The following is a 56,583-nucleotide window of genomic DNA, read 5'->3' as shown; positions in this document are numbered from 1 at the left end:
TCGATCGCCAGGTAGCCCAGCATGGTCGCCATGTTCGGCTTGATCATGCCGGCGCCCTTGCTGATGCCCGTCATGGTCACGCTATGGCCGCCGATGGTGACCGTGGTCGATGCGGCCTTGGGCTGGGTGTCGGTGGTCATGATCGCCTCGGCGGCGTTGAACCAGTTGTCCGCCTTCAGGCTGGCCACGGCGGCCGGCAGGCCGGCGACGATCTTCGGCAGCGGCAGCGGCTCGAGGATCACGCCGGTGGAAAACGGCAGCACCTGCTGCGCGTCCAGGCCGAGCAGCCTGGCGACCTCAAGGCAGGTGGCCTGCGCATTGGCCAGGCCCGGCTCGCCCGTGCCGGCATTGGCGTTGCCGGTGTTGACCACCAGCGCGCGGATCGGCTTGCCGCCGGCCTTGACGGCGGCGAGGTTGGCCTTGCTCACCTGGACCGGTGCGGCGCAGAAGCGGTTCAGCGTGAAGACGCCGGCGACGGTTGCGCCTTCGGCCAGCTTCATCACCAACAGGTCCTTGCGGTTGGGCTTCTTGATACCGGCTTCGGCAAAGCCGATCTCGATACCGTTGACGGGTTTCAGGTCAGCTGCGACTGGCAGGGGGGAATTGACGGCCATGGCGATCTCGTGTTCGAAGAATGGTGAATTCGATATTGTACCGCCAGCAGCGCCGTGAAAGGGTTAGCCAGCCGGCGGCGGGAGGAACAGCATTTTCCTGCGGCTTTTCATGCACTCCGCATGAGGCGATAACCGCCATTCAAGGGCCCTTAATTCCTGCTTATGTACCGACTTTCGGTGGGGCCTTGTGCACGATTAATTTCTTCAAAAATATTGCTCTGAATCAAAATCTTAGCGTTTCTTATTGCTGAGTGTGCATATACTCTTCAGGCACGGAAACGGCATGCGATTGTGCCGCACCGGAGCACCCTCCCCGGCCGTTCGCCGGGGGTATATCAAATAAGACTGGAGACAAGAAATGAACTACCAATTCAAGGCGCGGCTGCTGGTCGCGCTATGTGCCTCGCTCGCCGGCGCGCCACAGGCCTTCGCCGACGGCAAACCGGCCGAGCTGACCGTATCGGCCAAGCAGTACAAGCAGTATTTCAGGGACGCTTCGAACGAATTCAACGTGCCGGTCGAACTGCTGCAATCGATCGCGTACGCGGAGACGCGCTGGCACCCGCACGTCCCCAAGGGCAAGCTCAAGAAGAACGGCGAACCCGAGGTCGAGGTCGAGTCGCACCACGGCATGCCGATCAGCTACGGCATCATGGGCCTGCGCAACGACACCCATTTCGGCCAGTCCCTTACCCAAGGGGCGGCGCTGATCCGCGTGTCGCCGGAACAGGCGGCCTCGGACACCCGCACCAACATCCGCGCCGCCGCCGCCCTGCTGGCCCAGCACGGCGCGCGCAAGAACAAGGCCTTCCCGATCGAGGACTGGGAAGGCGCCGTGGCGCGCTACAGCGGCATCCCGCAGCCCGAGATCGCGCAAATCTACAGCTACGAAGTGCTCACCGCCATCCGCCAGGGCCGCAGGAGCGACAAGTTCGAGATCGACCAGCGCCACGTCGAGATGGAAAAGGCCTACGGCCGCGACAAGCTGAAAAAACTGTCGGCGCGCCGCATCACGGTCGAAACCGGCACGCTAGACCCGAAGATTTCGGCGCCGGATTTCAATGACACCCCGAATAAAAAATAAAGCAGCATACGGAGACCAAATCCATGAAGACCTTCTTGAAAGGCTTGCTCGCAAGCTTGTCCCTCCTCGCCTCGGTGCAGCCGGCACTCGCCTCCACCGACTATCCGCCCGCCATCTGGAACGCGGCGGCCAGCTGTAATTACTCGGCCCGCACCGCCGCCATCAGCCACGTCACCGTGCACACCACCCAGGGTTCGTATGCGGGCTCGATCTCGTGGTTCCAGAACTGCGCCGCCGGCGTCAGCGCCCACTACGTGATCCGCTCCTCGGACGGCCAGGTGACCCAGATGGTGAACGAGTCGGCCAAGGCCTGGCACGTCGGGAACTCGAACGGCTACACCGTCGGCATCGAGCACGAAGGCTATGTCGAGAACCCGTCGGCCTGGTACACCACCTCGCTGTACACCGCCTCGGCCGCGCTCACGCGCGACATCCTGACCTCGGGCGCCCTGGCGCAGAAGGTCTATGACGGCGCCAGCGGCTGGAATGCGGTGCCCTCGGACACGCTGTACAACGTCAAGGGCCACGTCAACTTCGCCAGCCAGAGCCATACCGACCCGGGTGCGGGTTGGGACTGGCCGCGCTATAAATCGCTGGTGGCCGGCAGCACCGGCGGCGGCACCAATGCCACCTGGCCGCTGGTCCAGTACGGGAACACGGGCGAGCGCGTGCGCACCATCCAGTACCTGCTGCAGCAATGGGGCTATTCCTTGACCGTGAACGCCAGCTTCGACACCGCCACCCAGACCGCGGTGAAGAACTTCCAGTCCTCGCATGGCCTGGGTTCGGACGGCATCGTCGGCAATGCCACCTGGCCGGCGCTGGTCATCCTCACCCAGCAGGGCGACTCCGGCGCCAAGGTGCGCGCGGTGCAAAGCCAGCTCAATGAGAGCGGCGCGGGCATCACGGTGGACGGCGCCTTCGGCCCGGCCACGGCCACCGCGGTGCGCAACTTCCAGACCTCGAAGGGGCTGAGCGCCGACGGCATCGTCGGCGACGATACCTGGAACAAGATGGCCTGGTAAGCCCGTCTTCACGGCATGCGCGCCGCCGGCCGGCGCGCATGCCGCTTCCCTTCAGCGCGGGATCGACAGCGCCAGCGTTTCCTTCAGCTCTTCCATCACCACATAGCTCTTCGACTGGCCGGCATCGGCCACGTGCAGGATCTCGCCCAGCAGCCGGCGGTATTCCGACATCTCGGGGATGCGCGCCTTGATCAGGTAATCGAAGTCGCCCGACACCAGGTGGCATTCCATCACTTCGGGAATGCCCAGCATCGCGCGGCGGAAGCGATCGAAGGCCTTTTCGGATTTCTGGTGCAGCGTGATCTCCACGAATACCAGGATCTGCAGCCCCATTGCCTGCGGGTTGACACGCGCGTGGTAGCCGGCGATCACGCCGTCGCGCTCCATGCGCTTGACCCGCTCGATGCAGGGCGTGAGCGACAGCCCCACCTGCTCGGCCAGGTCCTTCATGACGATCCGTGCATCGTCCTGCAGGATGGACAGGATGTGCAGGTCGATCTTGTCGAGGACGCGGCTGGAATTCTTTTGAACGCGCATGATTTTTCACTGAAAACCGGTGGAATAACAGGATCAATTATTCCACTACCCGCGGTAGGATGGCAATCTTTTCTAAATCCGGCTTTTTTACTTATCCTCTTCAGGAATCCAGGACAACATGCGCGTTCTCGTACTCGGCAGCGGCGTGGTGGGCGTGACCACCGCATATTATCTGGCCAAGGCCGGCCACGACGTCACCGTCATCGACCGTCAACCCGGCCCTGCCATGGAGACGAGCTTCGCCAACGCCGGCCAGATCTCGCCCGGCTACGCCTCGCCATGGGCGGCGCCCGGCATTCCGCTGAAAGCCGCGAAATGGCTGTTCCAGCGCCATGCGCCGCTTGCGATCCGTCCGGACGGGACCTTGTTCCAGCTGCAGTGGATGCTCGAGATGGTGCGCAACTGCACGGCCGACCGCTATGCGGTCAACAAGGAGCGCATGGTGCGCCTGGCCGAATTCAGCCGCGACTGCATCCGCGAGCTGCGCGCCGAGACGGGGATCGAATACGAAGGCCGCAGCCTCGGCACCGTGCAGCTGTTCCGCACCCAGAAGCAGTTAGAGAGCGCCGCCAAGGACATCGAGATCCTGAAGCAGGCCGGCGTCGAATACGAGCTGCTGGCCGGCCGCGCGCTGGGCCAGGCCGAGCCGGCGCTGGGCGAGCACGCCAGCCTGGTCGGCGGCCTGCGCCTGCCGAACGACGAGACCGGCGACTGCCAGCTGTTCACCACCCGCCTCACCGCGATGGCGCGCGACCTCGGCGTGCGTTTCGAATTCGACACCGCGATCAAGGAGCTGTTCACCAGCGGCGGCCAGGTTACCGGCGTGCGCACCGACAAGGGCGTGATGACGGCCGACCGCTACGTGCTGGCGCTGGGCAGCTATTCGCGCCTGCTGCTGAAAAACCACTTCAAGCTGCCGGTCTACCCACTCAAGGGCTATTCGATCACGGTGCCGATCACGGACGCCAGCCGCGCGCCGGTGTCGACCATCCTGGATGAGACCTACAAGATCGCGGTCACCCGTTTCGAAGACCGCATCCGCGTGGGCGGCATGGCCGAAATCGCCGGCTACAGCAACTACCTGAACCCGGCGCGCCGCGAAACGCTCGAGATGGTCGTCAACGACCTGTTCCCGGGCGCCGGCGACACCAGCCAGGCCGCCTTCTGGACCGGCCTGCGCCCGATGACCCCGGACAGCACCCCGGTAGTCGGCGCCACGCCGCTGCGCAACCTGTTCCTGAACACCGGCCACGGCACCCTCGGCTGGACCATGGCCTGCGGCTCGGCCAGCGTGATCGCCGATCTGGTCAGCGGCAAGAAGCCGGCGATCCGGGCGGACGACCTGGCGGTATTCCGTTATGCGGGGGCGGAGCAGCGAGGGATGCAGCCGGAGCTGGTGAAGGCGTAAGGTGGTTCAATCAGCGCTAACTACCTGCACGCAAACTTGGGTACCGGCCTTCGCCGGTACGACGGTTTTGACTGCAGTGGCAGAATTTGGCACTATCGTCGTTCACGCGCACTAAATCAACGTCGTCCCGACGCAGGTCGGGACCCAAGTTCGCAGCAATCACGCATACATAAAAAAACGGCCGGGGTTCACACCCCGGCCGTTTTCCGTTAACACTCGCTAAGCAGTGATTACGCCAGCTTCCCGTGGCACTGCTTGAACTTCTTGCCGCTGCCGCAAGGGCAAGGATCGTTGCGGCCGACCTTCACGCCCATGTAGGTGCTGTGGTCTTCCGCCGACACTGGTTCGCCGCCGCTGCTGCCCATCGGGTTCGGGTTGAGCAGCTCTTCCGGCGCTGCCGACGGATTGAAGTCGGCGTGCTGGTAGTTGATGTTTTCCAGGTGGGCCGCCTGCGCCGCCATCGCCGCTTCGGCGGCATCGACTTCTTCGCGGCTCTGGATGCGGACCGTCATCACGGTGCGGATCACTTCGTTCTTGATCATGTCCAGCATGCTGGAGAACAGCTCGAAGGCTTCGCGCTTGTATTCCTGCTTCGGATTCTTCTGGGCGTAGCCGCGCAGGTGGATACCCTGGCGCAGGTGGTCCAGCGCCGCCAGGTGCTCGCGCCAGTGGGTGTCGACGCTCTGCAGCATGACGTTGCGCTCGAAGCCGCCGAAGGATTCCTTGCCGACCACGCCGACCTTGGCGTCGTACGATTGCTCGGCCGCCTTGAGCACGCGCTCGAGGACGTCGTCGTCGTTCAGGTTCGGGTCGTCCTTGAGCATCTGCTCCAGCGGCACTTGCAGGTTCCACTCGGCAGCCAGGGTCGATTCGAGCGACTTGATGTCCCACTGCTCTTCCACCGACTCGGCCGGCACGAAGCCGCGCACCACGTCGGTGAAGACGCCGTTGCGCAGCGAGACGATCAGATCGGTCATCTCGGTCGATTCGAGCAGCTCGTTACGCTGGGTGTAGATCACCTTGCGCTGATCGTTGGCGACGTCGTCGTACTCGAGCAGCTGCTTGCGGATGTCGAAGTTGCGTGCCTCGACCTTGCGCTGCGCGGTTTCGATCGAACGGGTCACGATGCCCGCCTCGATCGGCTCGCCTTCCGGCATCTTCAGGCGTTCCATGATGGAGCGCACGCGGTCGCCCGCGAAGATGCGCAGCAGCGGATCGTCCAGGCACAGGTAGAAGCGCGAGGAACCCGGGTCGCCCTGGCGTCCCGAACGGCCGCGCAGCTGGTTGTCGACGCGGCGCGATTCGTGGCGCTCGGTGCCGATGATGTGCAGGCCGCCGGCGCTCACCACGTGGTCGTGCAGCGACTGCCATTCGTCGCGCAGGGTCTGCGACTGCGACGCCTTGTCGGCGTCCGCCAGCGCGTCATTGGCTTCGATCAGCTGGATCTGCTTCTCGACATTGCCACCCAGGACGATGTCGGTACCGCGGCCGGCCATGTTGGTGGCGATGGTAATCATCTTCGGGCGGCCCGCCTGCGCGATGATTTCCGCTTCACGGGCGTGCTGCTTCGCGTTCAGGACGTTGTGCGGCAGGCTGGCATTGGTCAAGATGCCCGACAGCAGTTCCGAATTCTCGATCGAGGTCGTACCCACCAGCACCGGCTGGCCGCGCTCGTAGCAGTCGCGGATGTCGATCAGCATCGCGTTGTATTTTTCCTCGGCCGACTTGTAGACCTGGTCCTGGCGGTCCTTGCGCTGCGACGGCTTGTTCGGCGGGACCACCACGGTCTCGAGGCCGTAGATTTCCTGGAATTCGTAGGCTTCGGTGTCGGCCGTGCCGGTCATGCCGGACAGCTTGTCGTACATGCGGAAGTAGTTCTGGAAGGTGATCGAGGCCAGGGTCTGGTTTTCGTTCTGGATGCGTACGCCTTCCTTGGCTTCCACGGCCTGGTGCAGGCCGTCCGACCAGCGGCGGCCGGTCATGAGGCGGCCGGTGAATTCGTCGACGATCACCACTTCGTTGTTCTGCACCACGTAGTGCTGGTCCTTGTGGTACAGGACGTGGGCGCGCAGCGCCGCGTACAGGTGGTGTACCAGCGTGATGTTGGCGGCGTCGTAGAGCGAGGCGCCTTCGGGCAGCAGGCCCCACTGGGTCAGGATGCCCTCGGCCTTTTCGTGGCCGGCTTCCGTCATCAGCACGGTGTGCGCTTTTTCGTCCTTGACGTAGTCGCCCGGGACTTCGACCTGGCCCTTGCCGTCCGGCGTTTCTTCGCCGACCTGCAGGGTCAGCAGCGGCGGCAGCTCGTTCAGGCGCTGGTACAGCTCGGTGTGGCTCTCGGCCTGGCCGGAGATGATCAGCGGGGTGCGCGCCTCATCGATCAGGATCGAGTCGACTTCGTCGACCACGGCGAAGTTCAGGCTGCGCTGCACGCGTTCGCGCGCCTCGAAGACCATGTTGTCGCGCAGGTAGTCGAAACCGAATTCGTTGTTGGTGCCGTAGGTGATGTCGGAGGCGTAGGCGGCCTGCTTGCTGTCGTGGTCGAGCTGCGACAGGTTCACGCCGGTCGTCAGGCCGAGCCAGCCGTACAGGCGGCCCATCGACTCGGCATCGCGCTGCGCCAGGTAGTCGTTGACGGTAATGACGTGCACGCCCTTGCCGGCCAGGCCGTTCAGGTAGACCGGCAGGGTCGCCATCAGGGTCTTGCCCTCGCCGGTGCCCATTTCGGCAATCTTGCCTTGGTGCAGGACCATGCCGCCGATCAGCTGGACGTCGAAGTGGCGCATCTTCATGACGCGCTTGGCCGCCTCGCGGCAGACCGCGAAGGCTTCCGGCAGGATGTCGTCGAGCGACTCGCCCTTGCCGAGCCGGTCCTTGAATTCGGGAGTCTTCGCCTGGAGTTCGGCGTCGGACAACTTTTCCATCTGCGGCTCGAGCGCGTTGATCTGACGCACGGTCTTTTGGTATTGCTTGAGCAGACGCTGATTACGGCTGCCGAAAATCTGGGTCAGGAATGACATGCTAACTCTACAAAAAATACGCCGCGAAAAGAGCCCGGGAGGACGGTTGAACACATCCGCCGAAGACCGCCTATGGCAAAAAGCTACTGATTTTATCATGCGATCCGGCCACACTTGGGGACAATGGGCAGGATAACAAGACTGCTGAGCAGCAGAATGTTATCAAATTGCACTGAATGCGACAGTGGCAGGGCCTGCCGTGCGGAAAACCGTGCCGGGCTTGCGCCGGATCGGGGCAAGCCCGTGCAGGGTTTGTGCGAAGTCAGGGCGGGGTTTATGCTATCGTGCGCGTAATCGATTCCCCCTTCCCTATCCTCCCAGTGCACATCTACGGTACCAAAAATCGGCAGACGTCGATTGTCGCGACGGATTTCCTTCGCGGCAATGAACGCATGGCCAGCCTCCTGCCGGCAGCGATGCGCATGGCGCGCCTGCAGTCGGACTGCGCGGCCATCCTGCCTGCGCTGGCCGGCAATACCGACGTGATTTCCTTCCAGGATGGCGCGCTGGTGCTGGCTGTGCCGAGTTCGGCGGTGGCGGCGCGTGTGAAGCAGATGGCGCCCAAGCTGCAGGCCGCCCTGCTCGGGCGCGGCTGGCAGGTGGAATCGGTGAAGCTGAAGGTGCAGGTGGCGCGCGCCATGCCGCAAAAACCGGAAATGCGCAGCCTGGAGCTGCCGCCGACGGCGGTGCAGGCTTTCGAGGAGTTGGCCGAGTCGCTCGAAGATACTACCCAGAACAAGGACCTGGTGGCGGCGCTGCGCCGCCTGGCCGAAAAACGGAAGTAAAACGCGGCGCAGCCGTTCAGGTCTGCGCCCACTCCCTTGTCATCTGCCTGACATACGACGGCGGCGCATCGACCAGCGCATCGAATTCCACCAGCTCGTAGGCATCCGGCTGCGCCAGCAGTTTGCGCAGCAGCTCGTTGTTGAGCGCGTGGCCCGATTTATGGGCCGTGTAGCTGGCCAGCAGCGGGTGGCCGACGATGTACAGATCGCCGATCGCATCGAGGATCTTGTGGCGCACGAATTCGTCCTCGTAGCGCAGGCCGTCCGCATTCAGGATGCGGTATTCGTCCATCACGATCGCGTTTTCCAGCGAGCCGCCGCGCGCCAGCCCCAGGCCGCGCAGGGTTTCGACGTCCTGCATGAAGCCGAAGGTGCGCGCGCGCGCCACGTCGTGCACGTACGAGACGTCGCCGAAATCGACCGAGGCGCGCTGCATGGTGCCGTCCACGGCCGGGTGGTTGAATTCGATGAAGAAGTCGAGCTTGAAGCCTTCGTAGGGCGACAGGCGCGCCCATTTTTCGCCGCTGCCCTCGCCCTGGCGGATCTCGACGTCCTTGAGCACGCGGATGAATTTCTTCGGGGCGTTCTGCTCTTCCACGCCGGCCTGCTGCAGCAGGTAGACGAAGGAGGCGGCCGAGCCGTCCATGATCGGGATTTCTTCGGCGGTGACGTCCACGACCAGGTTGTCGATCCCCAGGCCGGCGCAGGCCGACATCAGGTGCTCGACGGTGGAGACGCGCGCGCCGTCCTTGATCAGGACCGTGGCCATGCGGGTCTCGCCGACCACGTCGGCGGCGCTCGGGATGGAGACGATCGGGTCGTAGTCGACGCGGCGGAAGGTGATGCCGGCGCCAGGGGCGGCCGGACGCAGGGTCAGCTCGACCTTGGTGCCCGAGTGCACGCCCACACCGGTGGTGCGGACAACCTGCTTGATGGTTCGTTGTTTCAGCATCCGGCGATTATAGCCCAGCGCTTTCGGCGGCGCAGGCAGCCCCCGCGCCAGTTATGGGTGCTCGGCTTCGACGTGTTCTTTTTCGTGGCGCAGCAGATACAGGCCGCTGCCGATGATGATGGCCGCGCCCAGCATGGTGTAGCTGTCGGGCAGGGTTTGCCACAATAGCCAGTCCAGGCAGACCGCCCAGGCCAGCGCCGAATACTCGAAAGGCGCGACGCTCGAGGCCTCGCCACGCGCAAAGGCTTCGGTGACGGCGAGCTGGCCGACGAAGCCGGTCAGCGCCAGGCCGCACAGCAGCGGCGCGTCCGACATGCGCATCGCCACCCAGCCCGGCGCCGCCAGCGCGGTCGCGCCAACGGCCACCATCAGCATCAGCCAGAACACCATGTGCTCGTTGCGGTCGGTGCGCGCCAGGATGCGCACCGTGATCGCCGAGACCGCGTACATCGCGGCCGCGCCCAGCACCGCCAGCCCGCCGATGGTCAGGAAGCCGGCGCCGGTCGGGCGCAGCACCACCAGCACGCCGCACAGGCCGACCGCGATCGCGATCCAGCGCGCCAGCCCGACCCGCTCCTTCAGGAACCAGACCGACAGCGCCGTGATCAGCGCCGGCGCGATGAAGAAGATCGAATAGGCCTCGGCCAGCGACAGCTTGCGGATGCCGAAGGCGAAGAAGGTCAGCATCATGATGCCCAGCACCGCGCGCAGCAGGTGCAGCGGCCAGCGGATGCGGAAGATGTCGCCATAGCCCACCCGCAGCCCGACATAGATCGCCACCAGCGGCAGCGAGGTGAGCGAACGCAGCGCCGCCACCTGGATCGCCGGGTAGCGCGCGGACAGCAGCTTCATGTCCGTGTCCATCAGCGCGAACATGAATACGGCGACCAGCATCGCATAGATGCTGTACAGGTTACCTGGAGGTCGCTTCACAGGCGTTTTTCCATGAAGAGGCTCAGCGGATCCGGCCCGTAGTCGCCGAAAGGCGCGCAGCGGGTGAAGCCGAAGCGCTCGTACAGGCCGATGGCCTCAGGCTGGTGGATGCCGGTTTCGAGCGTGAGCACGCCGACGCCCGACATACGGGCAAACATCGCCAACTGTTCCAGGAGCTTGCGGCCGATGCCGCGGCCGCGCCGCTCACCGTTCACCACCATGCGCTTGATCTCGCCGTAGCCCTCGCGCCGGACCAGCGCCGCGCAGCCGCAGGCCGCGCCATCGACGTCGCGCGCGACCAGGAACAGCACGCCGTCGGCGAGCAGCGAGGCGATGTCCATCAGGTGGTTCGATTCAGCCGGATACAGCGACGCGCAATAGGCATCAAGCTGGTCCAGCATGGCCTTGACTTCGGGCTGGTCGGGGGTTTCGGCGTTGATGATCATGGGGATGAAAAACGGCGCCGCGGCGCCGTTGGGAGTAGCAAGGGCGATCAGCCCAGTTGTTCCAGCATCTTCTCCGCGCCCGAGACTTCGAAGCCGGCGGTTTCGACGTTCAGTGCCTTGACCACGCCGTCGTCGACCAGCATCGAGTAGCGCTGCGAGCGGGTACCCATGCCATGCTTGGAGAAGTCGGCGTCCAGGCCCAGCGCCTTCGAGAAGGCGGCGTTACCGTCGGCCATCATGCGCACGGTGCCGGTGGCCTTCTGGTCGCGGCCCCAGGCGCCCATCACGAAGGCGTCGTTGACCGAGATGCACCAGATTTCATCGACGCCCTTGGCCTTGAGCGCTTCCGCGTGCTGGACGTAACCCGGCACGTGCTGGGCCGAGCAGGTCGGGGTGTAGGCGCCCGGCAGGCCGAAGATGACGATCTTCTTGCCCTTGGCCAGTTCGCTGACCTGGAAGCTGTTCGGGCCCAGCGAGCAGCCTGCGGTCTCAAGCTCGATGAATTCCGCGAGGGTGCCTTCCGGCAGGCGATCGCCGATCTGGATGGTCATGGGGTGTGCTCCTTTGTTTTTTGAGAATCCGGCAATTATCGCCGATGTGGGGAAGGCTTGCAGGCAGGCTGTAAAAATGGACTGGCCGCCTGCGCCTCCTTACGCCGCCAGCAGCGCCCGGCGTCCCTGCCCGAGCGCGCGCCCGCCCTGCGGCGCTTCCTGCCCGGCCAGCCGGAGCGCGCCGACTGCCTGGGTCAGGCCCTCGGCCTGTGATGAATAATACCGAACAACTCGTGCTGCCTTTCCATTCGGCAATGAAAAATCTGCGATCGGTCGTAAAGGTGTGTTATTTGACGGACAAGAACTTACACGGAAGGTAACAGTCACTCGGGCGAGCTTATTGTCCAGATAACGCAGGGCTGGATTTGCCGGGGCAGCAGAAATCAGGGCCAGCAAAGCAAAAGGGCCAGCTTGCGCTGTAATGCTGTTCAGTTAAACGTAGGGTGGCCGGGGTCGTTCAGGCCAGTGGCCTGAACGACGAACGGCCGCGCGTCCAGCTCCGATGTGATCTGCCACAGCGCATCGGTGATGTGAACGCGCGGCCGGCGAAGCCGGCCACCCTACATTTTTATGCTAACTGAACGGCATTACAGCTTGCGCTGGCCCTTTTCACCGTTCGCCGACCTGGATCAGTCGGCTTGCTTGCGCAGGAAAGCCGGAATGTCGTAGGTCTCGACACCGTTGCGCTGCATGGCCTGCACCTGCTCGGATGCCTGCTCGCGGCGCCACACGGCCGGCTGCTTCATGCCGCCCATCGCGTCGCCACCGGTCTGGCCCATGGTCAGGCCGCCGGTCACGGTCGCGGCGCCGGCCATCACCGGTGCGTTGTAGCCGTGGGTACCGGTGCGCAGCACCTGTTGCGGCTGGACCAGCTGCATCTTCTTGGCCTTGCCCAGGCCCGTCGCGACCACGGTCACGCGGATCTCGTCGCCCATCGAATCGTCGTAGGCGATGCCCTGGGCGATCGACGCGTCCGGCGCGGCGAAGGCGCGCACGGCGGCCATGACTTCCTTGATTTCCTTACCCTTCAGGCCACGGCTTGCGGTCACGTTGACCAGCACGCCCTTGGCGCCCGACAGGTCGATACCGTCGAGCAGCGGCGAGGCCACTGCCTGTTCGGCGGCGATGCGCGCGCGGTCGACGCCGGCCGCGGTCGCGGTGCCCATCATGGCCTTGCCCTGCTCGCTCATGATGGTCTTGACGTCGTTGAAGTCGACGTTGATGTGGCCCGGGACGTTGATGATCTCGGCGATACCGGCAACGGCGTTGTTCAGGACGTCGTCGGCGTGCTTCATCCACTCCAGCATGCTTTCGTCTTCGTAGATGTCTTCGAGTTTTTCGTTCAGGATGACGATCAGGGAGTCGACGTGCTTGGACAGTTCTTCCAGGCCGGCTTCCGCCACCTGCATGCACTTGTCGCCTTCGTAGGAGAACGGCTTGGAGACCACGGCAACAGTCAAGGCACCCATGCTCTTGGCGACTTCGGCGACGATGGGCGCTGCGCCCGTGCCGGTGCCGCCGCCCATGCCGGCCGCGATGAAGACCATGTGCGCGCCGCGCAGTGCGTCTTCGATGCGCGAGCGGGTCTGCTCGGCGAGCTGGCGGCCCACTTCCGGACGCATGCCGGCGCCCAGGCCCGAGTCGCCGATCTGGATGATGTTGTTCGCGCCGGACACTGCAAGTGCCTGCGCATCCGTGTTTGCGGCGATGAACTCGACACCGGACACACCCTTGTTGATCATGTGCTGAACCGCGTTGCCGCCGGCGCCGCCGACGCCGACCACTTTGATGACGGTTCCCAGTGCTGCGTTATCGACCATATCGAACTCCATGATGTCACTCCCAATATTCAGTGCCGCTTACCAGTTGCAGGGATTTGCCAGGCCCCTGACGTGACCCGCAACCGGAAACAGCGATTGTATTTAAAAAATCTATGCCCGTGAACGCTTTGTTGCTGACGTACTGAAAATTTAATGCTGTATTTCGTAACTCAACTCGTAATTTAGAAATTCCCTGCGATCCATTCCTTCATGCGCTGCCAGACTGCCTTCACCGAACCATCCTGACGCGTGACGATATGACCGCGCAGGTATTGCTTCTTCGCTTCCAGCAGCAGGCCGAGCACCGTGGCGTAGCGGGGGCTGCGCACGACGTCGGCCAGCTGGCCGCGGTAGTCCGGCGTGCCGAGGCGCGCCGGTTTGAGGAAGATGTCTTCGGCCATTTCGATCATGCCGGGCATGATGGAGCTGCCGCCGGTGAGCACGATGCCCGACGAGAGCACGCCCTCGTAGCCGGACTCGCGCACCACCGTGTGCACCATCGCAAACAGTTCTTCGACGCGCGGCTCGATCACGGCCGCCAGGGCCTGGCGCGACAGCGCGCGCGGGCCGCGGTCGCCGAGACCCGGCACTTCGAGCGTCTCGCCCGGATCGGCCAGCACCTGCTTGGCCACGCCGTAGCGGATCTTGATGTCTTCCGCCTCGCCGGTCGGCGTGCGCAGGGCCATCGCGATGTCGCTGGTGATCTGGTCGCCGGCGATCGGCAGCACCGCGGTGTGGCGGATCGCGCCGTCCGAGAACACGGCGATGTCGGTGGTGCCGCCGCCGATGTCGATCAGGACCACGCCCAGTTCCTTTTCGTCGACCGTCAGCACCGAATCGGCCGAGGCCATCGGCTGCAGGATCAGGTCGGACACCTCGAGCCCGCAACGGCGGACGCACTTTACTATGTTCTGCACTGCCGACACAGCACCGGTGACGATGTGTACGCGCACTTCCAGGCGGATGCCGCTCATGCCGATCGGCTCGCGCACGTCTTCCTGGTTATCGACGATGAATTCCTGCGGCACCGTGTGCAGCAATTGCTGGTCGGTCGGGATGTTCACCGCCTTGGCGGTCTCGATCACGCGCGCCACGTCGGTGGCGGTGACTTCCTTGTCCTTGATCGCAACCATGCCGCTCGAATTGAACGAACGGATATGGCTGCCGGCGATGCCAGCATAGACATTGCGGATCTTGCAGTCGGCCATCAGCTCCGCTTCTTCGAGCGCGCGCTGGATCGACTCGACGGTGGCCTCGATGTTGACGACCACGCCTTTCTTCAACCCTTTCGACTCGTGCTGACCGAGGCCGATCACCTCGTGGCGTCCGTCGGACATCACTTCGGCCACGACCGCCACCACCTTCGAGGTGCCGATGTCGAGGCCGACGATCAGGTTCTTCGCGTCTTTTGTCATTGCTGTTGCCTGCTTATGTTTGCGTGGTTGTCTTGTTGATCGGAGTTTTTGGTTTTTTTGCCGGCTTGACCGGCTTGCTGGCATCGAGCGGCACACTCAGGGCCGCAGACGACAGCGCCAGCCCGTTCTGGTAGCGCATGTCGATGGTGTCGATGCGCCCTTCCTGCAGCCGCGCGACCAGCTGCGGGTAGACGCCGACCAGGCGCTGCACGCGTTTCTTCAGCGTGTCGCGGTCCTGCTCGCGCCCCAGGGCCACGCTCATGCCGTTATCGAGCTTCACGGTCCAGGCATAGCGGCTCGAGAGCGACAGCTGCAGCGGCGCCAGCTGCACCGGCGAAAACAGCGAACGCAGCTCGGTAAAGCGGGCCAGCACTTCCTTTTCGGTGCCGAGCGGGCCATCGAAGGCCGGCAGCGGATGGTCGTCGTCGGCTTCGGCCAGGTTGGCGGTAAACACGTCGCCCTTGACCGACAGCAGGCGGCCATCCTCGCCCCAGGTGCCGAGCGCTTCGTGCTCTTCGACCTCGACGATCAGCTGGTTCGGCCACTCGCGGCGCACCGTTGCGCGCCGCACCCATGGCACGGTCTCGAAGGTGCCGCGCACCTGTTCCAGGTCGGTGGTGAAGAAATTGCCGCGAATTTTGCCGATGACGCCATTGCGCACCGTGAGTTCGTTTACGTGGCGCAGGTCGATCCCGTACATGCTTTCCACCGTCACCGCGCGCAGCGAGAACATGGGGCGCTGCGACAGCCACCATACGCCGGACGCGAGACCGGCGAGCACCGTCAGCGCCACCAGGGAGCTGGCGGTTGCGTTGAGGGCGCGGACGTCATGCCACATGCGCGATTAACCCTTCGCCTTCGGCATCGGCATCTTCAGGCGGCTCGAGGCCAGGATCTCGATGCACAGGTCTTCGTAGCTGATGCCCACGGCACGCGCGGCCATCGGCACCAGCGAATGCGAGGTCATGCCCGGCGAGGTGTTCACTTCCAGCAGGAAGGGACGCATGTCGGATTCGCGCACCAGGACGTCGACGCGGCCCCAGCCTTCGCAGCCGAGCGCGCGGTAGGCGTTCACTGCATGGCGCTGGATTTCCTCGGTCAGGGCTGCGTCCAGGTCGGCCGGGCAGTGGTACTGGGTGGTGTCGGTGAAATACTTGTTCTGGTAGTCGTAATTGCCTTCCGGCGCCACGATCTCGACGATCGGCAGCGCGCGGGCGGTAGCGCCCTGCCCCAGCACGGCGACGGTGAACTCGCGGCCGGTGACGAATTCCTCGGCCAGCACGACTTCGTCGAAGCCGGCGGCCAGTTCCACCGCGGTGCGCAGGCCGGCAGCCTCGGTCACCTTGGTGATGCCGATGGTCGAGCCCTCGAGCGGCGGCTTGACGATCAGCGGCAGGCCCAGTGCAACCAGCACTTCATCGAGGTCGGTGTTCTTGTCGATCGAGACGTAGTCCGGGGTCGGGATCTCGTCGATCTTCCAGATTTTTTTGGTGGTGATCTTGTCCATGCCCACGGCGGACGCCATCACGCCGCTGCCGGTGTAGGGGATGCCGAGCTGCTCGAGGGCGCCCTGCAGGCTGCCGTCTTCGCCGTAGCGGCCGTGCAGCGCGATGAAGACGCGGTCAAATTTCTGTTCGGCCAGCTCGGCCAGGCTCTGGGTGCCCGGATCGAAAGCGTGGGCATCGATGCCGCGGCTTTGCAGCGCGGCCAGCACGCCGGTGCCGGACATGATCGACACGTCGCGCTCGGCGGAGCGGCCGCCGAACAGCACGCCAACCTTGCCGAAGGATGCCGGGTCGAAGGTCGCATTTTCATTTACCTTGGAAGCGTTCACGGTATTAAGCCCTTGCATTGGTCAGTTGGTGGGGAATGCCGCTGATCGAGCCGGCGCCCATCGTGAGGACGACGTCGCCGTCGCGGGCCGCGTTCAGGATCGCGGCCGGCATCTCGGCGATCGTCTCCACGAAAATAGGTTCAGTCTTGCCGCCGGTGCGCAGCGCGCGCGCCAGGGCGCGGCCGTCGGCCGCCACGATCGGCGCTTCGCCGGCCGGATAGACGTCGGCCAGCAGCAGCACGTCCGGGGTGGCCAGCACTTTCACGAAGTCTTCGAACAGGTCGCGCGTGCGGCTGTAGCGGTGCGGCTGGAAGGCCAGCACCAGGCGCCGGCCCGGGTAGGCGGCGCGCGCGGCGGCCAGGGTCACTTCGGTTTCGACCGGGTGGTGGCCGAAATCGTCGACCAGGGTGAAGCTGCCGCCGCCCGGGATGGCGACTTCACCGTAGCGGGTGAAGCGGCGGCCGACGCCGCGGAATTCGAGCAGGCCGCGGGCGGTGGCGTCGTCGCTGATGCCGATCTCGCGCGCGATGGCGATCGCCGAGCAGGCGTTGAGCACGTTATGCATGCCCGGCTGGTTCAGCACGAATTTCGTGTCCGGGTAGCCGCGCTGGCGCACCGTGAAGTGCATGTGCACACCGTCGGCATAGGCGTCCAGGGCGCGCACTTCGGCGTCCTCCGAGAAGCCATAAGTGGTGACCGGCTTGGTCACCTGCGGCAGGATCGAGCGCACGTGCTGGTCGTCGATGCACAGCATCACGCGGCCATAGAACGGCAGGCGGTGGGTGAAGTGCACGAAGGCGGCCTTGAGCTTCTCGAAATCGTGCTCGTAGGTCTCCATGTGGTCGGCGTCGATGTTGGTGATCACTTCGATCATCGGCGTCAGGTTCAGGAAGGAGGCATCCGACTCGTCGGCCTCGGCCACGATGTAGTCGCCCTGCCCCAGCTTGGCGTTGGCGCCGGCGGCGGTCAGCTTGCCGCCGATGACAAAGGTCGGGTCCATGCCGCCTTCGGCCAGCACCGAAGCCACCAGGCTGGTGGTGGTGGTCTTGCCGTGGGTGCCGGCAATGGCGATGCCGCGCTTGAGGCGCATCAGTTCACCGAGCATGATCGCGCGCGGCACCAGCGGAATCTTGGCGGCGCGGGCCGCGACGACCTCCGGGTTGCTCTCGTTGACGGCGGTCGAGGTCACCACCACGTCGGCGCCGATCACGTGTTCGCTTGAATGTCCCGTGTAGACGCGCGCGCCGAGGTCAGCCAGGCGCTCGCTCGCCGCATTGCTCGACAGGTCCGAGCCCGACACGTTGTAGCCGAGGTTGAGCAGCACTTCGGCGATGCCGCTCATGCCGCTGCCGCCGATACCGACGAAATGGATATTCTTGATCTTGTGCTTCATGTTCCGTTCAGTTCCCCGGTCCGGCCAGTTGTTCGAGTTCGCGTGCGATCGCTTCGTTGGCGTCGCGCTTGCCCACCTTCGCCGCTGCCTGCGCCATCGCCAGGCAAGCTTCGCGGGTGGTCTTTTGCAGCAGGCTTGCCAGCCCCTGCGGATTGAGTTCGCCCTGCGGCAGGTAGACGGCCGCTTTTTGCCCCGCCATCCAGACCGCGTTGTCGCGCTGGTGGCTGGTGGTGCTGGCCACGAACGGCACCAGCACGCTGGCCACGCCGGCGGCGGTCAGTTCCGACACGGTGATCGCGCCGGCGCGGCAGATCACGAGATCCGCCTCGCCATAGGCCGCCGCCATGTCGTCGATGAAGTCGACCACCTGCGCCTGCACGCCCGCCTGCGCATACGCGGCGCGCAGCGCGTCGATGTTCTTCTTGCCCGACTGGTGGGTCACGACCGGGCGCAGGGCCGGGTCGATCAGTGCGAGCGCCGCCGGCACGCTGTCGTTCAGCACTTTCGCGCCCAGGCTGCCGCCGACGACCAGGAGGCGCAGCGGACCGCTACGGCCTGCGAAGCGCGCGGCCGGCTCGGGAAGGTCCAGGATCTGCCGGCGCACCGGATTGCCGGTGACGACCGCCTTGCCTGCGGCCTTGCCGAAATCGGCCGGGAAGCCGAACAGCAGGCGCTGGGCGATCGGGGCCAGGGTCTTGTTCGACAACAGCAGCGCGGCGTCGGCGTTGACAAGGGCCAGCGGCACGCCACGGGCGCGCGCCATCATCCCGCCCGGCACAGTCACATAGCCGCCCATGCCCAGCACCACGTCGGGCTTGCGCCGGGCGAGGTAGCGGCGGCAGGTCAGGAAAGCGGCTGCCATCTTGAAGGCGCCGGTGATCGTGTGGCCCAATCCCTTGCCGCGCAGGCCGGCGAAATCGATGGTATCCATCGGGATGCCGGCCTTCGGCACCAGGTCGGTTTCCATGCCGTGCGCGGTGCCCAGCCACGACACTTCCCAGCCGCGCGCGCGCATGGTCTGCGCGATCGCGATGCCGGGGAAGATGTGGCCGCCGGTGCCGGCCGCCATGATCATCAGGCGCCTGGTCATGAACGGCCCCCGCGCATGCGCACCCGGTTCTCGTAATCGATGCGCAGCAAAATCGCCAGGCCGACGCAGTTGAACAGCACGCCCGAACCGCCAAAGCTCATCAGGGGCAGGGTCAGGCCCTTGGTCGGCAGCAGGCCCAGGTTCACGCCCATGTTGATGAAGGTCTGCACGCCGATCCAGATGCCGATGCCCTTCGCGGCCAGGCCGGCAAAGGTCTGGTCCAGGGCGATCGCCTGGCGGCCGATGTCGAAGGCGCGCTTGACCAGCCAGTAGAACATCGCGATCACGACCAGCACGCCGGCCAGGCCCAGTTCTTCGCCGATCACGGCCATGATGAAGTCGGTGTGCGCTTCCGGCAGGTAGAACAGCTTCTCGACGCTGCCGCCCAGGCCCACGCCGAAGAACTCGCCGCGGCCGAAAGCGATCAGGGAGTGGGTCAGCTGGTAGGCCTTGTCCAGCGCATTGCCCTCTTCCCATGGGTTGAGGTAGGCGAACATGCGCGCGCGGCGGAAAGGCGACAGCGCGATGATCGCGGTGAAGATCACCACCAGCAGCGCGCCGATGCCGCCGAACCAGACGATGTTGATCCCGCCCAGGAACAGGATGCCCATGGCGATGCAGACGATCACACCAAAAGCGCCCAGGTCCGGCTCCATCAGCAGCAAACCGCCGACCAGGCCGATCGCCACCATCATCGGCAGGAAGCCCTTGGTCAGTTTGTGCATGTACTCCTGCTTCCTCACCGTGAAGTCGGCCGCGTACAGCACGGCGGCGATCTTCATGATCTCGGACGGTTGCAGATTCATGATCTTCAGCGGCAGCCAGCGGCGCGCGCCGTTGACCGTCACCCCGATGCCCGGGATCAGGACAATCGCCAGCAGGAACAGGGTCGCGATGAACATCATCGGCGCGTAGCGCTGCCAGATGGCGATCGGCACCTGGAAGGCCACCGCGGCCGCGATCATCGAGACGACGATGTACATCGACTGGCGGTACAGGAAGTATTCGTTCTTGTCGCCCAGGTAGGCGAATTTCGGCGAGTCCGGCAGCGCGATCGAAGCCGAGTACACCATCACCAGCCCGAACAGCATCAGGAGCACGGTGACCCAGACCAGCGGCTGGTCGTAGTCCATCATCTTCGACGGACGGCTGCGCGGCGAGCTCAATGCGTCGCTGCTTGATCCGGAAAACTTGAATGGAAGCTGGAAGGCCATCAGATCTCCTGGCCTTTCTCGAGCGCGATGTCGCGCACGGCATCCACGAACACCTGGGCGCGGTGCGCGTAATTGGTGAACATGTCCAGGCTGGCGCAAGCGGGCGAGAGCAGCACGCAGTCGCCCGGACGCGCCAGGCCGGCAGCGCGATGCACCGCTTCCGGCAAGCCGGGCAAGTCGAAGACCGGCACGCCGGTCGGCTCGATGGCGGCGCGCACGCTCGGTGCGTCGCGGCCGATCAGCAGCACGGCGCGCACGTAGCGCGAGGCCGGCAAAGCCAGGGGTGCGAAGTCCTGCCCCTTGCCGTCACCGCCGGCGATCAGGAGGATCTGCTGGTCTTCGCCCGCGAAGGCCTTGCCCAGGCCTTCCAGGGCCGCGACGGTGGCGCCGACATTGGTGCCCTTGCTGTCGTCGTAGTAATCCACGCCCTCGATGCTGGCGACCAGCTCGACGCGGTGCGGCTCGCCCGCGTATTCGCGCAGGCCGTGCAGCAGTGGCGCCAGCGGCAGACCGCAGGCGCGGCACAGGGCCAGCGCGGCCAGGGCGTTCGAGGCATTGTGCAAGCCGCGGATTTTCAGCGCATCGGCCGGCATCAGGCGGTTGACCATGACTTCCACGGCCGCCGGCGCCTCGCCTTTTTTCAGTTTCTTGACAGGTTCGTCGTCGTTGGCGACGGCATTGGCCAGCCACAGCACGCCGCGTTCATTGATCAGGCCGAAGCTGTTCGGCTCCATCGGCTCGCCCGTGCCGAAGGTGAAGGCCGGCGCACCCGGGTCGGCCATGCGCATGACGAGCGCATCGTCGCGGTTCAGGACGCGCACGGTCTCGTTACCGAAGATGCGCGCCTTGTCCGCCGCATAGGCATCCATGCTGCCATGCCAGTCGAGGTGGTCCTGGGTCAGGTTCAGCACCGTGGCGGCATCGGCCTGCAGGCTGGAGGTGGTGTGCAGCTGGAAGCTGGACAGCTCGAGCACCCAGGCCTGTGGCAGCTCGCCGCTATCGAGGGTTTCGCGCAGCACGTCCAGCGCGGCCGGGCTGATGTTGCCGGCCACGCGCGTGGAGAGGCCCGCGCGGCGGCACAGCAGGCCGGTCAGGCTGGTGACGGTGGTCTTGCCATTGGTGCCGGTAATCGCGATGACTTTCGGCGCGTAGCCGCGCTCGGTCTTCAGGTGCGCCAGTGCCTGCGCGAACAGTTCGATCTCGCCCCACACCGGGATGTTGCGTTCGCGCGCCGCCGGGGTAATGTCCGCCAGCTCGCGGTTCGGGGCCAGGCCGGGGCTGACGGCGACGAAATCCACACCCTCGAGCAGGGCCGCGGCAAAGTCGCCGCCGACGAATTCCGCATGCGGCACTGCCTGGCGCAGGGCGAACAGGCGCTGCGGCTCGGTGCGCGTGTCGGCCACGCGCACGCGCGCGCCGCAGCGCGCCAGCCACTGCGCCATCGCCAGCCCGGATTCGCCCAGGCCGAGTACCAATGCGGATTTGCCGTCGTAGATCATGCTTAGCGCAGCTTCAAGGTGGACAGGCCGACCAGCACCAGCATCATGGTCACGATCCAGAAGCGGACCACGACCTTGGTCTCTTTCCAGCCCTTTTGTTCGAAATGGTGGTGCAGCGGCGCCATCAGGAACACGCGGCGCCCGGCGCCGTAGCGCTGCTTGGTGTACTTGAACCAGGTGACCTGGATGATCACCGACAGGGTTTCGGCCACGAACACGCCGCCCATGATGAACAGGACGATTTCCTGGCGTACGATCACCGCGATGGTGCCGAGCGCGCCGCCCAGCGCCAGCGCGCCGACGTCGCCCATGAACATCTGGGCCGGGTGCGCGTTATACCAGAGGAAGGCCAGGCCCGCGCCGGCCATCGCGCCGCAGAAAATCAAGAGTTCGCCGGCGCCCGGGATATACGGGATGAGCAGGTATTTCGAGAAGGTCGCGCTGCCGGTGAGGTAGGCGAACAGGCCCAGGGCGCCGCCGACCATCACGGTCGGCATGATCGCCAGGCCATCCAGGCCGTCGGTAAAGTTCACCGCATTGCTGGAGCCGACGATCACGCAATAGGTCAGCGCGATGAAGCCCCACACGCCCAGCGGATAGCTGATCGACTTGAAGAAGGGGACGATCAGGTCGGCTTTAGGGGGCAGGGTCATCGAGAAGCCCGACTGCACCCAGGCGTAGAACAGCTGCAGCACTTCCCATGGGTTCGCGGCCGAGACCGAGAAAGCCAGGTAGAGCGCCGAGGCGATGCCGACCAGCGACATCCAGAAGTATTTTTCGCGCGAGCGCATGCCTTCCGGGTCTTTGTAGACCACCTTGCGGTAGTCGTCGACCCAGCCGACGGCGCCGAAGCCCATGGTCACGACCAGCACCGGCCAGATCAGGCGGTTCGACAAATCGCACCACAGCAGGGTCGAGATGCCGATCGCGATCAGGACCAGCACGCCGCCCATGGTCGGGGTGCCGTGCTTGGCCAGGTGGGTCTGCGGACCATAGGTGCGCACCGACTGGCCGACCTTGAGTGCGGTCAGCTTGCGGATCACGGCCGGGCCGCAGATCAAGCCGATGGCAATGGCGGTGATGGTGGCGAACACCGCACGGAAGGTGATGTAATTGAAAACACGCAGTGGACCGATGTAGTCCTGGAAGTATTGGGCGAGCCAGAGAAGCATTTAGTGGGCGTCCTTGCTAGGTGTTGATCCGGTCAGGTGCTGGACCACGCGTTCCATCTTCATGAAACGCGAGCCCTTCACCAGCACAGTCGTCTTGCTATTGCCGCCCAGTGTTGAATCCAGTGCTGCCAATAAGTCGTCGAACTGCTCGTAATGCCGTGCCCCGGACGCCACCATGTGGCATGCCAGTTCGCCAGTGGCGAGCACGTGTTCGATGCCCTGCTGCTGGGCATAGGCACCGACTTCTTCGTGAAACTCTTTTCCCTGCGTGCCGACTTCGCCCATGTCGCCCACCACCAGGATGCGCGGGGCCGGATAAGCGGCCAGCACGTCGATCGCCGCGCGCATCGAATCCGGGTTGGCGTTGTAGGTGTCGTCGATCACGGTGGCGCCGTTCGCGGCCTGCTTCTTCTGCAGGCGTCCGCCCACCGGCGCGAAGGCTTCCAGGCCGCGCACGATGGCGTCCACCGGAATGCCGGCGGCCAGGGTCGAGGCGAATGCGGCCAGCGCGTTGCGCACATTGTGTTCGCCCGCGGCGGCCAGCTTGAGCGTGTACTGCGCGCCGCGCGCCGTCACCTGCAGTTCGTTGCCGAAACCAGTGGATGCGTAGGTCGCGCTGACGTCGCAATCGGTGGTGAGCCCAAAGGTCAGCACCGCGCACTTCGCCAGCCCGCGCCACAAGTCGGTATAAATATCGTCGCCCGGGAACACGGCCACGCCATCCTGCGGCAGGGCCTGCAGCACGGTACCGTTCTCGCGCGCCACCGCTTCCACGGTGTGCATGAATTCCTGGTGCTCGCGCTGGGCGTTGTTGACCATGGCGACGGTGGACGCGGCGATGGCTGCCAGGCGGCCGATCTCGCCAGGATGGTTCATGCCCATCTCAATCACGGCCGCGCGGTGCCGGGCGCCCAGGCGGAACAGGGTCAAGGGCACGCCGATCTCGTTGTTCAAATTGCCCTGGGTGGCCAGGCGCGCTTCCTCGCCGAAGGCCGCCGCCAGGATAGCGGCGATCATTTCCTTGACCGTGGTCTTGCCGTTCGAGCCGGTCACGCCGATCACGGGAATCGCGTGCCGGCCGCGCCAGAAGTTGGCGATGCGGCCCAGCGCCACCAGGGTGTCCGGCACCACGATGGCCGGCAGGGTCCAGCCTTCGGGCAAGGCGTGCACCACGACGGCGGCCACACCACGCCCGGCGACCTGGCCGAGGAAGCTGTGGGCGTCGAAACTCTCCCCCTTGAGCGCGACGAACAGCGCGCCCGCGGGAGCCGTGCGGCTGTCGGTCGAGACGCCTTCGAAGACGACGTCCGGGCCGACGAGCTGCGCGCCCGGAATGGCGGCGACGAGTTGTGCGAGGGTGGCCCGCATTTGCGTACCCATCAGTGAGTCCTCATCATGGTAAGCCGCGCGCTCAATGCGAGCGTGGCATGGTCGGCATCGGAGAACGGCATCTTCTTGCCCTTGATTTCCTGGTAGGGCTCATGGCCCTTCCCTGCCAGCAGGATGACGTCCTGCTTGCCGGCGTTTTTCACGGCCGACAGGATGGCGGTGGCGCGGTCTTCGATGGCCTGCACGTCCTTGTCCATGCCGGCGACGATCTGGGCAATGATGCTGGCCGGCTCTTCACTGCGCGGGTTGTCGCTGGTGACGATGACCTGGTCGGCCGCTTGCGCGATGGCGCCCATCTGCGGGCGCTTGCCCGGATCGCGGTCGCCGCCGCAGCCGAACACGCACCACAGCTGGCCGCCGCGCTCCAGCGCGACCTGGCGCAGCGCTTCCAGCGTCTTTTCCAGCGCATCGGGCGTGTGCGCGTAGTCGATCACGACCATCGGTGCATCCTGGCCGCCGATCTGCTGCATGCGGCCCGGCGCGGGCGCCAGCGCTTCGATGGCCTCGACGGCGTGCTTGAGCGTCGCGCCCTTGGCCAGCAGCGCGCCCAGCACCGCCAGCGCATTGCTGACGTTGAAATGGCCCACCAGCGCGGTCTTGACGCTGGAGCAGCCTGCCGGCGTATCGACGGTGAATTCGGTGCCCGCATGGCGGCTGCGCAGGTTCGCGGCGCGCAGGATGTCCACGCCATCGATCGCCGGCTGCTCCGCTTCATTCTTCAAGGTGTAGCCGGTGACCGGCAGCGCGCCGACATTGGCGCGCAGGTGCGCGACCAGGCGCTGCCCTGCCGGGTCGTCCAGGTTGACGATGGCCGTCTTCAAGCCGTCCCATTCGAACAGCGTGAACTTGGCTGCCTCGTACTCCTCCATGTCGCCATGGAAGTCGAGGTGATCGCGGGTCAGGTTGGTGAAGATGGCGGCGTCGACATGCATGCCGGCCATCCGGTCCTGGACCAGGCCGATGGACGAGGCTTCGATCGCCAGCGCGGTGGCGCCCTGCGCGCGCAGCTCGCCAAGCGTCTGGGCCAGCAGCACCGCGTCCGGCGTGGTGTAGCCGGTGGCATCAAAACCAGGCTCGGCACGGCCCTTGGCGATGCCCACGCCCAGCGTGCCGATCACGGCCGCGGTCTCGCCCAGGCGGGCCAGGGCCTGCCCCAGCCACACCGCGCAGGAGGTCTTGCCGTTGGTGCCGGTGACTGCCACGGTGAACATGCCGGCATCCGGACGCTCCAGCACGGCGTGGGCGATCGGCCCGGCGTTCTTTTTCAGGTTGGCGACGGCGAGATTGGCCACCGCGTGCGCGGCATCCCAGGCGTACCCATTTTCTTCGTACACCACGGCAGCGGCGCCAAGGGCAATCGCGGCCCCGATATAGGCGCGGCCGTCCGCACCCTCGCCCGGATAGGCGAAGAACACGTCGCCCGGTGTCACGCGGCGCGAATCGGAAACGAGGCGGCCGCCTGGTGCGGCGGCGCGGATCCAATGGGAGATGTCGTTCAGGCTCATTGCCATCACATGCTCTCCTCGAGGGGATTTTCCGGAATGATGATGTCGGTCACCGAGGAGTCGGGCGGCACGTTCGCGGCCCGCAGCGCATTCGATGCCAGGTCCGCCGCGGTCGGGGCGGCGACGCTGCCGCCGGTGCGCAAGGCGCCGCGCGGGTTGTCGATCATGACGGCGATGATGAAGCGCGGCTTGGACATCGGCGCGATGCCGACGAAATAGCCGATGTTGTCGGTCTTCGAATAGCGGCCGTTGACGATCTTCTCGGCGGTGCCGGTCTTGCCGCCCACGCGATAGCCGGCCACCTGGGCCTTCGAGGCGGTGCCGTCCGGGCCGACCACGGATTCGAGCATGGTGCGCACCTGGGCCGCGGTCTTCGGGGAGATCACCTGCTGGCCGACCGGCTCTTCGTCCACTTTCAGGAAGGACAGCGGGATGATGTCGCCGTCGCGTGCAAAGACCATGTAGGAACGCGCCAGCTGCAGCAGCGACACCGACAGGCCGTGGCCGAAGGACATGTTGGCGTATTCGATCGGCTTCCAGGATTTCCATGGGCGCACGCGGCCGGCGACGGCGCCCGGGAAGCCGTAGCGCGGCGCCTGGCCGAAACCGAGCTTGGTGTACAGCTCCCACATGTCCTGCGGCTGGAGCAGCTGGGCGATCTTGACGGTGCCGACGTTCGAGGATTTCTGGATGATGCCGCCGACCGTCAGCGCGTCCTTCGGGTGCATGTCGCGGATGGTGCGCCCGCCGACGACGATGCGCCCGCCCGAGACATCGAACACCGTGTCGGGGGTGATGCGTTTTTTCTCCAGGCCCAGCGCCACGGTGACCGGCTTGAGCGTGGAACCCGGCTCGAAGGTATCGGTGATGACGCGGTTGCGCAGCTGCGCGCCGGTCAGCTTGGAGCGGTCGTTCGGGTTGTAGGTCGGGTAGTTGGCCATGGCCAGCACTTCGCCCGTGTGCACGTCCAGCACCACGGCGCCGCCGGCCTGGGCGTTGAATTTCTCGACCGCGTTCTTGACGCTGGTGAAGGCGATGTATTGCAGCTTGCTGTCCACCGACAGGGTCAGGTCCTTGCCCTGGTGCGGTTCGCGGAACATGCCCAGGTCTTCGGCGATATGCCCCAGGCGGTCCTTGATCACGCGGCGGCTGCCCGGCACGCCGACCAGCGCCTTCTGGTGGAACAGCTCCATGCCTTCCTGGCCGATGTCCTCGACATTGGTGAAGCCGACCATGTGGGTCATCACTTCGCCCTGCGGGTAGAAGCGCTTGTATTCCTTGCGGGTGTCGATGCCGTCGATCTTGAGCTTTTCGATCTGGGCGATGACCGGCATCTCGACCTGGCGCTTCAGGTAGACGAAGGTGCGGTCGGAATCGAGCTTCTTGCGCAGCTCCGCTTCCGGCATCTCGAGCAGGCGCGCCAGTTCGGTGATCTTGGCGCCGGGCGATTTGAGCACGTCTTCGGGAATGGCCCACACCGCCTTGACCGGCAGCGAGGACGCCAGCACGGCGCCATTGCGGTCCATGATCTTGCCGCGCGTGGCCGGCAGTTCGAGCGTGCGTTCGTAGCGGCTCTTGCCCTGCTTTTGCAGGAACTGGGTCGACATGCCCTGCAGCCAGAGCGCGCGTGCGCCGAGTGCGGCGAAGGCCGTGAACAGCACGAACAGCACCAGGCGCGAGCGCCAGCTCGGCACGTTCACGGCCAGCACGGGGCTCTTCGAGAAGGCCACGCCCTTGGAGGCGGCGACCCGCGAGGTGGCGCGCCGTTCGACACGCGCATTCGAGCGGCTCATCGCGCCCCTTCCGTCAGGTACTGGGTACGGGCCGGGGTCAGCGGGGTCATGTTCAGGTTGGTGCGTGCGATCTGCTCGATGCGCTCGTTCTTGCCGAGCGTGGACTGGTCGAGCTGGAGCTGGGCCCAGTCGATGTCGAGCTGGCGCGACTGCTGCTGCAGGCGTTCCAGTTCGATCAGGAGGTGGCGCGCCTGGTAGCGGGCCTTCACGACCGACAGCGCGCACAGGACCAGCGCGGCCGCCAGCATGGCGTTGAGCTTGGCGCTCATGGCGCGCTCCCGAGGCGTTCGGCCACGCGCAGCACCGCCGAGCGGGCGCGCGGGTTGGCGCTCACCTCTTCGTCCGAGGGCTTGGTCTTGTCGATCAGCTTCATCAGCGGCTGCGGCAGGTCGACGGCGCGGATCGGCAGCCGGCGGTCCGGCTGCTCGACCTTGGCCTTGGACGCCAGGAATTGCTTGACCATGCGGTCTTCCAGCGAATGGAAGCTGATCACCGACATGCGTGCGCCGGGCGCGAGCATGGCGTAGGCCGCGCTCAGGCCTTGTTCGAGGTCTTCAAGCTCTTTATTGATGAAAATCCGGATAGCCTGAAAGGTCCGGGTTGCCGGATCCTTGCCTTTTTCCCGAGTCTTGACCGCGTTTGCCACGATTGCGGCAAGCTGTCGTGTGGTCGAAATTGGTTCGATTGCCCGGCGAGCTGCAACCGCCTTTGCAATCTGGAAAGCAAACCGCTCTTCTCCATAATCTCGTATAACCTTTTCCAATTGTTGTTCCGGCGCGATGGCCAGCCAGTCGGCCGCCGACATCCCGCGCGTGGTGTCCATGCGCATGTCGAGGGGGCCGTCCTGGCGGAAGCTGAATCCGCGCGTGGCGTCGTCCACCTGGGGCGACGAGATGCCAAGGTCCAGCAGGATGCCGTCCACCTGGCTGATGCCGCGCGCGGCCAGCGCGTCCTGCATCGTGGCAAAGCTGTCATGCACGATCGTGAAACGGGGGTCGTCGATCTGCTCGGCGGTGGCGATGGCCTGGAGGTCCTTGTCGAAGGCGAACAGGCGGCCCTGCGGCCCCAGGCGCGACAGCAGCAGGCGGCTGTGCCCGCCGCGACCGAAGGTGCCGTCTATATAGATACCGTTGACGCGCTCACCGGTCAGGTTGAGCGCATCGACGGCTTCGTCGAGCAGCACCGTGCGATGCTGGTATTCGGATACCGTGCCCTGTGCCGGCGAAATGTCGGTCATCAAGGCCTCAGAAGGAGAAATTGGAAAGGACATCGGGCATGCCGCCGGCCACGGCCTCGGCTTCGCTGTCGGCGAGCTTGGCGGCGTCCCAGATTTCAAAATGGGTGCCCATGCCGAGCATCATGACTTCTTTTTCCAGCCCGACGGCGGCGCGCAGCTCGGGCGAAATCAGGACGCGGCCGGCGCTGTCGACCTCGACATCGCAGGCGTTACCAAGGAAAATGCGCTGCCACGCGCGAGCCGACATCGGCCAGGCGGCGATCTGGTCGCGGTGCTGTTCCCAGACCGGGCGCGGGAAGAACAGGAGGCAGCCGTGCGGGTGCTTGGTCAGCGTCATGCGGCCTTCGCACTGGACCGTCAAGGCGTCACGATGCTTTGCCGGAATCGACATCCGGCCTTTTGCATCGAGATTGATCGCTGACGCGCCCTGGAACACAGATTACCTAGCTTGGAGAGTTATCAATTTAGATTTTTTTTCGCCGCTTGGGGTTCGAAAAATCCCCCACAAAACGACACTTTTTCACACTGTTTCCCACTTTATTTGAATCAATGTTGGTGGTCAAGCGAATTCACGTCGGCAAATCTTAAATTTTCTAATGAAACCAAGGACTTAGGCGAATCTCTTGACCCTATGTCAATCTAAAATGTCTCCTAAATCAGTCACTTAGGAAACAGAGTGAAGGTTGCACCTCACTTGTACAGACAACAATTCCTATGATAAAGATCGCGTCCTGACGCGACAGTGGCGGGGGCGCGCAAAAGATTTCTCCGCAGCATTGATTGTTGTAAAAATTGCGGCGCTCGTCAGGAAGCACCTGCATCACCCAATGCACCTACCCGTGCCGCATGAAAAGGCTCGGCGAGGCAGTGGCGGGATGGGAGTCGGCGCGGCGTCAAGTGCGGCAGGATGCCCGGGCACCTGATGCGCGGGCAGCAGGCGAATCCGGGATGGTGCTCGACGAAGGGGAAAAAGGCCGGCGGTTCGGGCCAATTCGATTTGCTGGCGGCGCTCTACCAATTAGAGCCCGAAACTTCGCGCGCGTTCCGCGACGCGCTCATCGGCGATGTACGAGGTGCCTGCACCGACCGTGCTCCGGCGGCTTGCGCGGGAACCTGTATTGCTGTTTCATGAACGTCCTCCGGAATGTTCAGGGGCTTCCCAGGCCTTGGCATGTGCCACCGCCCTGCCCCAGCGCGCCAACAGTTCGCCGCGCCGGCCGGCATCCATCCGCGGCTCGAAACGCCGCTCGACCTGCCACTGGCTGCCGATGTCCTCGACGGTTTCCCAATAGCCGAGCGCCAGGCCCGCGAGGTAGGCCGCGCCCAGCGCCGTGGTCTCCAGCACCTGCGGGCGCACCACCGGGATGCCGAGCAGGTCGGCCTGGAACTGCATCAGCATGTCGTTGCGCGCCGCGCCGCCGTCGGCGCGCATCTCGAGCACCGCGCAGGCCGCGTCCTTCTGCATCGCCCCCAGCAATTCGGCGCTCTGGTAGGCGATGGCTTCGACCGCGGCGCGCGCGATATGAGCGGCCGTGGTCCCGCGCGTCATGCCGACGATGGCGCCGCGCGCGTAGGGGTCCCAGTGCGGCGCGCCCAGGCCCGTGAAGGCCGGCACCAGCATCACGCCATCGCTGTCGGGCACGCTCATGGCAAGCGGCTCGACGTCGCTGGACTGCTTGATGATGCCCAGGCCATCGCGCAGCCACTGCACGGTGGCGCCGCCCATGAAGACGCTGCCCTCCAACAGGTAGGTGGTGGCCGCGTCGACGGTCCAGCCGACGGTGGACAGCAGGCGATTGTGCGAGACCGGCGGCGTGTCTCCAGCATGCATCAGCATGAAGCAGCCGGTGCCATAGGTGTTCTTGACCAGGCCCTTGCGGTGGCAGGCCTGGCCGAAGGTGGCGGCCTGCTGGTCGCCGGCGATGCCGGCAATCGGGATCGCATGGCCGAACCAGGCTTCGGCGGCCAGGCCCACGACTTCGGAACTGCCCACTACTTCGGGCAGGACGGCGGCGGGAATGCCGAACATCTCGAGCAGCGCATCGTCCCAGCGCAGCGTGTGGATGTTGAACAGCATCGTGCGCGAGGCGTTGCCGCTATCCGTGACGTGGCGCCCGCACAGGCGGTACACCAGCCAGCTGTCGACGGTGCCGAAGGCCAGTTCGCCGCGCTCGGCCCGCGCGCGTGCGCCGGGCACGTGCTCGAGCAGCCATTGCAGCTTGGTGGCGGAAAAATAGGCGTCGAGTTCGAGGCCGGTGCGCGCCTGGATGTCGGCGGCCTTGCCCTCGAGCCGCAGGCGGTCGCAGGCTGCCGCGGTGCGCCGGTCCTGCCAGACGATGGCGCGCGCGACCGGCTCGCCGGTGGCGCGGTCCCACAACACGGTGGTTTCGCGCTGGTTGGCGATGCCGATGGCGGCGACCTGGGAGGCATCGATGCGCGCTTCGCGCAATACATCGCGGGCGCAGGCAAGCTGGGTATGCCAGATGTCGAGCGCGTCGTGCTCGACCATTCCTGGCCGGGGGAAATGCTGGGGATACTCCTGCTGGCTACAGGCGACCGGCCGGCCCGCGTGGTCGAACACGATCGCACGCGAACTGGTGGTGCCCTGGTCGAGGGCAAGGATGTATTTCATCAATGGCTCACCAAGGCGCAGTCCATGAAGGACTGGCTAAAATTCAATGTAAAGCAGGCCGATAGGCCGGATTCTGTGTAGCGGTTTCCCTTGCGAGTCCCCGCCTGGACAGCCATTCCTCTAGGCGCTGAATTACTCCAGCGCTCAAGCTTCCTACCCGCACGCTCCGCGAGCAACATCAACGCGTGCCTATTTGGAATTGCTCCGAGTGGAGGTTACCGCGTTTCACCGTAACTTAATACGCTCGTCTCTGTGGCCCTGTTCCTCGCCTTATACCCCCGGCTTTCACCGGAAGGCTTTCAGCGGACGGCCGTTAACCGTCACCCTGCTCTATGGAGTCCGGACCTTCCTCCCGCCAGTATCTTGACGATACCGGCCAGCGGCTGCCTGGCCTGCTTCACGGGGGCATTGTAACCGATTGGGGGTGCCAACGGCCGCCTGTGCGGAGGGACGTCGTTCACCAGAATCAAATCCCACCTTTTCTGAAACTTCGTGTCGCCATTTCAAAAGCCCCCGCCGACCGGCTCGCATAAAATCATCCGTTACCCAACCAGCAAGGATGACCGAACCATGACGCACCCTTCCCGCACCGGCGGCCAGATCCTGGTCGATGCACTCGCGATCCACGGCGTGGATACCGCCTTCGGCGTTCCCGGCGAGAGCTATCTCGACGTGCTGGACGCGCTGCATGATTCCAGCATCCGCTTCGTGATCAACCGCCAGGAAGGCGGCGCGGCCTTCATGGCGGAAAGCTACGGCAAACTCACCGGCAAGCCGGGCATCTGCTTCGTCACCCGCGGTCCGGGCGCCACCAATGCCTCGATCGGCGTACACACGGCCTACCAGGATTCGACCCCCATGATCCTGTTCATCGGCCAGGTCGGCAACGACTTCATCGACCGCGAAGCCTTCCAGGAAATCGACTACCGCCGCATGTTCGGCGAGATGGCCAAGTGGGTCGCGCAGATCGACCGCGCCGACCGCATTCCCGAATACCTGGCGCGCGCCTTCCAGGTCGCCACCAGCGGCCGTCCCGGTCCGGTGGTGCTGGCCCTGCCCGAAGACATGCTGGTCACCACCGCGCAAGTGGCCGATACCCGTTGCTACCAGCCGGTGCAGGCCTCGCCCTCAGCGGCGCAGATCGACACGCTGCGCGCGCTGCTGCTAGAAGCCAAACGCCCGGTCGTGCTGCTGGGCGGCGGTACCTGGAACCGGCAAGCCTGCGCCGACCTGGCGCGCTTCGCCGAAGCCAACCACCTGCCGGTGGGCTGCAGCTTCCGCTTCCAGGACCTGATGGACAACGCGCATCCAAACTACATCGGCGACGTCGGCATCGGCATCAATCCGAAGCTGGCCGCGCGCGTGGCCGAAGCGGACCTGGTGATCGCCATCGGCCCGCGCCTGGGCGAGATGACGACTGGCGGCTATTCGCTGCTGGCTTCCCCGGTACCGCGCCAGCGCCTGGTGCACATCCACGCCGATCCGCAGGAACTGGGCAGCGTCTACCAGGCCGACCTGATGATCGCCAGCGGCGCGCCGCAGGCCTGCGCCATGCTGGCGGCGATGGAACCGGTCGATGCGGCGGCTTGGGCCGGCAGCGTTCTTGAAGCGAAGCAGGAGCTGGCCGCCTTCCAGGCGCAGCCGCCGTTATTGCGCGACGGCGGCGTGCCGCTCGACTTGTGGCAGGTGGTGCAGGACCTGATGGAAGCGCTGCCGCGCGACGCCATCATCACCAACGGCGCCGGCAACTACGCCTCGTGGGCGCACCGTTTCTACCGCTACGGCGGCATGCGCACCCAGCTCGCGCCGACCAATGGCGCCATGGGCTATGGCGTGCCGTCCGGCGTGGCGGCCAAGATCGTCCACCCGGAACGCGCAGTCGTGACCTTTGCCGGCGACGGCGAATTCATGATGACCGGCCAGGAGCTGGCGACCGCGGTGCAGTACAAGGCCGGCGTGGTGATCCTGGTGTTCAACAACAGCATGTTCGGGACCATCCGCATGCACCAGGAAAAGACCTATCCGGGCCGCGTGTCGGGCACAGAACTCCACAATCCGGATTTCGCGGCTTTGGCGCGCGCCTACGGCGGCCATGGCGAGGTGGTCGAGACGACCGGGGAGTTTGCGCCAGCCCTGCAGCGGGCCCTGGCGCATGCGAACGAGCAGCAGCTGCCGGCCGTGATCGAACTGCGCTACGACGGCAATCTGATTACGCCGAATGCGACGCTGGAGACCTTACGCCGGGCGGCGGAAGCGGCCAAGGCCGGGCGTTGAGCCTGGGCCAGGCAGTGCTGGTAATGCGGCTTACTTGCCTTCCAGGCCGAGTTCGGCCGGCAGCGGGATCGGTTTGTCGAAGAAACTCACCGGCTCGCCCGACGGCTTGGTCAGGAACAGGGCGACGAGGGCAATGAAGGCCCACACAATAATGTTGCGCAAAGCTGCCGCGCTGCCATCGTTGGCCTTGTCGCCATAGATAAGCCGCTTCAGAAGGTTCGTGATTTTCACGGTGGCCCCGTTGTTCGTGATGGTTGGTTTTCTCTCTGCGCTCAATTTAACGCAACTCGCCGTCGATTTCCAGAACCGCACTGTTGAGTAGCCTGTCGGTTTCATCAATAACGCAACACGAAATTCCCCGCATGCATCTTTACAGGGCGTTCCCGCCGCCTGGGGGAAGAATCTTGCTGCTCTGGTAAAATATTCGCACCTTTTTTCATCGCCGGAATCCTCCGGCATGCGCGCGCAGGAATCGCTACCCCACTATGTTTAGTTTCTTCAAAAGAAAGAAGCCGGAGACCCAGGTTCCCGAGCCGGCCGTCGAAGCCGCGCCCGTATCCGCTCCCGCTGCTGCACCCGCCCCAACGCCCGCACCGGCGCCGATGTTCGTCCCAGGCGCCCTCGATGCGCGGCCATTCGAGACGAGCAGCGCCGAGGCCGGCGAACTGTTCCCGGAAACCGCCGAGCGTCCGACGACCGAGGCGGAGCAGAAGCAGTCCTGGATGACCCGCCTGAAGGCCGGCCTGTCCAAGACATCGAGCAATCTGTCGCTGCTGTTCGTCGGCGCGCGCATCGATGAAGACCTGTACGAGGAACTCGAATCGGCCCTCCTGATGTCGGATGCCGGCATGGACGCCACCGACTACCTGCTCACTTCCCTGCGCCGCCGGGTCAAGGAAGACAAGCTGGTCGACGCCGCCGCCGTCAAGGTCGCGCTCAAGGAACTGATGATCGAGCTGCTGCTGCCCCTGCAAAAGCCGCTCGAACTCGGCCGCCACGATCCGCTCGTGATGATGATCTCGGGCGTGAACGGCGCCGGCAAGACCACCACCATCGGCAAGCTGGCCAAGCACATGCAGCGTTTCGACCAGTCGGTGCTGCTGGCCGCGGGCGACACCTTCCGCGCCGCCGCGCGCGAGCAGCTGATGGTCTGGGGCCAGCGCAACAACGTCACCGTGATCTCGCAGGCCTCCGGAGACCCGGCCGCCGTGGCCTTCGACGCGGTCCAGTCGGGCAAGGCGCGCGGCACGGATGTGGTCATGGTCGATACGGCCGGCCGCCTGCCGACCCAGCTGCACCTGATGGAAGAGCTCAAGAAGATCAAGCGCGTCATCGGCAAGGGCATGGAGGGCGCCCCGCACGAACTGCTGCTGGTCATCGACGGCAACACCGGCCAGAACGCGCTGGCGCAAGTGAAGGCTTTCGACGATGCGCTGCAGCTCACCGGCCTGGTGATCACCAAGCTCGATGGCACGGCCAAGGGCGGCGTGCTGGCCGCGATTGCGCGCACGCGCCCGGTGCCGGTGTATTTCATCGGCGTGGGCGAGAAGCTCGACGACCTGCAGCCCTTCAATGCCGAAGAATTTGTCGAAGCCCTGCTCGGATAAGCCTCGATGATCGAATTCCAGTCCGTCTCCAAGCAATACTCCACCGACGCCTACGCGCTGCGCGACCTCACCATCAACATCGCCAAGGGCGAGCTGGTCTACCTGGCCGGCCCCTCCGGCGCCGGCAAGTCGACCCTGATGAAGATGGTGGCCGCGGTCGAGCGCCCCACCAGCGGTGTAGTGACCGTCAACGGCCAGGACATCGGCCGCATCCGCAAGGCCGGTATCCCTTTCCTGCGCCGTAACCTGGGACTGATCTTCCAGCACCAGCGCCTGCTCAACGACCGCAACATCCTGGCCAACGTGATGCTGCCGCTGCTCGTGACCGGCGCGCCGCGCGCCCAGGCCGAGGGACGCGCCCGCGCCGCCCTGGAAAAGGTCGGGCTGCTCGATCGGACCAAGGCGCTGCCGCTGGAACTGTCCGGCGGCGAGCAGCAGCGCGTAGCGATCGCCCGCGCCATCGTCAACCGCCCGCAGATCATCCTGGCCGACGAGCCGACCGCGAATCTCGACCGCGCCGCGGCCGACCGCGTGCTCGACGCGCTGCGCGCCTTCCACGCGGTCGGCGTGACCTGCGTGATCTCGACCCACGACGAGCAGGTGCTCGACACGGCGGGACGCGTGATCCGCCTCGAACACGGCCAGTTGGTCGGAGGTGCGGCATGAGCCCGTGGATCCGCCAGCACCGCTTCGCCCTGCGCGCAGCGCTTTCGAGCGTACGCAAGGCGCCGGGCAGCTTCCTGTTCAACGTCCTGGTCGTCGCGCTCGCGCTGACCCTGCCCTTCGCCGGCATCACCCTGCTCGACAACGTGCGCCCGCTCTCCCAGCAGCTCTCGGTCGATCCGGAAATGAGCCTGTTCATGAAGCTCGAGGCCACGCGCGAGCAGGCTGCCGCGCTGGCGCCGCAGATCCGCAGCATCGTGGCCGCCAACGTGGGCGGCGGCGGACAGGCCAAAGTCAATTTCGTGGCGCGCGAAGACGCGCTGACCGCGCTCAAGGACAAGAGCGGCCTGAGCGACGTGCTCGACACACTCGGCGAGAACCCGCTGCCGGACAGCTATGTGCTCAAGCTAGAAGGCTATTCGGGCAACAATGCCGCCGCCGGCGTCGATGCGATGGTCGAGCAGCTGCGCGCACTGCCGGGCGTCGAGACCGTGCAGGTGGATTCGGCCTGGGTCAAGCGCCTGGCCGCCCTGCTGGCCATCCTGCGCCTGGCCCTGCTGCTGCTGGCCGTCACGCTCGGCATCGTGGTGATCGCGGTGGTGTTCAATACCATCCGCCTGCAGGTGCTCACGCAAAAGGAAGAGATCGCGGTGTCCAAGCTGCTGGGCGCGACCGACAACTTCATCCACCGGCCCTTCTATTACACGGGCGCCCTGCTCGGCCTGTGCGCCGGCGCCGTGGCGCTCGGCGTGGTCTTGCTGGGACTGGCGCCGCTGAACGGGGCGATTGCCGAATTCGCCAGGCTGTATGCATCGGAATTCCAGCTGGCGCCGCTCGGCGGCCTGGAAATCGCCGGCCTGCTGGCGATCAGCGCCGGCCTGGGCCTGATCGGCGCGATGCTGTCGGTGCAGCGCCACCTGGCGCGCGTCAGCTGATATAGATGTGGACGGCGCCCGCCGTCCACAAGCCTCTTTCGAACGGCTTAGCCGCCAGTCCCTACGTCCAGACGCGCCCTGCTCCTACAGGGCGTGGCCCGCTTACGTGCGCCATTCAACAGAAGCCCTGCCCAAGCCCCCTTAACCTGTCTTCAAGGATTTTCCAGCGCTCCCAGGCTCACTTTTGAGCTGCATCAATCAAACGGGGAGTAGCTGCTCTACAGTTGAAACGAACCGTGATTTTGATTCCTTTTGGCAATACTTTAGCCAAACTTAATCGACTTCGGCAAACCGATGGGTCGTCTAGCACTCATCACGGGAGAGTGCTAATATATGGCTTGAAGACAGCGAAAAATCAAGTGAAGCATCCCGGTAACAGACAGTAAATGGTGTCCCGCGACATGGGTCCGGAACACGTTGAGGATGCAGCAAGACTACTACGAGGAAATAAATATGTCCGCACAATCCGCATTGGTTCCTGCCGGCAGTCGTGCCCTGAACCTGGGTTTTACCGGCAATCTGGGCAATATTGACGCCTATATCTCGGCCGTCAACCGCCTGCCGATGCTGACCCACGAGGAAGAACAATCGCTGGCAAAGCGGCTGCGCGACGCAAACGACCTGGACGCCGCGCAAAAGCTGGTGCTGTCGCACCTGCGCCTGGTGGTCTCGATCGCCCGTGGCTACCTCGGCTATGGCCTGCCGCACGCCGACCTGATCCAGGAAGGCAATATCGGCCTGATGAAGGCGGTCAAGCGCTTCGATCCGAACCAGGGCGTACGCCTGGTGTCGTACGCGATGCACTGGATCAAGGCCGAGATGCATGAATACATCCTGAAGAACTGGCGCCTGGTGAAGGTCGCCACGACCAAGGCCCAGCGCAAGCTGTTCTTCAACCTGCGCAGCAACAAGGTCGGCCTCGATGCGATGACCCCAGGCCAGGTCGACGACCTGGCCAAGATGCTCGACGTCAAGCGCGAAGAAGTGATCGAGATGGAAACCCGCCTGTCGGGCCGCGACATCGCCCTCGAATCGCCGACCGACGACGACGACGACAAGTTTTCACCGATCGCCTACCTGTCGTCCGACCTGGGCGAACCGACCAAGGTGCTGGAAGCCGAGGCCGTCACCCGCCTGCAGTCCGAAGGCCTGGAAACGGCGCTCGGCAAGCTGGACCCGCGTTCGCGCCGCATCGTCGAAGCGCGCTGGCTGGCCAACGACGACGGCTCCGGCGCGACGCTGCACACGCTGGCCGAAGAGTTCGGCGTGTCGGCCGAGCGTATTCGCCAGATCGAATCGGCTGCGCTCAAAAAAATGAAGGGTGCGCTGGCGGCGTTTGTTTGAGCCACCTGCCCTTTCAAGTAAAAAACCCCGCTTCGGCGGGGTTTTTCATTGGTGCTGCAGAATCGTCTAGCGTTGCGCGAGCAGCGTGACGAATTCGCCGGGCGCCGCGGTGCTCGACAGCATGTGTGCCGGCATGGTCAGGGTGGCGTTGATCCGGTTCGATGAGGATTTTGCCGGGTCGTCGACGACGATCCGTAGTTGTTCGTCGCGCGTGACGAACACATAGGGCGAGACCGCAATCAGCTGTACTCTCCCGATGCTGCCCATGCTGGCATACATGCGGTTGCCCCACATGCTCAACTGCATGGACTTGCCGTTCGACAGGGCGTAGTTTCCCTTGATGCCGTCGAACTCTTCATACCAGACGTTACGCAGTTGCTGCGGCAGCACGATGCGCTCCGGCGGCGCAATGATGCGGACTTGCCCTGGTGATGGTATTTCCTGCGCAGTAGCCGCCCCCGACAGGGCGGCAACCACCACGGCGCATGCGATTGCTTTCATGATTGGCTCCTGATGCTCACAGCCCTCTTCCCACAGGCCGTTAGTTAAGTATAGGAAGTGCCAATGCAGAAGCGAGGATAATCTTGAACAATTGTTTGTTGGCGGCAAGGGGGTAGCCGCGGATAGAATGGGCCTTTCATCCGGCATAACAAGGAGAACCCGATGACCACCCCCTCGCCCTATGTCCCGCCCACCGTGTGGACCCCGCCCGCCGCTTCCGGCGGCACCTTCGCCAACATCAACCGTCCTGTCGCCGGCCCCACGCACGACGCCGAACTGCCGGTCGGCAAGCATCCGCTGCAGCTGTACTCGCTGGGCACGCCGAACGGCGTGAAGGTGACGATCATGCTGGAAGAGCTGATCGCGCTGGGCTATGTACAGGCCGAGTACGACGCCTGGCTCATCCGCATCAACGAGGGCGCCCAGTTCTCGAGCGGCTTCGTGGACATCAATCCGAACTCGAAGATCCCGGCCTTGGTCGATCGCAGCGGGCCGGAGCCGGTGCGCGTGTTCGAATCGGGATCGATCCTGTTCTACCTCGCGGAAAAGTTCGGGGCCTTTTTGCCGAAGGATGGCGTGGCGCGGGTCGAGACCATGAACTGGCTGTTCTGGCAGATGGGTTCCGCGCCTTTCGTGGGCGGCGGCTTCGGGCATTTCTACGCCTACGCGCCCGAGAAACTGCAGTATCCGATCGACCGCTATGCGATGGAAACCAAGCGCCAGCTCGACGTGCTGGAGCGCCAGCTGGCCGATCATCCGTATGTGGCCGGCAGCGAGTACACGATCGCCGACATGGCGATCTGGCCGTGGTATGGCGGCATGGTGCGCGGCGAGCTGTACGAGGCGGGCGAATTCCTGTCGGTGCACGAGTACAAGAATGTGCGCCGCTGGGCCGACGAAATTGCGGCCCGGCCGGCCGTCATTCGCGGCCGCAAGGTCAACCGGGTGCGCGGCAAGCCGGAGGAGATGGTGGCGGAGCGGCACGCGGCGTCCGACCTTGACTAATTAATCGCGGCCCGGCGCTTGTGCGAGGTGCCGGGCGATGTTCGAAAATTTCGATTGTATATCTGCAAATTACCCGTTTTTCAATCTTGCGGGTACAGCACATACTGACTCCATCGCATCGCAACCGCCGCGGCAAGCGGCTACAACAAGGAGCACGTCATGAACAATCCGAAACTCGAAGTCCTGACCCCGCAAAACTCGCAGCTGATCATCATCGACCACCAGCCGCAGATGGCCTTCGGCGTGCAGTCGATCGACCGCCAGACCCTGAAGAACAACGTGGTCGGCCTGGCCAAGGCGGCCAGGGCCTTCGGCATCCCGACCGTCATCACCACCGTGGAAACGGACTCCTTCTCGGGCAAGACCTATCCTGAAATCCTGGACGTGTTCCCGGGCCACCCGATCCTCGAACGCAGCTCGATGAACTCCTGGGACGACCAGAAAGTGCGCGACGCCCTGGCCGCCAACGGCCGCAAGAAGATCATCGTGGCAGGCCTGTGGACCGAAGTGTGCAACACCACCTTCGCCTTGTCGGCCATGCTGGAAGGCGACTACGAGATCTACATGGTGGCCGACGCTTCCGGCGGCACCTCGAAGGATGCCCACGATTTCGCCATGCAGCGCATGGTGCAGGCCGGCGTGGTCCCTGTCACCTGGCAGCAGGTGCTGCTCGAATGGCAGCGCGACTGGAAGAACCGCGACACCTACGACGCCGTGATGAAGATCGTCACCGAGCATTCGGGCGCCTACGGCATGGGCGTGGACTACGCCTACACGATGCTGCACAAGGCCCCGGCGCGCAACCTGGGACAAAACGACGTGCTGGCGCCGGTCCCGGCCCCCATCCGCTGAGCGAGGAGCCGACACCATGCAAGCACAGTCCACCGCACCGCTCGTCCTGATCAACGGCGCGTTCGCCACCCTCGACCGCCAGCAGCCCAATGCCAGCGCGGTCGCCATCCAGGACGGCCGCTTCCTGGCCGTCGGCGACATCGAGCATGTGATGCGCTACCGGGAAGCGGGCAGCCAGGTCATCGACCTGAATGGCCGCACCGTGATCCCGGGCCTGAACGATTCGCACCTGCACCTGATCCGCGGTGGACTGAACTACAACCTGGAACTGCGCTGGGAAGGCGTGCCTTCGCTGGCGGACGCCCTGCGCATGCTGAAAGACCAGGCCGACCGCACCCCGAACCCGCAATGGGTGCGCGTGGTCGGTGGCTGGAGCGAATTCCAGTTCGCCGAGCGCCGCATGCCCACGCTGGACGAGATCAACGCCGCCGCGCCCGACACGCCGGTCTTCATCCTGCACCTGTACGACCGCGCCCTGCTCAACCGCGCCGCCCTGCGCGCCGTCGGCTACACGAAAGACACGCCCAACCCACCGGGCGGCGAGATCCAGCGCGACGCGCTGGGGAACCCCACCGGCATGCTGATCGCACGCCCGAACGCGATGATCCTGTACGCGACGCTGGCCAAGGGCCCGAGCCTGCCCAGGGAGCTGCAGGTGAACTCCACGCGCCAGTTCATGCGCGAGCTGAACCGCCTCGGCATCACCAGCGCGATCGACGCCGGCGGCGGCTTCCAGAATTATCCCGACGATTACGCGGTCGTCGAGGAACTCGACCGCAACAAGCAGCTGACCATCCGCATCGCCTACAACCTGTTCACCCAGAACAAAGGCCAGGAACTGGAAGACTTCCAGCGCTGGACCGGCATGGTCACGCCCGGCCAGGGCAGCGACTACTACCGCCACAACGGCGCCGGCGAGATGCTGGTGTTCTCGGCCGCCGACTTCGAGGATTTCCTGGAGCCGCGCCCCGAGCTGGCGGCCGGCATGGAGGACGAACTCGACAAGGTGGTGCGCCACCTGGTGGAAAACCGCTGGCCCTTCCGCCTGCACGCCACCTACGACGAATCGATCACCCGCATGCTGGACGTGTTCGAGAAGGTCAACCGCGAGATTTCCTTCAACGGCCTGCACTGGATGTTCGACCATTGCGAGACCATCAGCGAGCGCAATATCGAGCGCGTCCGGCTGCTTGGCGGCGGCATCGCGATCCAGCACCGCATGGCCTTCCAGGGCGAGTATTTCGTCGACCGCTACGGCGCGCAGGCGGCCAGCGCCACGCCCCCGGTGAAGAAGATGCTGGAGAGCGGCGTGCCGGTCGGCGCCGGCACCGACGCCACCCGCGTGGCCAGCTACAACCCGTGGACGGCGCTGTACTGGCTGGTGACGGGACGCACCGTGGGCGGCTTGATGCTGTACGGCGACAATGGCCTGCTGCCGCGCAGCGTCGCGCTCGAGCTGTGGACGGCTGGCAGCGCCTGGTTCTCGAACGAAGAGGGACGCAAGGGCCGCATCCAGGAAGGCATGCTGGCCGACCTGGCGGTGCTGTCGAACGACTTCTTCAGCGTCGACGAGGAAGCCATCAAGTCGATCGAATCGGTGCTGACCGTGGTCGGCGGCCAGGTGGTATTTGGCGCGGCCGAATTCACCAGCCTGGGGCCGCCGCCCATTCCGGTGCTGCCCGAATGGTCGCCGGTGAACACCGTGCCGGGCCACTGGCGCGGTGCCGCACCCGCGCCACACAAGCAGATCGCCCTGCCCCACCAGTGCGGCGGCCCCTGCGGCGTGCACGCCCACCAGCACGACCGGGCCCGCAAGTCGGCGGTGCCGGTCTCTAACTTCGGCGGCTTCTGGGGCGCGCTCGGTTGCAGCTGCTTTGCGTTCTGAACGGAGACCGACATGAGCAGCTTGACGACCACCTCGATCACGGCGCCGCAATTCCAGCGCCTGCAGGGCATAGGTATGGGTTTCCTGGCCGCCTATGTCGACACCCTTGGCTTCATCGCCCTGTTCGGCCTGTTCACGGCCCACGTCACCGGCAACTTCGTGCTGATCGCCGTGTCGCTGGCCGAGCCGGCGCAGACGCCCTCCTTGCTCAAGCTGCTCGCCTTTCCAGCCTTCATCCTGGGCGTGGCGGCAAGCAGGCTGCTGGTGGCGCGCTGCGAAACACGTGGCCAGCCTGCGCTGAAACCGTCCTACCTGCTGCAGCTGGTGCTGCTGCTGGGCTTCATGGCCTGCGGCATGCTGGCCGAGCCGGTCGGCGAGCATGCCGGTCCGCTGGCCATGACGGCGGGCCTGCTGGGCGCGGCGGCGATGGGGGCGCACAGCGCGGCCAGCAAGCTGCTGCTCACCCATCTCGCGCCGACCTCGATGATGACCGGGAACGTCACCCAGCTCGTGATCGACACGGTCGACCGGCTGCGCGGCGCCGCCGACGCGGCCACCCGTGCGCGCTGCGCCAAGTTCTTCTGGCCGGTGCTGGCCTTTGCCCTGGGCTGCGCGGCCGCGGCCTTTGCCTATCTCGCGGTTGGTTTCGTGGCCTTGATGGTGCCGGTGGCGATCCTGTGCCTGCACCTGGTGCTCCCCGAGCCGGCGGCGGCATGAACAAGAACCGCCTGGAGGCCATCAGCGACGGCGTGACCGGCAGCCGCCAGGTCAGGCCGACAGGTGTTCGATCAGGATGGTGGTGCCCACCAGGATCAGCACCACGCCGCCGACCCGCTCGGCGTTGCGTCCGACGACGGCGCCGAGCTTACGCCCCAGCAGCACGCCGATCGTGACCATGACCGTGGTGGAGACGCCGATCGCCAGCGCCGCGTGCACGATCGAGACGTCGACGAAGGCCAGTCCGACACCGACCGCCATCGCGTCGATGCTGGTCGCCACGGCCGTGAGCACCAGTACCAGCAGCTTCTGCGAGGCCGCCGCCGCCTCTTCTTCCTCGTCGCAGAAGGACAGCCAGATCATGCGCCCGCCCAGGCCCAGCAGCAGGACGAAGGCGATCCAGTGGTCCCACTGGCGGATGGCGTCGGCGGCGAGCGAGCCGAGCGCCCAGCCGATCACCGGGGTGATGGTCTCGATACAGCCGAACAGCAGGCCGATGCGCAGCGCCTGCGGGAAGGTGGGCCGGCGCAAAGCGGCGCCCTTGGCGATCGCCGCGGCAAAGGCGTCGGTCGACATGGCAAGGGCGAGGAACAGGAGTGCGGTATAGGTCATGCGGGGATTCCGGTCAGGCCGGGGCGCCTGCGCATGGCGCCAGGCAAGCCCAGGGGCGCAGGCATTCTAGGCGCAAACTCCCCTCGGTGCAACCGGGACCGGCTGGGGCGAAAGCGCCAGCAGGAAGCGCCTCTGCATCATCCCCATCATCTCTCCTGGCGGCACCGGCCGCGCAATGTAGAAGCCCTGCACCTCGTTGCAATCGAGTCCCCGCAGGATCGCCAGCTGCTCCGCGGTCTCGACGCCCTCGGCCACCACCGACATGCCCAGCGCGTGGGCCATTGAGACGATCGCCTGGAAGAATACCTTGCCTTCTTTCGAATTGCCCAGCTCCATGGTGAAGGCCCGGTCGACCTTGAGCACGTCCATCTTCAGGCGCTGCAGTTGCGACAACGACGAATATCCGGTGCCGAAATCGTCGACGTGCAGTTTGACGCCGAGCGCGCGCAGCGACGCCAGTTCGGCCAGGATGTCGTCGTGGTCGCCCATCATGGCCGACTCGGTGATCTCGACTTCGATCAGGCTGGCCGGCACGCAATGCCTGGCGAGGGCCGCGCTGATCTGGCGCTCGACCCCGCCGCGCAGGAACTGCTTGGGCGAGACGTTGATCGACACCGGCACCAGCACCACGCCGGCCGCGCGCCAGGCGGCCAGCTGGGCGCAGGCCTTGTCGATGACCACCTCGCCGATACGCACGATCAGGCCGGTGATCTCGGCCAGCGGGATGAATTCTCCCGGCGAGATCAGGCCCAGGTCCGGATGCTGCCAGCGGATCAAGGCCTCCATGCTCAGCAGCTCGCCGCTGCGGGCGTCCACGCGCGGCTGGTAGAACAGCATGAACTGGTCGCGCTCGAGCGCTTCGATCATGTGCTGTTTCATGCGCGCGCGCGAACTGAGCGTAGTCGACAGCGCCGGATCGAAGAAGCGGTATTGGCCCTTGCCATCGTTCTTCCCGGCGTACATGGCGATGTCGCTATGGCGCAACAGGGTCTCGGCGTCCAGCCCGTCGCGCGGGTACATGCTGATGCCGATCGATGCGCCCACCGCATGCAGCTCATCGCCGACCAGGAAGGGCACGCCGAAGGCTTCATTGATGCGCGCAGCCACCGCCGCGGCCTGGCGCTCGCCGTCCACCGGGTGCAGCAGCACCAGGAATTCGTCGCCGCCGAAGCGCGCCACGCGGTCGCTCGGGCGCAGCAGCGACAGCAGGCGCCCGGCCGCCGACTTGAGCAGCGCGTCGCCCACCGCGTGGCCGTGCGAGTCGTTCACGTGCTTGAATTCGTCCAGGTCGATGAACAGCAGCGCCAGCCCGGCGCCCGCATCCTGGGCCTGGGCCAGCAACGACGGCATCGCGCAAAGGAAGGCGTGGCGCGTGGCCAGGCCGGTCAGCCCGTCGATGTTGGCCATGCGTTCGAGCTGTGATTCATGTTCCTTGCGCTCGCTGATGTCCTGCAGCGTCACCGCCAGGCCGTTGCCGACCCGGACCAGGCGCCGGTGACCCCAGCTGATGTTCAGGCGGTTATCGCTGGGCATACGGCGGTCATCCTCGTAAAAACCGGCTTCCATCGCCTTGCGGTAGGTCCCCATCAGTTCTTCGCCGAACAGTTCCGCATCGATTTCGGACAGGCAGCGTCCCACCAGCGCGCTGCGCGTCATGCCATAGAAGAAAGCGCCGCGCTCGTTGCAGTCGACGATGCGGAAGTCTTCGATGCGGCCATCGCGCCCGCGCATGGCGGCGGCCATGTAGAAGCCGTCCTTGCCGCTTTCGGTGGCGGTGCGGTAGGCGCGCTGCACTTCGTCCTGCTCGCACTTTCGCAGCACGGCGCGCCGCGCCAGCACTGCACCCAGTGCGCCGAGCAGCACCAGGCAGACGGTGGCGGCAATCGCACGGTCGCGGCTCTCGCGCCAATAGCTTCCGGCCGCGTCGAGCACCGCGTGGTGCGACAGGGCCACCAGCGCCACCAGCGGATAGCCGGCCGAATGGCGCCAGCCCAGCACGCGCGCCTGGCCGTCGCCGAAGCCACCCGCGCCTTCCACCAGCCGCACACCGCGCTCGCCCGACCACAAGGCGCCCTCGGGAGGCAGCACTTTTTTCGCGCCGTCGAGCCAGGCCGCGCCGCTGCTGCGCTGTTCGATTCGCAGCGGAGCATCCAGTCCGGCCAGTGCCACCACGCCGTCCGCGCCCAGGGTCGCGGGACTGATGAAGGAAGTGAAGTAGCGCGCATCGACCGCCATCAGCACAATGCCGTCGAATTCGTCGTCGCCAGTGTCGAGGCGGCGTGTGAACAGTACCTGGTCGCCGCCGTCGCCGAGGTGCGCCGGTGCGGCGCCGATGCGCAGAGCGGTCGAGATGTGGTTGCTGTGCTGGACGAAGTACGGGCTGCCGGAAACGTCGTCGCCGATCAGCGCGTGGCGGGTCGAGGCGCGCACGATGCCGCCGCGGTCGACCACGGCGACGGTGCCGAAGGCGCTGTCGGTGAACATGCCGTTGCGCCGCAGCTCGTCGAGCAGGCCGGTGTCGCGCACGCTGTCGCGCCCGTTCTCCCAGCTGAACTTGAGCTGCATGGTGATCTGGTCCATCTGCCCTACCGAGCGCGTGATGTACTGCTCGTAGGCCTCGGCGTAGGCGCCGGCATCCTTGCGCGCCTGGGCGCCGGCGCGTTCATGCTCGGCGGTCGCGCGCATGGTCGTGGCGACCCACAAGGCGGCGCACAGCAGCAGGGCCAGGGCCGGCCAGATAAAGACGAGGGAACGGTTGGTGCGGGAGGTGGTGTGGCCGGGGTGGATGCTCATGCAGGCTATTTCATTTTGGCAATGTGCCGACAGTTTAGCGGGCAATCATGTCAGCCCGGTGACATGGCCTTGCGGGCCCCGGCTCAATTCGGCGCCAGCATATAGCCCGCCCCGCGCACGGTCTTGATCACCGTCTTGGCCCGCCCGAGCGCCTTGCGCAGCCGCAGCACATGCACGTCGACGGTGCGCTGGTCGAGCGTGCCGTGGGCATCCCACAGTTGTTCGATGAGCTGGGCGCGCGAGAATACCTGGCCCGGATGGCAGAGCAGGAAGCGCAGCAGCCGGTATTCGGCGTGGCGCACCTCGACCGGGTGCCTGCCGACCCGGACGCTGCAGCTGAGCGGATCCAGCACAAGGGGGCCGAAGCGCAGCAGGCGCTCTTCCAACGCGTCGTCGGGATGCTGGGGAATGAAGGCGGCGGGCGATGGCTCGGCATGCCCGGCGCCGGCGGCGAGCAGGATGACCGGACGCTCGCGCAGGCTGCCCGCGCCGCGCAGGCGCGCCAGCAGGCGCATGCCGCCTTCCTGACGCAGCATCGATTCCTGCAGCAGCAGCTCGGGGCGCTCGCGCCGGATGAACTCCCAGGCCTGGGCCAGGGTCGGGACGCTGTGCCAGGTCCACTCGTCTTCGTGCAGCGCGTACTTGAGCAGCTCGGCCATGGCCGGCTTGTCGCCGGCCACGAGAACGATGGTTTGGGCCATGGGATGATGAGTCAAAAAAACATCCGGCGGCCAGGCCGCCGGATCGTGGCAGGTCGAACGGATCAGTAGACGGCCTTGCCCGATGCATCCTTGAGCTGGGCTTTCCAGTTGGCCTGCACCAGCTTGACGACCGATGCCGGCATCGGCACGTAGTCCAGTTCGGCGGCAGCCGGGGCGCCGTTCTTGAAGGCCCAGTCGAAGAACTTCAGCACTTCGGCGCCCTTGTTGGCGTCAGCCTGGGTGCGGTGCATCAGGATGTAGGAAACACCCGTGATCGGCCAGCTCTGCTTGCCGGCGGCATCGGTCAGCACCACGCCGAAGCCCGGGGTCTTGGTCCATTCGGCGCCGGCGGCGGCGGCCTTGAAGGCGTCGTCGTCAGGCTGCAGGAAGACGCCGTCCTTGTTCTTGAGCTGGGTGTGCGACAGCTTGTTCTTCTTGGCGAAGGCCCACTCGACATAGCCGATCGACCCCTTGATGCGCTGGACGTTGGCGGCGACGCCTTCGTTGCCCTTGCCGCCCACGCCCACGGCCCATTTCACCGCGGTGCCGGCGCCGACGCTGCTCTTCCAGTCAGGGCTGGTCTTGGAGAGGTAGTCGGTGAACAGGAAGGAGGTGCCCGAGCTGTCGGCGCGGTGCACGACGGTGATATCCAGGTCCGGCAGCTTCACGCCCGGGTTCAGCGCGGCGATCGGCTGCGCGTTCCACTTGGTGATCTTGCCCAGGTAGATATCGGCGATGACCGGGCCGGTGAGTTTCAGCTGGCCGGGGGTGAGGCCCTCGACGTTGACCACGGTGACCACGCCGCCCATGATGGCCGGGAACTGCATCAGGCCGTCGGCTTCCAGGTCTTCCGCCTTGAGCGGCATGTCCGATGCGCCGAAGTCCACGGTCCTGGCCTTGATCTGCTTGATGCCGGCGCCCGAGCCGACCGACTGATAGTTCAGGCCGTTGCCGGTGGCGGCCTTGTACGACTCGGCCCATTTGGCGTAGATCGGGTACGGGAAGGTCGCGCCGGCGCCGGTCATGTCAGCGGCGAACGAGGTCGACATCATGAGCGCGGCAGCAGCACCGGCAAGGATCTTCTTGAACATGGGCTTGTTATTCCTATTCCTGGTTTGAGGGAGTATCTGTTGGACCACGAAGCAGAGTCTAGCCCCCGAATGTGACCGGTTTATGACTCCATCAACACGACTGTGCGCGCCAGCCGCCCCCGGCTTTGCTATGATGGGCATTCCAAAAATACAACCGGATGACCCGCATGCGCCCCCTGCTCCGTGTCCTCACCCTCGCCGGCCTGGCTTCGCTGCTCGGCGGCTGCGCCACCACCCACGACCGCCTGCCCGAGGCGCGCTACACCATGACCGAGCGCCAGACCCTGCCGCTGGCCGAGCGCCTCTCCATTACCTACGAAGGCGCCGAAGACAGCCGCTGCCCGGACAATGCGCGCTGCATCTGGGCGGGCCGCCTCAGTTACCGCTTCACGATGCGCATCGGCAGCGTGGCGCAGGCCTTCTACCTGGTGCCGGGCCAGCCGGGCTATATGTCGCCGGCGCTGCGCGGCTCGCGCATCGAGCTCGATCACCTGACGCCGCCGCCGCCGCGCGGCATGGCGGGAGCAGCGACGGGGCCGGCGATGTACCCGGTCACCTTCAACATGTACGCGCAGTAAGCGCATTTTTTCGGGACCGACCCCATGAAGGCGACTGCGGGCGCTTGCGCCCTGGTTTTGTCCATCGTGTTGCAGGCGCCTTCGGCGCTGGCGAAGTCGCCGGTGGCCACCGGCACGGGCGGCGCGGTCGCCACCATCAGCGAGCAAGCGTCCAGGTCGGCCATGACCATCCTGAACCAGGGCGGCAATGCCATCGATGCGGCGGTGGCCGCGGCCGCCACGCTTGGGGTCACCGACCCGTTCAGCTGCGGCATCGGCGGCGGCGGCTTCATGCTCATCTACCTGGCCAGGGACAAGCGCGTGATCACCATCGATCACCGCGAAACCGCTCCCGCCAGCTTCACGCCGGCCACCTTCCTGGAAAACGGCAAGCCGGTCGACTTCGACAACGCGGTCGCCAGCGGCGCTTCGGTCGGCGTGCCGGGCACGGTGCGCGGCTGGCACGAGGCGCTGGAGCGCTACGGCAGCATGCGCTTCAGGCAGGTGCTGGCGCCGGCCATCGAGGTCGCGACCAGGGGCTTCCAGGTGACTGAAATATTCAGTCATTTAACGGCCGAAAATGAAAGAAAATTTCAGCTCTACGCGCCGACCAGCGCGCTCTACCTGCGCAATGGCAAGGCGGTGCAGCCAGGCGCCCTGATCCGCAACCCGGGCATGGCCAGGGCCTACCGCGAGATTGCCTCCGGCGGGGTGCGCGCCTTCTACGAGGGCCCGATGGCGCGCGCCATCGTCGATGCCGTCAACAAGCCGCCGCTGGCGCCGGGCAAGACGGCACGGACCGGGCGCATGACGCTGGCCGATCTGGCCAACTACGAGGCGCGCATCCGCCAGCCGCTGCGCACGACCTACCGCGGCTACGAGCTTTATGGCATGCCGCTGCCGAGCAGCGGCGGCGCAACCGTCGCCGAGGCGCTCAACATCCTCGAGGGCTTCGATTTCAAGGGCATGCCGCGCGCGCGGGCCGAGCACCTCTACCTGGAAGCGAGCCGCCTGGCCTTCGCCGACCGCAACGCCTACCTGGCCGATCCCGAATACATCGATGCGCCGCTTGCCGGCATCCTGTCGAAAGAGTACGCGGCGCAGCGCCGCACCCTGATCGGCGCACAGGCCGCGCGCAGCGTGGCGGCGGGCGACCCCTACGCCTATCAAAACGACCAGAGCGTGCTGCTACGCCCCTCATCAGTAAAAATGCAGCGCGAGAACGCGCACACCACCCATCTGACGGTGTCGGACAAGGACGGCAATATCGTGTCCTATACCTTCACCATCGAGTCCTGGGGCGGCAGCGGCATCGTGGTGCCGGGCTACGGCTTCCTGCTCAATAACGAGCTGACCGATTTCGACTTTTCAGGCCCCCACGCGAACGTGCCGGAAGCCGGCAAGCGCCCGCGCTCGAGCATGGCGCCCACCATCGCGCTCAAGGACGGCAAGCCGGCCTTCACCATCGGCAGCCCGGGCGGCGCGACCATCATCACGACGGTGCTGCAGACCATCTTCAACCACGTCGACCTCGGCATGCCGATGGACCAGGCGCTGGGCGCCCCGCGCCTGTCGGAGTGCAACTGCGAGGCCACCTCGATCGAGCCGGGCTTCGCCGGCAGCGAACAAGCCCGCGCGTTGGAGAAATTCGGCCACCGCTGGGACGCCACCGTGGAAGAAATCGGCGCGGCCAATGCGCTGGTGTTCAATCCGGACGGCACGGTCACCGCCGTCAGCGAAGGCAAGCGCCATGGCGTGGGCACGGCGCTGGTGCAGCGGCGCGGGCACTGAGCGGCCCGCTTTTTTCGACTGTCTCCCCTACCGGCGGTTTTTCCGCCAGCCGCTGCACTACACTGTGCCTGCGGCGAGCAGCGCCTCGCGTCTGTCCGACCGCCCATACCTACAATAACGGAGACAACGCATGAGCAATTTCATCACCCTCTTGCCCACCCTCTTGATCGGCGCGCTCGCGCTCATCATGTTCGGCCTCGGCCTGTCCCTCACCCTGGGCGACTTCCGCCGCCTGCTGGGCCACCCGAAGGCCGTCATCCTGGCGCTGGCGCTGCAGGCCGCGGTGCTGCCGGCCATCTGCTACGGGCTGATCGTCTTGCTGGACGTCGCGCCGATCTACGCGGTCGGTCTGATGCTGCTGGCGGCCTCGCCGGGCGGCGTCTCGGCCAACCTGTTCAGCCACCTGTTCGGCGGTAACGTGGCGATGAACATCTCGCTCACCGCGATCAACACGGTGCTGTCGATCGTCAGCCTGCCCCTGATCGCCAACTTCGCCATCGACACCTTCGCGAAAAGCGGCCAGGTGGTGCCGATGCAGACCGGGAAGGTGGTCGAAGTAATCGGCATCGTCCTGATTCCGGTGGCGATCGGCATGCTGGTGAAAAGCCGCGCGCCCGGATTCGCCGCGCGCATGGACAAGCCGATGAAGCGCTTCTCGATGGCGGTGCTGGCCGCGCTGGCCCTGATCGCGATCGCCAAGGAATGGACCGCGCTCACTACCTCGTTCGCCTCGATCGGCCTGGCCGTCATCCTCTTCAACATCGTCAGCCTGGGCCTGGGCTATTACGTGCCGCGCATGATGGGCCTGGACAAGCCGAACGCCATCGCGATCGGCTACGAGATCGGCATCCATAATTCGACGCTGGCGATCTTCGTCGCGGTGTCGGTGCTGGGCGACTTCCAGCTGATGCTGCCGGCCGCGATCTACTCGGTCAGCATGTATGTGTTTGCGACCGCCTTCGGCTTGATCGTGCTGGGTAAGAAGCAGCACGCCGGCGCCGTGGCGCCGACGTCGGCCTAGCCTAGTCCATCCGCCCCGCCGGAAAGGCAAAGGGCGAGCCTTCCATCGTGCGCAGCCCGCGCGTGACGGCCCCGGCGGCGATGACGATGCTGGCCAGAGCGGCTACCGGCATGACCGGCAGCCCGGCCAGCGACCGGGCTGCGAACCCGATACCGACGCTGGCGACGACCGATACCGCCAGCAGCAGCACCGGCATGACGACAGACAGGGGCGCACGCACCGCATGATTGCGCAGCGGCGCCGCCACCAGCGGCAGCATCAGGCAGCAGATGCAGGCCATGCGCAGCAGGATGGACGCGTCGGCGCCACCCAGCGCGGCCAGCAGCAAGGCCGCGCCTGCGCCCGCCCCCCAGGTCAGCAAGGCCTGCCGCAGCAGTCCCAGGCCCATGCAGCGATTGAACGATGGCGCTGTCCCGGGCATCGCCGGCGCCAGCCTGACCAGCGCCTGTTCTCCCGGACGTGCAGTCACCAGCACGTTCATGCGCAGGATCGCGGCAATCGGGATGATCAGCGTTGCCAATGCAAGAATCCATCCGATCCCTGCCAGCACATCCGCGCCGGTACGCCAAGTGATGAACACGCCGGCGATCACCAGAATGCCCGACAGCAGGGCGATTCCCACCAATTGTTCTCCCGGATGGTGGGCCGGCCCGAGGGCGTGTTGCAGCAGCCGGCCGCGGTCGCGCGCTGCGCTGTCGCGCCGCAGCGCAGCGGCATACCAGCCCCTGGTATAGGCGCCGGCCAGCTTCTCGACGATCGGGTCGGTCTTGCCGTCGGCGCCGCCCATCCTGGCCCGCGTGGCGATCATGCGCCAATGGCGTTCTCCCGCCTCCGGGAAGATGGCGCGCGCCGCCACGACCGCCAGGCCGGCGTAGAGCAACAGCGACACGGCCAGGACCGGCGCGGTCGACAGGATGTCGTGCATCGATTGCGGCAGTTTGCCAAGGAGGGCCGAGCCGAAGCACGCGGCGCACACCAGCGTCGAGGCGGCCTTGTGCCCCGCCACGCCGAACCCGCAGCCCAGTGTCAGCACGACCGCCCACAGCATCCAGAGGCCGGGACTGACCGTCTCGGGGTAAGGCGCGATCACCAGGCCGGCAATCGCTGCGAACCACACGAGGCAAGTCAGTTCGACCAGGCGCCGGCGCATGTTCGGTACCAGCTTGGCGTTGGCCGGGGAGTTGAGCTTCATTGCCCCGGGCAGGAAACGCCAGGTCCACGTCAACAGCAGCGTGGCGCAGGCCGAACACCACACCCAGGCCAGGGCCGCGCGCGGCCCCTCGGTGTACCAGACCAGCAGGCCGATGGTCGTGACCAGGAAAGGTATGGCCCATCGGGCGAGCGCGGACAGGCGCGGATTGGCACTGGTTACCGCGGCGTGCCACAACACGCGATAGTCATTCATCCGCGGGTTCATTGCGTCACCTTGATGAACAGATCTTCCAGGCTGACCGGCTCGGCGCGCTGGCTGCCCACCGCGCCGCGCGCGCCCTCCAGCAGCTCGTCCAGCGGGCCTTGCAGCGCAATGCGGCCATCCTTCAAAAAGGCGACGTCCAGCGCCACCCGTTCGAGGTCGGTCAGGATGTGGGTCGAAAACACCACCGTGGTGCCGCGCTCGATGACCCCGTCCACCAGCTCGGCCAGGAAGGCGCGCCGGCCGGCCGGGTCCAGCGCCGACACCGGCTCGTCCAGCACCAGCAGTTCCGGGTCGTGCGCCAGCGCGCGGATGATCGACAGGCGCTGCTGCTCGCCGCCCGACAGGCGCCCGATCGGCTTGGCCAGCATGAGGGCGTTGAAACCCCAGCGCTCGAGCAGCGCGTCGACCTTGACCGTGTTCCAGCGCGGGTACATGGCCTTGAAGTAGTCGAACATCTGCACGGGCGTCATCCACTCGAACAGCCCGGATTTCTGCGGCACGTAGCCGATGCGGGCGCGGGTGGCGTCGGACAGCGCCGCGACGTCCTCGCCGAACAGGCGCACGCTGCCGCCATCGAGTTTGCGCAGGCCGAGCAGGCATTCCATCAGCGTGGATTTGCCGGCGCCGTTGCGGCCCAGCAGGCCGATCACCTGGCCCTGCCGGATGTCCCAGTCGAGGCCACTCAAGACGATGGCGCTGCCAAAATGTTTCGACACGTCGGTCATCTGGATAACGGGTGCAGTCACGGTGCTTCCTTCAGGATGTGGGTGAAAAGGGCAAGTACGGTAGCGGGATCGAGTTCGAGTTCGCGGGCTTCGCGCGCGGCGCGCTCCAGGGTCGGGCGCAGCAGGGCTTCGCGTTCGGCGCTGCCGAGCGTGGCGCGCGGGCGGTCGGCAACCATCATGCCCAGGCCGCGGCGGCGTTCGACCAGCCCTTCGACTTCAAGCAGGCCATAGGCCTTGGAGACGGTCATCGGGTTCACGGCCAGGGCCTGGGCGACTTCGCGCACCGAGGGCAGCGCGTCGCCCGGCGCCATCTGGCCGGCGGCCACGAGGCGGCGGACCTGGTCGATCAGCTGGCGATAGATCGGGTCGGCCGAGCCGGGCGTGATCGAAAACAGCTGGGGTGGATGGATGGGCATGTGGCGTATGTGTGTATTAGGTGATTAATACACTACACTTGCTTTCGTGCATCGTCAACGGGTTTAGGCAAGGAAGGACGCAACTTATGCACCATGGCTGGAAGACCGCACGGGGCGGCTGCAAGGATACAAAAGGCCATCCCGGCTGGTACGAATTTGTGACATTATTCCGAGCGCCACAATCCGGCTGTCACGCCGTCCTGCGTCATCACCATCCAGAAGAAGAACAAGATATGCCGCCCAGCGCAGACACGGTCACCGGTTCCAGCGCGGAACTCCTCGCCAACCCGGAAGTCAGGTTCAGGGAACTGTTCGAACAGGCGCCCACCAGCTTCCAGCTCCTGACGCCGGCCGGCTACACGGTGCGCGTGAACAAGGGCTGGGAAGCGCTCTGGCATATCTTCGAAGGCAGCCCGCTCTACCGCCATGTGCTCAGCACCGAATACAACGTCCTGCGCGACCCGCAACTGCAGGCCGCGGGCATCACGCCCTATCTCGAGCGCGCCATGGCCGGCGAATCGGTCGAGGTGCCGGCCATGCTGTACGACACCGCCGCCCTCGGCCAGCCGGGGCGCAAGCGCTGGGTGACGTCGCGCGCCCACCCGATCAAGGACGCCCAGGGCCGGATCGTCGAAGTGCTCTTGATGCACGAGGATATTACCGACCGCGTGAACGCCGAAACCGTGCTGCGCGAGAGCGAGCAGCGCTTCCGGTCGCTGGCGATGGCGACCTCGCAGATCATCTGGACGCATACCGCGGACGGGGCCATCCTCCAGGATTCGCCGACCTGGCGCGCCTTCACCGGCCAGAGCTACGAAGAGCTGGCCGCGCACGGCTGGTTCGGCGCCATCCACCCGGACGACCGCGCGCGCGTCGAGGAAATGTGGACGCAGTGCGTGGCGACGCAATCGGTCTACGAAGCCACCTACCGCCTGCGCCGCGCCGACGGCATGTACCGCTGGACGGCCGCCAAGGGCGTGCCCATCCTCGGCCTGGACGGCGCCGTGCGCGAATGGATCGGCGCCAACCGCGACATCCACGACAGCGTGATGGCCCAGGAAGGACTGGCCCAGCGGCTGGACCGCGAGCAGCGCCAGTCCGCCCTGCTGGCCAAGGTCGCCGGCGCCGCGCGTACCCTGCAGACGAAGCTCTCCAGCCGCGAGATCGCCGCGGCCCTGGAACAGGAAGTACGCGCCATCCTCGGGGTGGGCCGGGCGGCGGTGACGCTGGACGGCGACGACGGCCCGCCGCAGCCGGCCGGCAGCGGCGGCCTGAGCGTGCCCCTGATCGACCGCAAGGGCAGGCAGTTCGGCAGGCTCCAGGTGGCGGACAAGGCCGGCGGCGCTTTCGATCAGCAGGACGAAGCCATCCTGGTGCAGCTGGCCGCGATCGCGGCGGCAGGATTCGACAATGCGCATCTGTATGCCTCGCTGCGCGACCAGGACCGGCGCAAGGACGAGTTCCTGGCCATGCTGGCGCACGAACTGCGCAACCCGCTCGCGCCGATCGCCACCGCGGCCGAACTGCTGAAGATGGCCGCCAGCCCGGACCACATCCGCAGCTCGAGCGAGGTGGTCAGCCGTCAGGTGCGCCATATGACCTCGCTGGTGGACGACCTGCTCGACGTCTCGCGCGTGACGCGCGGCCTGATCACGCTCGACAAGAGCAGGGTCGCCGTCGATGCGCTGGTGTCGAGCGCGATCGAGCAGTCGCGGCCCCTGATCGCGGCGCGCGCCCACGTGCTGTCGGTCGAGATCTACGCCGCCGGCGCCCACGTCGACGGCGACGCGACGCGGCTGGTGCAGGTCGTCACCAACCTGCTCAACAATGCCGCCAAATACACGCCGCGCGGCGGCATGATCGTGCTGCACGTGGCGCGCCGCGATGCGGGCGTGGAGATCGGCGTGACCGACAACGGCATCGGCATCGACGGCGGCCTGCTGCCGCACGTGTTCGATCTGTTCACCCAGGCCGAGCGCACGCCGGACCGGTCGCAGGGTGGACTCGGAATTGGCCTGGCGCTGGTGCGGAACATGGTGGCGCTGCATGGAGGCGAGGTGCAGGCGCGCAGCGAGGGGCTGGGGACAGGAAGTACGTTTGCGGTGTGGTTGCCGCTGGCGTAGGGTGGTCGGCTATGCCGACCGCGCGTTCAAACCGCGTATGAATATCGGCGCGTCATATCAAACGTGATTTGAACGCGCGGGCGGGAAACCCGCCCACCCTGTAAAGGCAAAGTTAAAATGTCCGATTCTGGCAAAGTTGAAATGTCCGCTGTTTTTTGTGTCGCAGGACTTCAAACTCGCTTTTGAGCGGACATTTTTTTCGCCGCCT

50 protein-coding genes and 1 other RNA gene (1 of these 51 only partly in view) are annotated in these 56,583 nt (G+C 65.7%); 18 read left to right on the top strand and 33 right to left on the bottom strand.

The features are described from left to right. Positions 1-614 carry the 5' portion of a bifunctional glutamate N-acetyltransferase/amino-acid acetyltransferase ArgJ gene (argJ, locus tag AC56LR_RS04375; protein ID WP_497127871.1) on the bottom strand. 625 nt of this gene lie to the left of the window's left edge, so the window shows 614 of its 1,239 coding nt (coding positions 1-614); its start codon is at positions 612-614; its stop codon lies beyond the left edge, outside the window. Positions 615-972: 358 nt separating this feature from the next. Here argJ and AC56LR_RS04370 point away from each other — a divergent pair, with 358 nt between their 5' ends. Together AC56LR_RS04370 and AC56LR_RS04365 are read left to right on the top strand one after the other, a co-directional pair. Further along, positions 973-1,698: a transglycosylase SLT domain-containing protein gene (locus AC56LR_RS04370; RefSeq protein WP_497127869.1), complete on the top strand. Its 726-nt coding sequence runs from the start codon at positions 973-975 to the stop codon at positions 1,696-1,698. 23 nt (positions 1,699-1,721) lie between these two features. Further along, positions 1,722-2,723, top strand: coding sequence for a peptidoglycan recognition protein family protein (locus AC56LR_RS04365; RefSeq protein WP_497127867.1), 1,002 nt, complete (start codon positions 1,722-1,724; stop codon positions 2,721-2,723). A gap of 51 nt (positions 2,724-2,774) precedes the next feature. On the opposite strand, the gene AC56LR_RS04360 is transcribed toward AC56LR_RS04365, so the two are convergent. Further along, positions 2,775-3,260, bottom strand: coding sequence for an Lrp/AsnC ligand binding domain-containing protein (locus AC56LR_RS04360; RefSeq protein ID WP_497127864.1), 486 nt, complete (start codon positions 3,258-3,260; stop codon positions 2,775-2,777). Positions 3,261-3,378: 118 nt separating this feature from the next. On the opposite strand from AC56LR_RS04360, the gene AC56LR_RS04355 reads away from it, so the two are divergent. Beyond that, on the top strand, positions 3,379-4,668 hold the full coding sequence (locus AC56LR_RS04355; RefSeq protein ID WP_497127862.1) for a D-amino acid dehydrogenase: 1,290 nt from the start codon (positions 3,379-3,381) through the stop codon (positions 4,666-4,668). A 230-nt stretch (positions 4,669-4,898) separates the two neighbouring features. On the opposite strand, the gene secA is transcribed toward AC56LR_RS04355, so the two are convergent. Further along, the gene (secA, locus tag AC56LR_RS04350; protein ID WP_497127860.1) at positions 4,899-7,685 is read right to left on the bottom strand and encodes a preprotein translocase subunit SecA; all 2,787 of its coding nucleotides are present in this window, start codon (positions 7,683-7,685) and stop codon (positions 4,899-4,901) included. A gap of 392 nt (positions 7,686-8,077) precedes the next feature. Between secA and AC56LR_RS04345 the strand changes: the two genes are divergently transcribed. Further along, positions 8,078-8,470, top strand: coding sequence for a DciA family protein (locus AC56LR_RS04345; protein ID WP_497127858.1), 393 nt, complete (start codon positions 8,078-8,080; stop codon positions 8,468-8,470). Positions 8,471-8,486: 16 nt separating this feature from the next. Here the strand turns inward: AC56LR_RS04345 and lpxC are convergent, their stop codons facing one another. The 4 genes from lpxC to AC56LR_RS04325 are packed head-to-tail and all read right to left on the bottom strand — an operon-like array spanning position 8,487 to position 11,352. Then, positions 8,487-9,422: a UDP-3-O-acyl-N-acetylglucosamine deacetylase gene (lpxC, locus tag AC56LR_RS04340; RefSeq protein ID WP_497127856.1), complete on the bottom strand. Its 936-nt coding sequence runs from the start codon at positions 9,420-9,422 to the stop codon at positions 8,487-8,489. Positions 9,423-9,473: 51 nt separating this feature from the next. Then, the gene (locus AC56LR_RS04335; protein WP_497128525.1) at positions 9,474-10,316 is read right to left on the bottom strand and encodes a DMT family transporter; all 843 of its coding nucleotides are present in this window, start codon (positions 10,314-10,316) and stop codon (positions 9,474-9,476) included. Between the two features lie 35 nt (positions 10,317-10,351). Beyond that, on the bottom strand, positions 10,352-10,801 hold the full coding sequence (locus tag AC56LR_RS04330) for a GNAT family N-acetyltransferase (RefSeq protein WP_497127854.1): 450 nt from the start codon (positions 10,799-10,801) through the stop codon (positions 10,352-10,354). A gap of 47 nt (positions 10,802-10,848) precedes the next feature. Continuing rightward, on the bottom strand, positions 10,849-11,352 hold the full coding sequence (locus AC56LR_RS04325; protein WP_497127852.1) for a peroxiredoxin: 504 nt from the start codon (positions 11,350-11,352) through the stop codon (positions 10,849-10,851). Positions 11,353-11,409: 57 nt separating this feature from the next. On the opposite strand from AC56LR_RS04325, the gene AC56LR_RS04320 reads away from it, so the two are divergent. After that, positions 11,410-11,565 carry a hypothetical protein gene (locus tag AC56LR_RS04320; protein WP_497127850.1) on the top strand — a complete coding sequence of 52 codons (156 nt, stop codon included), beginning with the start codon at positions 11,410-11,412 and terminating at the stop codon, positions 11,563-11,565. Positions 11,566-11,981: 416 nt separating this feature from the next. On the opposite strand, the gene ftsZ is transcribed toward AC56LR_RS04320, so the two are convergent. The 17 genes from ftsZ to rnpB all read right to left on the bottom strand — a co-directional run bounded on the left by ftsZ (position 11,982) and on the right by rnpB (position 31,744). Continuing rightward, positions 11,982-13,184, bottom strand: coding sequence for a cell division protein FtsZ (ftsZ, locus tag AC56LR_RS04315; protein ID WP_497127848.1), 1,203 nt, complete (start codon positions 13,182-13,184; stop codon positions 11,982-11,984). A gap of 170 nt (positions 13,185-13,354) precedes the next feature. Continuing rightward, positions 13,355-14,587 carry a cell division protein FtsA gene (ftsA, locus tag AC56LR_RS04310; protein WP_171088011.1) on the bottom strand — a complete coding sequence of 411 codons (1,233 nt, stop codon included), beginning with the start codon at positions 14,585-14,587 and terminating at the stop codon, positions 13,355-13,357. Between the two features lie 13 nt (positions 14,588-14,600). Next, positions 14,601-15,425, bottom strand: coding sequence for a cell division protein FtsQ/DivIB (locus tag AC56LR_RS04305; protein WP_497127845.1), 825 nt, complete (start codon positions 15,423-15,425; stop codon positions 14,601-14,603). Between the two features lie 6 nt (positions 15,426-15,431). Then, positions 15,432-16,439 (bottom strand): D-alanine--D-alanine ligase, encoded by a 1,008-nt coding sequence (locus AC56LR_RS04300; protein ID WP_497127843.1) that lies wholly within the window; start codon positions 16,437-16,439, stop codon positions 15,432-15,434. Next, positions 16,426-17,814, bottom strand: a complete 1,389-nt coding sequence (murC, locus tag AC56LR_RS04295; protein ID WP_497127840.1) for a UDP-N-acetylmuramate--L-alanine ligase — start codon at positions 17,812-17,814, stop codon at positions 16,426-16,428. Before murC ends, AC56LR_RS04300 begins: the two co-directional genes overlap by 14 nt. A 7-nt stretch (positions 17,815-17,821) precedes the next feature. After that, on the bottom strand, positions 17,822-18,904 hold the full coding sequence (gene murG / locus AC56LR_RS04290; RefSeq protein ID WP_497127838.1) for an undecaprenyldiphospho-muramoylpentapeptide beta-N-acetylglucosaminyltransferase: 1,083 nt from the start codon (positions 18,902-18,904) through the stop codon (positions 17,822-17,824). Beyond that, the gene (gene ftsW / locus AC56LR_RS04285; RefSeq protein ID WP_497127836.1) at positions 18,901-20,118 is read right to left on the bottom strand and encodes a putative lipid II flippase FtsW; all 1,218 of its coding nucleotides are present in this window, start codon (positions 20,116-20,118) and stop codon (positions 18,901-18,903) included. Before ftsW ends, murG begins: the two co-directional genes overlap by 4 nt. Next, positions 20,118-21,617: a UDP-N-acetylmuramoyl-L-alanine--D-glutamate ligase gene (gene murD / locus AC56LR_RS04280; RefSeq protein ID WP_497127834.1), complete on the bottom strand. Its 1,500-nt coding sequence runs from the start codon at positions 21,615-21,617 to the stop codon at positions 20,118-20,120. The genes ftsW and murD overlap by 1 nt, the downstream gene beginning before the upstream one ends. Positions 21,618-21,619: 2 nt before the next feature. Beyond that, positions 21,620-22,789, bottom strand: a complete 1,170-nt coding sequence (gene mraY, locus AC56LR_RS04275; protein WP_497127832.1) for a phospho-N-acetylmuramoyl-pentapeptide-transferase — start codon at positions 22,787-22,789, stop codon at positions 21,620-21,622. After that, on the bottom strand, positions 22,790-24,157 hold the full coding sequence (locus tag AC56LR_RS04270) for a UDP-N-acetylmuramoyl-tripeptide--D-alanyl-D-alanine ligase (RefSeq protein WP_497128523.1): 1,368 nt from the start codon (positions 24,155-24,157) through the stop codon (positions 22,790-22,792). A gap of 11 nt (positions 24,158-24,168) precedes the next feature. Further along, complete coding sequence (locus tag AC56LR_RS04265) at positions 24,169-25,689, bottom strand: UDP-N-acetylmuramoyl-L-alanyl-D-glutamate--2,6-diaminopimelate ligase (RefSeq protein WP_497127830.1); 1,521 nt, start codon at positions 25,687-25,689, stop codon at positions 24,169-24,171. Then, positions 25,689-27,476: a peptidoglycan D,D-transpeptidase FtsI family protein gene (locus tag AC56LR_RS04260; RefSeq protein WP_497127828.1), complete on the bottom strand. Its 1,788-nt coding sequence runs from the start codon at positions 27,474-27,476 to the stop codon at positions 25,689-25,691. Before AC56LR_RS04260 ends, AC56LR_RS04265 begins: the two co-directional genes overlap by 1 nt. Next, entirely contained in the window at positions 27,473-27,745 is a 273-nt protein-coding gene (gene ftsL, locus AC56LR_RS04255; RefSeq protein WP_497127826.1) for a cell division protein FtsL, read from the bottom strand. Before ftsL ends, AC56LR_RS04260 begins: the two co-directional genes overlap by 4 nt. Next, entirely contained in the window at positions 27,742-28,704 is a 963-nt protein-coding gene (rsmH, locus tag AC56LR_RS04250; protein ID WP_497128521.1) for a 16S rRNA (cytosine(1402)-N(4))-methyltransferase RsmH, read from the bottom strand. Before rsmH ends, ftsL begins: the two co-directional genes overlap by 4 nt. A gap of 16 nt (positions 28,705-28,720) precedes the next feature. Continuing rightward, positions 28,721-29,149, bottom strand: a complete 429-nt coding sequence (mraZ, locus tag AC56LR_RS04245; RefSeq protein WP_489874591.1) for a division/cell wall cluster transcriptional repressor MraZ — start codon at positions 29,147-29,149, stop codon at positions 28,721-28,723. Between the two features lie 690 nt (positions 29,150-29,839). Then, on the bottom strand, positions 29,840-31,348 hold the full coding sequence (glpK, locus tag AC56LR_RS04240) for a glycerol kinase GlpK (protein ID WP_497127824.1): 1,509 nt from the start codon (positions 31,346-31,348) through the stop codon (positions 29,840-29,842). 43 nt (positions 31,349-31,391) lie between these two features. Beyond that, positions 31,392-31,744, bottom strand: an RNA gene (gene rnpB / locus AC56LR_RS04235) — RNase P RNA component class A. 171 nt (positions 31,745-31,915) lie between these two features. Here rnpB and AC56LR_RS04230 point away from each other — a divergent pair. Then, positions 31,916-33,619, top strand: a complete 1,704-nt coding sequence (locus AC56LR_RS04230) for a thiamine pyrophosphate-binding protein (protein WP_497127822.1) — start codon at positions 31,916-31,918, stop codon at positions 33,617-33,619. 30 nt (positions 33,620-33,649) lie between these two features. On the opposite strand, the gene AC56LR_RS04225 is transcribed toward AC56LR_RS04230, so the two are convergent. Continuing rightward, the gene (locus tag AC56LR_RS04225; RefSeq protein WP_497127820.1) at positions 33,650-34,078 is read right to left on the bottom strand and encodes a hypothetical protein; all 429 of its coding nucleotides are present in this window, start codon (positions 34,076-34,078) and stop codon (positions 33,650-33,652) included. Between the two features lie 26 nt (positions 34,079-34,104). Here AC56LR_RS04225 and ftsY point away from each other — a divergent pair, with 26 nt between their 5' ends. From ftsY to rpoH, 4 genes are all read left to right on the top strand, one after another. After that, positions 34,105-35,226: a signal recognition particle-docking protein FtsY gene (gene ftsY, locus AC56LR_RS04220; RefSeq protein WP_497127818.1), complete on the top strand. Its 1,122-nt coding sequence runs from the start codon at positions 34,105-34,107 to the stop codon at positions 35,224-35,226. Between the two features lie 6 nt (positions 35,227-35,232). After that, the gene (locus AC56LR_RS04215) at positions 35,233-35,892 is read left to right on the top strand and encodes a cell division ATP-binding protein FtsE (protein ID WP_497127816.1); all 660 of its coding nucleotides are present in this window, start codon (positions 35,233-35,235) and stop codon (positions 35,890-35,892) included. Then, entirely contained in the window at positions 35,889-36,824 is a 936-nt protein-coding gene (gene ftsX / locus AC56LR_RS04210; protein WP_497127814.1) for a permease-like cell division protein FtsX, read from the top strand. The genes AC56LR_RS04215 and ftsX overlap by 4 nt, the downstream gene beginning before the upstream one ends. Positions 36,825-37,277: 453 nt before the next feature. Beyond that, the gene (rpoH, locus tag AC56LR_RS04205; RefSeq protein ID WP_497127812.1) at positions 37,278-38,168 is read left to right on the top strand and encodes an RNA polymerase sigma factor RpoH; all 891 of its coding nucleotides are present in this window, start codon (positions 37,278-37,280) and stop codon (positions 38,166-38,168) included. A 66-nt stretch (positions 38,169-38,234) separates the two neighbouring features. On the opposite strand, the gene AC56LR_RS04200 is transcribed toward rpoH, so the two are convergent. Next, entirely contained in the window at positions 38,235-38,669 is a 435-nt protein-coding gene (locus AC56LR_RS04200; protein WP_497127810.1) for a hypothetical protein, read from the bottom strand. A 162-nt stretch (positions 38,670-38,831) separates the two neighbouring features. On the opposite strand from AC56LR_RS04200, the gene yghU reads away from it, so the two are divergent. The 4 genes from yghU to AC56LR_RS04180 all read left to right on the top strand — a co-directional run bounded on the left by yghU (position 38,832) and on the right by AC56LR_RS04180 (position 43,128). Further along, positions 38,832-39,674 carry a glutathione-dependent disulfide-bond oxidoreductase gene (yghU, locus tag AC56LR_RS04195; RefSeq protein ID WP_497127808.1) on the top strand — a complete coding sequence of 281 codons (843 nt, stop codon included), beginning with the start codon at positions 38,832-38,834 and terminating at the stop codon, positions 39,672-39,674. Positions 39,675-39,833: 159 nt separating this feature from the next. Beyond that, the gene (locus AC56LR_RS04190; RefSeq protein ID WP_497127806.1) at positions 39,834-40,526 is read left to right on the top strand and encodes a hydrolase; all 693 of its coding nucleotides are present in this window, start codon (positions 39,834-39,836) and stop codon (positions 40,524-40,526) included. Positions 40,527-40,542: 16 nt separating this feature from the next. Further along, a complete protein-coding gene (locus AC56LR_RS04185) occupies positions 40,543-42,411 on the top strand; it encodes an amidohydrolase (protein WP_497127804.1) in 1,869 nt (622 codons plus the stop codon). Between the two features lie 12 nt (positions 42,412-42,423). Then, positions 42,424-43,128 carry a YoaK family protein gene (locus tag AC56LR_RS04180; RefSeq protein ID WP_497127802.1) on the top strand — a complete coding sequence of 235 codons (705 nt, stop codon included), beginning with the start codon at positions 42,424-42,426 and terminating at the stop codon, positions 43,126-43,128. A 51-nt stretch (positions 43,129-43,179) separates the two neighbouring features. Here the strand turns inward: AC56LR_RS04180 and AC56LR_RS04175 are convergent, their stop codons facing one another. From AC56LR_RS04175 to pstS, 4 genes are all read right to left on the bottom strand, one after another. Next, complete coding sequence (locus AC56LR_RS04175; RefSeq protein ID WP_497127800.1) at positions 43,180-43,740, bottom strand: manganese efflux pump MntP; 561 nt, start codon at positions 43,738-43,740, stop codon at positions 43,180-43,182. 66 nt (positions 43,741-43,806) lie between these two features. Continuing rightward, on the bottom strand, positions 43,807-46,533 hold the full coding sequence (locus AC56LR_RS04170; protein ID WP_497127798.1) for a bifunctional diguanylate cyclase/phosphodiesterase: 2,727 nt from the start codon (positions 46,531-46,533) through the stop codon (positions 43,807-43,809). An 83-nt stretch (positions 46,534-46,616) separates the two neighbouring features. Beyond that, positions 46,617-47,234: a winged helix-turn-helix transcriptional regulator gene (locus AC56LR_RS04165; protein ID WP_497127796.1), complete on the bottom strand. Its 618-nt coding sequence runs from the start codon at positions 47,232-47,234 to the stop codon at positions 46,617-46,619. Between the two features lie 62 nt (positions 47,235-47,296). Further along, positions 47,297-48,325, bottom strand: a complete 1,029-nt coding sequence (gene pstS / locus AC56LR_RS04160; RefSeq protein ID WP_497127794.1) for a phosphate ABC transporter substrate-binding protein PstS — start codon at positions 48,323-48,325, stop codon at positions 47,297-47,299. A 167-nt stretch (positions 48,326-48,492) separates the two neighbouring features. Between pstS and AC56LR_RS04155 the strand changes: the two genes are divergently transcribed. From AC56LR_RS04155 to AC56LR_RS04145, 3 genes are all read left to right on the top strand, one after another. Then, positions 48,493-48,903: a hypothetical protein gene (locus AC56LR_RS04155; RefSeq protein WP_497127792.1), complete on the top strand. Its 411-nt coding sequence runs from the start codon at positions 48,493-48,495 to the stop codon at positions 48,901-48,903. Positions 48,904-48,927: 24 nt separating this feature from the next. Continuing rightward, the gene (gene ggt / locus AC56LR_RS04150) at positions 48,928-50,673 is read left to right on the top strand and encodes a gamma-glutamyltransferase (protein ID WP_497127790.1); all 1,746 of its coding nucleotides are present in this window, start codon (positions 48,928-48,930) and stop codon (positions 50,671-50,673) included. Between the two features lie 130 nt (positions 50,674-50,803). Continuing rightward, positions 50,804-51,694 carry a bile acid:sodium symporter family protein gene (locus tag AC56LR_RS04145; protein WP_497127788.1) on the top strand — a complete coding sequence of 297 codons (891 nt, stop codon included), beginning with the start codon at positions 50,804-50,806 and terminating at the stop codon, positions 51,692-51,694. Position 51,695: 1 nt separating this feature from the next. On the opposite strand, the gene AC56LR_RS04140 is transcribed toward AC56LR_RS04145, so the two are convergent. From AC56LR_RS04140 to AC56LR_RS04130, 3 genes are read right to left on the bottom strand one after another with little or no spacing between them, the layout of a single operon-like run. Continuing rightward, positions 51,696-53,099, bottom strand: coding sequence for a hypothetical protein (locus AC56LR_RS04140; protein WP_497127786.1), 1,404 nt, complete (start codon positions 53,097-53,099; stop codon positions 51,696-51,698). 8 nt (positions 53,100-53,107) lie between these two features. Further along, the gene (locus AC56LR_RS04135) at positions 53,108-53,857 is read right to left on the bottom strand and encodes an ABC transporter ATP-binding protein (RefSeq protein WP_497127784.1); all 750 of its coding nucleotides are present in this window, start codon (positions 53,855-53,857) and stop codon (positions 53,108-53,110) included. Further along, the gene (locus AC56LR_RS04130) at positions 53,854-54,252 is read right to left on the bottom strand and encodes a GntR family transcriptional regulator (RefSeq protein ID WP_497127782.1); all 399 of its coding nucleotides are present in this window, start codon (positions 54,250-54,252) and stop codon (positions 53,854-53,856) included. The genes AC56LR_RS04135 and AC56LR_RS04130 overlap by 4 nt, the downstream gene beginning before the upstream one ends. Before the next feature lie 233 nt (positions 54,253-54,485). Here AC56LR_RS04130 and AC56LR_RS04125 point away from each other — a divergent pair, with 233 nt between their 5' ends. Beyond that, positions 54,486-56,375, top strand: a complete 1,890-nt coding sequence (locus tag AC56LR_RS04125) for a sensor histidine kinase (RefSeq protein WP_497127780.1) — start codon at positions 54,486-54,488, stop codon at positions 56,373-56,375. Positions 56,376-56,583 lie beyond the last annotated feature (208 nt).

Source organism: Telluria sp. ZT3P39, from assembly GCF_059685935.1.
Note: the sequence above shows the minus strand (reverse complement) of the source record. Positions and strands in the feature narration are given on the sequence as shown.

Excerpts from the sequence above, each read along its gene's own strand:
- AC56LR_RS04370 (WP_497127869.1), top strand. The coding sequence starts at position 973 with ATGAACTACCAATTCAAGGCGCGGCTGCTGGTCGCGCTATGTGCCTCG.
- AC56LR_RS04365 (WP_497127867.1), top strand. The coding sequence starts at position 1,722 with ATGAAGACCTTCTTGAAAGGCTTGCTCGCAAGCTTGTCCCTCCTCGCC.
- AC56LR_RS04360 (WP_497127864.1), bottom strand. The coding sequence starts at position 3,260 with ATGCGCGTTCAAAAGAATTCCAGCCGCGTCCTCGACAAGATCGACCTG.
- AC56LR_RS04355 (WP_497127862.1), top strand. The coding sequence starts at position 3,379 with ATGCGCGTTCTCGTACTCGGCAGCGGCGTGGTGGGCGTGACCACCGCA.
- secA (WP_497127860.1), bottom strand. The coding sequence starts at position 7,685 with ATGTCATTCCTGACCCAGATTTTCGGCAGCCGTAATCAGCGTCTGCTC.
- AC56LR_RS04345 (WP_497127858.1), top strand. The coding sequence starts at position 8,078 with ATGGCCAGCCTCCTGCCGGCAGCGATGCGCATGGCGCGCCTGCAGTCG.
- lpxC (WP_497127856.1), bottom strand. The coding sequence starts at position 9,422 with ATGCTGAAACAACGAACCATCAAGCAGGTTGTCCGCACCACCGGTGTG.
- AC56LR_RS04335 (WP_497128525.1), bottom strand. The coding sequence starts at position 10,316 with ATGCTGGTCGCCGTATTCATGTTCGCGCTGATGGACACGGACATGAAG.
- AC56LR_RS04330 (WP_497127854.1), bottom strand. The coding sequence starts at position 10,801 with ATGATCATCAACGCCGAAACCCCCGACCAGCCCGAAGTCAAGGCCATG.
- AC56LR_RS04325 (WP_497127852.1), bottom strand. The coding sequence starts at position 11,352 with ATGACCATCCAGATCGGCGATCGCCTGCCGGAAGGCACCCTCGCGGAA.
- ftsZ (WP_497127848.1), bottom strand. The coding sequence starts at position 13,184 with ATGGAGTTCGATATGGTCGATAACGCAGCACTGGGAACCGTCATCAAA.
- ftsA (WP_171088011.1), bottom strand. The coding sequence starts at position 14,587 with ATGACAAAAGACGCGAAGAACCTGATCGTCGGCCTCGACATCGGCACC.
- AC56LR_RS04305 (WP_497127845.1), bottom strand. The coding sequence starts at position 15,425 with ATGTGGCATGACGTCCGCGCCCTCAACGCAACCGCCAGCTCCCTGGTG.
- AC56LR_RS04300 (WP_497127843.1), bottom strand. The coding sequence starts at position 16,439 with ATGCAAGGGCTTAATACCGTGAACGCTTCCAAGGTAAATGAAAATGCG.
- murC (WP_497127840.1), bottom strand. The coding sequence starts at position 17,814 with ATGAAGCACAAGATCAAGAATATCCATTTCGTCGGTATCGGCGGCAGC.
- murG (WP_497127838.1), bottom strand. The coding sequence starts at position 18,904 with ATGACCAGGCGCCTGATGATCATGGCGGCCGGCACCGGCGGCCACATC.
- ftsW (WP_497127836.1), bottom strand. The coding sequence starts at position 20,118 with ATGGCCTTCCAGCTTCCATTCAAGTTTTCCGGATCAAGCAGCGACGCA.
- murD (WP_497127834.1), bottom strand. The coding sequence starts at position 21,617 with ATGATCTACGACGGCAAATCCGCATTGGTACTCGGCCTGGGCGAATCC.
- mraY (WP_497127832.1), bottom strand. The coding sequence starts at position 22,789 with ATGCTTCTCTGGCTCGCCCAATACTTCCAGGACTACATCGGTCCACTG.
- AC56LR_RS04270 (WP_497128523.1), bottom strand. The coding sequence starts at position 24,157 with ATGCGGGCCACCCTCGCACAACTCGTCGCCGCCATTCCGGGCGCGCAG.
- AC56LR_RS04265 (WP_497127830.1), bottom strand. The coding sequence starts at position 25,689 with ATGGCAATGAGCCTGAACGACATCTCCCATTGGATCCGCGCCGCCGCA.
- AC56LR_RS04260 (WP_497127828.1), bottom strand. The coding sequence starts at position 27,476 with ATGAGCCGCTCGAATGCGCGTGTCGAACGGCGCGCCACCTCGCGGGTC.
- ftsL (WP_497127826.1), bottom strand. The coding sequence starts at position 27,745 with ATGAGCGCCAAGCTCAACGCCATGCTGGCGGCCGCGCTGGTCCTGTGC.
- AC56LR_RS04230 (WP_497127822.1), top strand. The coding sequence starts at position 31,916 with ATGACGCACCCTTCCCGCACCGGCGGCCAGATCCTGGTCGATGCACTC.
- AC56LR_RS04225 (WP_497127820.1), bottom strand. The coding sequence starts at position 34,078 with ATGCCGGAGGATTCCGGCGATGAAAAAAGGTGCGAATATTTTACCAGA.
- ftsY (WP_497127818.1), top strand. The coding sequence starts at position 34,105 with ATGTTTAGTTTCTTCAAAAGAAAGAAGCCGGAGACCCAGGTTCCCGAG.
- AC56LR_RS04215 (WP_497127816.1), top strand. The coding sequence starts at position 35,233 with ATGATCGAATTCCAGTCCGTCTCCAAGCAATACTCCACCGACGCCTAC.
- ftsX (WP_497127814.1), top strand. The coding sequence starts at position 35,889 with ATGAGCCCGTGGATCCGCCAGCACCGCTTCGCCCTGCGCGCAGCGCTT.
- rpoH (WP_497127812.1), top strand. The coding sequence starts at position 37,278 with ATGTCCGCACAATCCGCATTGGTTCCTGCCGGCAGTCGTGCCCTGAAC.
- AC56LR_RS04200 (WP_497127810.1), bottom strand. The coding sequence starts at position 38,669 with ATGAAAGCAATCGCATGCGCCGTGGTGGTTGCCGCCCTGTCGGGGGCG.
- yghU (WP_497127808.1), top strand. The coding sequence starts at position 38,832 with ATGACCACCCCCTCGCCCTATGTCCCGCCCACCGTGTGGACCCCGCCC.
- AC56LR_RS04190 (WP_497127806.1), top strand. The coding sequence starts at position 39,834 with ATGAACAATCCGAAACTCGAAGTCCTGACCCCGCAAAACTCGCAGCTG.
- AC56LR_RS04185 (WP_497127804.1), top strand. The coding sequence starts at position 40,543 with ATGCAAGCACAGTCCACCGCACCGCTCGTCCTGATCAACGGCGCGTTC.
- AC56LR_RS04180 (WP_497127802.1), top strand. The coding sequence starts at position 42,424 with ATGAGCAGCTTGACGACCACCTCGATCACGGCGCCGCAATTCCAGCGC.
- AC56LR_RS04175 (WP_497127800.1), bottom strand. The coding sequence starts at position 43,740 with ATGACCTATACCGCACTCCTGTTCCTCGCCCTTGCCATGTCGACCGAC.
- AC56LR_RS04170 (WP_497127798.1), bottom strand. The coding sequence starts at position 46,533 with ATGAGCATCCACCCCGGCCACACCACCTCCCGCACCAACCGTTCCCTC.
- AC56LR_RS04165 (WP_497127796.1), bottom strand. The coding sequence starts at position 47,234 with ATGGCCCAAACCATCGTTCTCGTGGCCGGCGACAAGCCGGCCATGGCC.
- pstS (WP_497127794.1), bottom strand. The coding sequence starts at position 48,325 with ATGTTCAAGAAGATCCTTGCCGGTGCTGCTGCCGCGCTCATGATGTCG.
- AC56LR_RS04155 (WP_497127792.1), top strand. The coding sequence starts at position 48,493 with ATGCGCCCCCTGCTCCGTGTCCTCACCCTCGCCGGCCTGGCTTCGCTG.
- ggt (WP_497127790.1), top strand. The coding sequence starts at position 48,928 with ATGAAGGCGACTGCGGGCGCTTGCGCCCTGGTTTTGTCCATCGTGTTG.
- AC56LR_RS04145 (WP_497127788.1), top strand. The coding sequence starts at position 50,804 with ATGAGCAATTTCATCACCCTCTTGCCCACCCTCTTGATCGGCGCGCTC.
- AC56LR_RS04140 (WP_497127786.1), bottom strand. The coding sequence starts at position 53,099 with ATGAATGACTATCGCGTGTTGTGGCACGCCGCGGTAACCAGTGCCAAT.
- AC56LR_RS04130 (WP_497127782.1), bottom strand. The coding sequence starts at position 54,252 with ATGCCCATCCATCCACCCCAGCTGTTTTCGATCACGCCCGGCTCGGCC.
- AC56LR_RS04125 (WP_497127780.1), top strand. The coding sequence starts at position 54,486 with ATGCCGCCCAGCGCAGACACGGTCACCGGTTCCAGCGCGGAACTCCTC.